At 60.8% G+C, this 57,671-nt stretch carries 45 protein-coding genes (2 of these 45 cut by a window edge); 36 read left to right on the top strand and 9 right to left on the bottom strand.

Annotated elements, in window-relative coordinates; translation table 11 throughout:
- The 4 genes from HU806_RS07650 to accC all read left to right on the top strand — a co-directional run.
- Positions 1-6, top strand: the 3' end of a protein-coding gene (locus tag HU806_RS07650; protein ID WP_186610812.1) for a methyl-accepting chemotaxis protein. It extends 1,941 nt beyond the left edge of the window; 6 of the gene's 1,947 nt are visible here — the last part of the coding sequence; the start codon falls outside the window, past its left edge; its stop codon occupies positions 4-6.
- Positions 7-463: 457 nt separating this feature from the next.
- On the top strand, positions 464-916 hold the full coding sequence (gene aroQ / locus HU806_RS07645; protein ID WP_018605716.1) for a type II 3-dehydroquinate dehydratase: 453 nt from the start codon (positions 464-466) through the stop codon (positions 914-916).
- A gap of 48 nt (positions 917-964) precedes the next feature.
- On the top strand, positions 965-1,429 hold the full coding sequence (gene accB / locus HU806_RS07640) for an acetyl-CoA carboxylase biotin carboxyl carrier protein (protein ID WP_053118072.1): 465 nt from the start codon (positions 965-967) through the stop codon (positions 1,427-1,429).
- 17 nt (positions 1,430-1,446) lie between these two features.
- Positions 1,447-2,802, top strand: coding sequence for an acetyl-CoA carboxylase biotin carboxylase subunit (gene accC / locus HU806_RS07635; protein ID WP_018605713.1), 1,356 nt, complete (start codon positions 1,447-1,449; stop codon positions 2,800-2,802).
- An 86-nt stretch (positions 2,803-2,888) separates the two neighbouring features.
- On the opposite strand, the gene HU806_RS07630 is transcribed toward accC, so the two are convergent.
- Positions 2,889-6,698, bottom strand: coding sequence for a dermonecrotic toxin domain-containing protein (locus HU806_RS07630; RefSeq protein WP_238350134.1), 3,810 nt, complete (start codon positions 6,696-6,698; stop codon positions 2,889-2,891).
- Positions 6,699-7,058: 360 nt separating this feature from the next.
- Between HU806_RS07630 and prmA the strand changes: the two genes are divergently transcribed.
- The 8 genes from prmA to tspR all read left to right on the top strand — a co-directional run bounded on the left by prmA (position 7,059) and on the right by tspR (position 17,389).
- The gene (gene prmA, locus HU806_RS07625; protein ID WP_186610810.1) at positions 7,059-7,937 is read left to right on the top strand and encodes a 50S ribosomal protein L11 methyltransferase; all 879 of its coding nucleotides are present in this window, start codon (positions 7,059-7,061) and stop codon (positions 7,935-7,937) included.
- A gap of 30 nt (positions 7,938-7,967) precedes the next feature.
- A complete protein-coding gene (locus HU806_RS07620) occupies positions 7,968-9,191 on the top strand; it encodes a DUF3426 domain-containing protein (RefSeq protein ID WP_186610809.1) in 1,224 nt (407 codons plus the stop codon).
- Positions 9,192-9,376: 185 nt separating this feature from the next.
- Positions 9,377-10,384 carry a tRNA dihydrouridine synthase DusB gene (gene dusB / locus HU806_RS07615; RefSeq protein WP_186610808.1) on the top strand — a complete coding sequence of 336 codons (1,008 nt, stop codon included), beginning with the start codon at positions 9,377-9,379 and terminating at the stop codon, positions 10,382-10,384.
- Positions 10,381-10,701, top strand: coding sequence for a DNA-binding transcriptional regulator Fis (gene fis / locus HU806_RS07610; protein ID WP_186610807.1), 321 nt, complete (start codon positions 10,381-10,383; stop codon positions 10,699-10,701). The genes dusB and fis overlap by 4 nt, the downstream gene beginning before the upstream one ends.
- An 83-nt stretch (positions 10,702-10,784) precedes the next feature.
- Positions 10,785-12,392, top strand: coding sequence for a bifunctional phosphoribosylaminoimidazolecarboxamide formyltransferase/IMP cyclohydrolase (gene purH / locus HU806_RS07605; RefSeq protein ID WP_186610806.1), 1,608 nt, complete (start codon positions 10,785-10,787; stop codon positions 12,390-12,392).
- Between the two features lie 169 nt (positions 12,393-12,561).
- A complete protein-coding gene (gene purD / locus HU806_RS07600; RefSeq protein WP_186610805.1) occupies positions 12,562-13,857 on the top strand; it encodes a phosphoribosylamine--glycine ligase in 1,296 nt (431 codons plus the stop codon).
- Between the two features lie 98 nt (positions 13,858-13,955).
- Positions 13,956-16,730 carry a response regulator gene (locus HU806_RS07595; RefSeq protein WP_186610804.1) on the top strand — a complete coding sequence of 925 codons (2,775 nt, stop codon included), beginning with the start codon at positions 13,956-13,958 and terminating at the stop codon, positions 16,728-16,730.
- A gap of 62 nt (positions 16,731-16,792) precedes the next feature.
- On the top strand, positions 16,793-17,389 hold the full coding sequence (gene tspR, locus HU806_RS07590; RefSeq protein WP_014336378.1) for a type III secretion system genes modulator TspR: 597 nt from the start codon (positions 16,793-16,795) through the stop codon (positions 17,387-17,389).
- A 16-nt stretch (positions 17,390-17,405) separates the two neighbouring features.
- Here tspR and HU806_RS07585 read toward each other — a convergent pair whose 3' ends face one another.
- Complete coding sequence (locus HU806_RS07585) at positions 17,406-18,230, bottom strand: hypothetical protein (protein WP_186610803.1); 825 nt, start codon at positions 18,228-18,230, stop codon at positions 17,406-17,408.
- A gap of 130 nt (positions 18,231-18,360) precedes the next feature.
- Here HU806_RS07585 and HU806_RS07580 point away from each other — a divergent pair, with 130 nt between their 5' ends.
- Positions 18,361-19,101 carry a hypothetical protein gene (locus HU806_RS07580; RefSeq protein ID WP_238350133.1) on the top strand — a complete coding sequence of 247 codons (741 nt, stop codon included), beginning with the start codon at positions 18,361-18,363 and terminating at the stop codon, positions 19,099-19,101.
- A gap of 64 nt (positions 19,102-19,165) precedes the next feature.
- Here the strand turns inward: HU806_RS07580 and HU806_RS07575 are convergent, their stop codons facing one another.
- The 5 genes from HU806_RS07575 to cobG all read right to left on the bottom strand — a co-directional run bounded on the left by HU806_RS07575 (position 19,166) and on the right by cobG (position 30,997).
- Positions 19,166-26,212 carry a TcdA/TcdB pore-forming domain-containing protein gene (locus HU806_RS07575; protein WP_186610802.1) on the bottom strand — a complete coding sequence of 2,349 codons (7,047 nt, stop codon included), beginning with the start codon at positions 26,210-26,212 and terminating at the stop codon, positions 19,166-19,168.
- Positions 26,213-26,627: 415 nt separating this feature from the next.
- Entirely contained in the window at positions 26,628-28,328 is a 1,701-nt protein-coding gene (gene cobJ, locus HU806_RS07570) for a precorrin-3B C(17)-methyltransferase (RefSeq protein WP_186610801.1), read from the bottom strand.
- Positions 28,328-29,059, bottom strand: coding sequence for a precorrin-2 C(20)-methyltransferase (locus HU806_RS07565; protein ID WP_186610900.1), 732 nt, complete (start codon positions 29,057-29,059; stop codon positions 28,328-28,330). Before HU806_RS07565 ends, cobJ begins: the two co-directional genes overlap by 1 nt.
- A complete protein-coding gene (locus tag HU806_RS07560) occupies positions 29,059-29,685 on the bottom strand; it encodes a precorrin-8X methylmutase (protein ID WP_186610800.1) in 627 nt (208 codons plus the stop codon). The genes HU806_RS07565 and HU806_RS07560 overlap by 1 nt, the downstream gene beginning before the upstream one ends.
- Complete coding sequence (gene cobG / locus HU806_RS07555) at positions 29,678-30,997, bottom strand: precorrin-3B synthase (protein WP_186610799.1); 1,320 nt, start codon at positions 30,995-30,997, stop codon at positions 29,678-29,680. Before cobG ends, HU806_RS07560 begins: the two co-directional genes overlap by 8 nt.
- A 210-nt stretch (positions 30,998-31,207) precedes the next feature.
- Between cobG and cbiE the strand changes: the two genes are divergently transcribed.
- The 12 genes from cbiE (at position 31,208) to HU806_RS07495 (ending at position 43,289) form a co-directional block, all read left to right on the top strand.
- A complete protein-coding gene (gene cbiE / locus HU806_RS07550; RefSeq protein WP_186610798.1) occupies positions 31,208-32,419 on the top strand; it encodes a precorrin-6y C5,15-methyltransferase (decarboxylating) subunit CbiE in 1,212 nt (403 codons plus the stop codon).
- The gene (locus HU806_RS07545; protein ID WP_186610797.1) at positions 32,412-33,509 is read left to right on the top strand and encodes a cobalt-precorrin-5B (C(1))-methyltransferase; all 1,098 of its coding nucleotides are present in this window, start codon (positions 32,412-32,414) and stop codon (positions 33,507-33,509) included. The genes cbiE and HU806_RS07545 overlap by 8 nt, the downstream gene beginning before the upstream one ends.
- 11 nt (positions 33,510-33,520) lie before the next feature.
- On the top strand, positions 33,521-34,243 hold the full coding sequence (locus HU806_RS07540) for a cobalt-precorrin-6A reductase (RefSeq protein ID WP_186610899.1): 723 nt from the start codon (positions 33,521-33,523) through the stop codon (positions 34,241-34,243).
- Between the two features lie 478 nt (positions 34,244-34,721).
- Positions 34,722-34,997, top strand: a complete 276-nt coding sequence (locus HU806_RS26460) for a helix-turn-helix domain-containing transcriptional regulator (protein WP_238350132.1) — start codon at positions 34,722-34,724, stop codon at positions 34,995-34,997.
- Positions 34,998-35,293: 296 nt separating this feature from the next.
- Positions 35,294-35,692, top strand: coding sequence for a DUF2946 domain-containing protein (locus HU806_RS07530; protein WP_186610796.1), 399 nt, complete (start codon positions 35,294-35,296; stop codon positions 35,690-35,692).
- Positions 35,693-35,738: 46 nt separating this feature from the next.
- Positions 35,739-36,218: a copper chaperone PCu(A)C gene (locus tag HU806_RS07525; protein ID WP_186610795.1), complete on the top strand. Its 480-nt coding sequence runs from the start codon at positions 35,739-35,741 to the stop codon at positions 36,216-36,218.
- A 57-nt stretch (positions 36,219-36,275) separates the two neighbouring features.
- Entirely contained in the window at positions 36,276-36,665 is a 390-nt protein-coding gene (locus HU806_RS07520) for a DUF2946 domain-containing protein (RefSeq protein ID WP_186610898.1), read from the top strand.
- 82 nt (positions 36,666-36,747) lie between these two features.
- Positions 36,748-38,874 carry a TonB-dependent copper receptor gene (locus tag HU806_RS07515; RefSeq protein WP_186610794.1) on the top strand — a complete coding sequence of 709 codons (2,127 nt, stop codon included), beginning with the start codon at positions 36,748-36,750 and terminating at the stop codon, positions 38,872-38,874.
- 209 nt (positions 38,875-39,083) lie between these two features.
- Positions 39,084-40,463, top strand: a complete 1,380-nt coding sequence (locus HU806_RS07510; RefSeq protein WP_186610793.1) for a PepSY-associated TM helix domain-containing protein — start codon at positions 39,084-39,086, stop codon at positions 40,461-40,463.
- 86 nt (positions 40,464-40,549) lie between these two features.
- The gene (locus HU806_RS07505; protein WP_186610792.1) at positions 40,550-41,338 is read left to right on the top strand and encodes an ABC transporter ATP-binding protein; all 789 of its coding nucleotides are present in this window, start codon (positions 40,550-40,552) and stop codon (positions 41,336-41,338) included.
- Positions 41,335-42,282, top strand: a complete 948-nt coding sequence (locus tag HU806_RS07500) for an ABC transporter substrate-binding protein (protein WP_186610791.1) — start codon at positions 41,335-41,337, stop codon at positions 42,280-42,282. The genes HU806_RS07505 and HU806_RS07500 overlap by 4 nt, the downstream gene beginning before the upstream one ends.
- Positions 42,279-43,289: a FecCD family ABC transporter permease gene (locus tag HU806_RS07495; protein ID WP_186610790.1), complete on the top strand. Its 1,011-nt coding sequence runs from the start codon at positions 42,279-42,281 to the stop codon at positions 43,287-43,289. Before HU806_RS07500 ends, HU806_RS07495 begins: the two co-directional genes overlap by 4 nt.
- On the opposite strand, the gene HU806_RS07490 is transcribed toward HU806_RS07495, so the two are convergent.
- A complete protein-coding gene (locus HU806_RS07490; RefSeq protein WP_186610789.1) occupies positions 43,264-44,799 on the bottom strand; it encodes a class I SAM-dependent methyltransferase in 1,536 nt (511 codons plus the stop codon). The two genes, HU806_RS07495 and HU806_RS07490, sit on opposite strands and share 26 nt — an antisense overlap.
- Positions 44,800-45,073: 274 nt before the next feature.
- On the opposite strand from HU806_RS07490, the gene urtA reads away from it, so the two are divergent.
- The 11 genes from urtA (at position 45,074) to ureC (ending at position 55,189) form a co-directional block, all read left to right on the top strand.
- Entirely contained in the window at positions 45,074-46,339 is a 1,266-nt protein-coding gene (gene urtA / locus HU806_RS07485; RefSeq protein WP_003186287.1) for an urea ABC transporter substrate-binding protein, read from the top strand.
- A 153-nt stretch (positions 46,340-46,492) separates the two neighbouring features.
- Positions 46,493-47,998 (top strand): urea ABC transporter permease subunit UrtB, encoded by a 1,506-nt coding sequence (gene urtB / locus HU806_RS07480; RefSeq protein WP_186610788.1) that lies wholly within the window; start codon positions 46,493-46,495, stop codon positions 47,996-47,998.
- A complete protein-coding gene (urtC, locus tag HU806_RS07475) occupies positions 47,998-49,074 on the top strand; it encodes an urea ABC transporter permease subunit UrtC (RefSeq protein WP_186610787.1) in 1,077 nt (358 codons plus the stop codon). Before urtB ends, urtC begins: the two co-directional genes overlap by 1 nt.
- The gene (gene urtD / locus HU806_RS07470) at positions 49,074-49,934 is read left to right on the top strand and encodes an urea ABC transporter ATP-binding protein UrtD (RefSeq protein ID WP_186610786.1); all 861 of its coding nucleotides are present in this window, start codon (positions 49,074-49,076) and stop codon (positions 49,932-49,934) included. Before urtC ends, urtD begins: the two co-directional genes overlap by 1 nt.
- A gap of 103 nt (positions 49,935-50,037) precedes the next feature.
- Positions 50,038-50,736, top strand: coding sequence for an urea ABC transporter ATP-binding subunit UrtE (gene urtE / locus HU806_RS07465; protein WP_186610785.1), 699 nt, complete (start codon positions 50,038-50,040; stop codon positions 50,734-50,736).
- A 30-nt stretch (positions 50,737-50,766) separates the two neighbouring features.
- Entirely contained in the window at positions 50,767-51,609 is an 843-nt protein-coding gene (locus HU806_RS07460) for an urease accessory protein UreD (RefSeq protein ID WP_186610784.1), read from the top strand.
- 64 nt (positions 51,610-51,673) lie between these two features.
- Entirely contained in the window at positions 51,674-51,976 is a 303-nt protein-coding gene (gene ureA / locus HU806_RS07455) for an urease subunit gamma (RefSeq protein WP_003197350.1), read from the top strand.
- Positions 51,977-51,985: 9 nt separating this feature from the next.
- On the top strand, positions 51,986-52,519 hold the full coding sequence (locus tag HU806_RS07450; RefSeq protein WP_186610783.1) for a GNAT family N-acetyltransferase: 534 nt from the start codon (positions 51,986-51,988) through the stop codon (positions 52,517-52,519).
- A gap of 6 nt (positions 52,520-52,525) precedes the next feature.
- Positions 52,526-53,059 (top strand): GNAT family N-acetyltransferase, encoded by a 534-nt coding sequence (locus tag HU806_RS07445; RefSeq protein ID WP_186610782.1) that lies wholly within the window; start codon positions 52,526-52,528, stop codon positions 53,057-53,059.
- Positions 53,056-53,361 carry an urease subunit beta gene (locus HU806_RS07440; RefSeq protein ID WP_186610781.1) on the top strand — a complete coding sequence of 102 codons (306 nt, stop codon included), beginning with the start codon at positions 53,056-53,058 and terminating at the stop codon, positions 53,359-53,361. Before HU806_RS07445 ends, HU806_RS07440 begins: the two co-directional genes overlap by 4 nt.
- A 127-nt stretch (positions 53,362-53,488) precedes the next feature.
- Positions 53,489-55,189, top strand: a complete 1,701-nt coding sequence (ureC, locus tag HU806_RS07435; protein WP_186610780.1) for an urease subunit alpha — start codon at positions 53,489-53,491, stop codon at positions 55,187-55,189.
- 156 nt (positions 55,190-55,345) lie between these two features.
- Here ureC and HU806_RS07430 read toward each other — a convergent pair whose 3' ends face one another.
- On the bottom strand, positions 55,346-57,671 hold the 3' portion of the coding sequence (locus HU806_RS07430) for an NEL-type E3 ubiquitin ligase domain-containing protein (protein ID WP_186610779.1). 2,732 nt of this gene lie beyond the right edge of the window; the window shows 2,326 of its 5,058 coding nt (coding positions 2,733-5,058); its start codon lies beyond the right edge, outside the window; it ends in the stop codon at positions 55,346-55,348.

Below are 57,671 nucleotides of genomic sequence, written 5' to 3'. Positions count from 1 at the left end.
GTTTAGCACCTGGAAACTGTATGAATCACGTGGCGAGGGAGCTTGCTCCCGCTCGGCTGCGAAGCAGTCGTAGAACCTGCCTACTGTTTTTTTCCGATACACCGTGTTGAATGGTCTTGGGGCTGCTGCGCAGCCCAGCGGGAGCAAGCTCCCTCGCCACAGGGTCGACTCCGAGAGAAGGTGAACACTCACCGTCAACCGCCATCGCCTGTGGGAGGGAGCTTGCTCGCGATAGCGGTGGGTCAGCTTGCATCGATGTCGGATGTGCCGCCGTCATCGCGAGCAGGCTCGCGCCTACAAGGCTCGGCTTCCAACCGCATGACCGAATCAGAAACCTCGGTCACATATTTCGCGCAAACATCGCTCATCGTGCTGGCTATTGCTGAGAACTGGACAGTCATAAAGGCTTTGCGGCATAGTCGCCGGGTTCTGACACCTGCTCACAGATAACAAGGAACAGCAGATGGCGACCCTTTTGGTCCTGCATGGACCCAACCTGAACCTGCTTGGCACCCGTGAACCGGGCGTCTATGGCGCCGTGACACTGGCCCAGATCAACCAGGACCTGGAACAGCGGGCCCGCAATGCCGGCCATCATTTGCTGTATCTGCAAAGCAACGCCGAATACGAATTGATCGACCGCATCCATGCCGCGCGTGGCGAAGGCGTGGACTTCATTTTGATCAATCCAGCAGCTTTTACACACACAAGTGTCGCATTACGTGACGCGCTGCTGGCGGTGAGCATCCCATTCATCGAAGTGCATTTGTCCAACGTGCACAAACGCGAACCTTTCCGCCATCACTCCTACTTCTCCGATGTAGCGGTGGGAGTGATCTGCGGCCTTGGCGCCAGCGGTTACCGACTGGCCCTGGAGGCCGCCCTAGAGCAGCTTGAAAAACAGGCAACAGCTTGAAAAACAAGCGTTAAACGCCCCTGACCGACCCTTGGGAGTTGATGATTCATGGATATCCGTAAAGTTAAGAAACTGATCGAATTGCTGGAAGAGTCCGGCATCGACGAGCTCGAGATCAAGGAAGGCGAAGAGTCCGTACGCATCAGCCGCCACAGCAAGACCCCGGCCCAGCAGTTCTATGCACCGGCCCCGATGCAGGCTCCGGCCGCCGCCCCTGCTCCGGCAGCAGCGCCAGTTGCCGCCGCAGCACCAGCCGCACCGGCCGCGCCAACGCTCAACGGCACTGTCGCTCGTTCGCCGATGGTGGGCACGTTCTATCGCAAGTCTTCGCCCTCCTCGCCGTCCTTCGTTGAAGTCGGCCAGACCGTGAAGAAAGGCGACACCCTGTGCATCGTCGAAGCCATGAAGATGATGAACCACATCGAAGCTGAAACCAGCGGTGTGATCGAATCCATCCTCGTTGAAGACGGCCAGCCGGTTGAGTACGACCAACCGCTGTTCACCATCGTTTGAACCGCGGAGAGCCTTTGATGACTGCGAAGTTGGAAAAAGTCCTGATCGCTAACCGCGGCGAGATCGCCCTGCGGATTCTGCGTGCCTGCAAAGAGATGGGCATCAAGACCGTCGCCGTTTACTCCAAGGCCGACAAAGAACTGATGCACCTGGGCCTGGCGGACGAATCCGTCTGCATCGGTCCGGCGTCGGCTGCGCACTCCTACCTGCACATCCCGGCGATCATCGCCGCTGCCGAAGTGACCGGCGCCACCGCCATTCACCCAGGCTACGGTTTCCTCGCGGAAAACGCCGACTTCGCCGAACAGGTGGAAAACTCCGGTTTTGCCTTCATTGGTCCGAAAGCCGACACCATCCGCCTGATGGGCGACAAGGTGTCGGCCAAGCACGCCATGATCGCTGCCGGCGTACCCACCGTTCCGGGCTCCGACGGCCCGCTGCCGGAAGACGAAGAAACCGCTTTGCGCATCGGTCGCGAAGTCGGTTATCCGGTGATCATCAAGGCCGCTGGCGGCGGCGGTGGTCGCGGCATGCGCGTGGTCCACAAGGAAGAAGACCTGATTTCCTCGGCGAAACTGACCCGCTCCGAAGCAGGCGCGGCGTTCGGCAACCCGATGGTCTACCTGGAAAAATTCCTGACCAACCCACGCCACGTCGAAGTCCAGGTACTGTCCGACGGCCAAGGCCATGCGATCCATCTGGGCGACCGCGATTGCTCGCTGCAACGTCGTCATCAGAAGGTGCTTGAAGAAGCACCGGCACCGGGCATCGACGAACAGGCCCGCGAGGAAGTCCTGGCCCGTTGCGTCAAGGCGTGCATCGACATCGGTTACCGTGGTGCTGGTACTTTCGAGTTCCTCTACGAAAATGGTCGTTTCTACTTCATCGAAATGAACACCCGTGTTCAGGTGGAGCATCCGGTTTCGGAAATGGTCACCGGTATCGACATCGTCAAGGAGATGCTCAGCATCGCCGCCGGCAACAAGCTGTCGTTTACCCAGGATGACGTGGTCATCCGCGGTCATTCGCTGGAATGCCGGATCAACGCCGAAGACCCGAAAACGTTCATGCCGAGCCCAGGCACGGTCAAGCATTTCCACGCCCCAGGCGGCAATGGCGTTCGCGTCGATTCGCACCTGTACAGCGGTTATGCGGTTCCGCCGAACTACGACTCGTTGATCGGCAAGCTGATCACCTACGGGGCGACCCGTGACGAAGCCATGGCGCGCATGCGCAACGCGCTGGACGAAATCGTGGTAGACGGGATCAAGACCAACATCCCGCTGCACCGCGACCTCGTACGTGACGAAGGTTTCTGCAAAGGCGGCGTCAACATCCACTACCTGGAGCACAAGCTGGGCAACCAGCACTGATCCTCCAAGGGATGTAGAAAAAAGACCCCGGTCCATTTGGTCCGGGGTCTTTTTTTGCGCGTCTTTCTCCGGATGCCAGAATCGAATCAGCCCAGCACAACCATGGTGAACTCGTTCAACGCAAGTTGCGCCGCCGTCGCCGGCCTGCCTTCGCGGGTACGAACAGCACCATTGGCATTGGCTACCAGCGGCTCGCTGCGATAGCGCGTCATGAATTTGCGTGCACGCATCGACACAGGGTCGGAGCCGTTTTTCGCCCTCGCCAGTACCGGAATGTAGTAGCGCTCGACCTGACTCTGAGACGTCTTGAATACCGTCGTAACGCCATTGCGCAAATCCAGCGAAACGCCGTAGGTATTACCGAAGCAGGAAGAATACGACCAGTAATCCCAGGTTGGCTGAAGACCCTGGCGCCTCATCACCTGCCTGACGGGTTCACCAATGTCCGCGCCCGTGAGCCAGTCCCCACCTACCAGGGTCACCCGAATATCCTTCGCTGATCCTCCCAGGCGCGACATGACCGCCTTGGTACCGCGTTCGATAAGCTTGCGAATGTTGTGATCAAAATGAATGACCGCTCCTGTCTTGGTGATTGGGTTGTACATGGAAGCGACCACACACGTCTGCGCGTTCAGGGAAAACAGATAGTGATCCGTGATCGCCTCGCTGAACCTCGCCACCACTGCCTCGCCCTGCATCGCCCCCCTTGTTACGTCAGGGAAGACGTGTCCGGGAAACCCCTCCCTTAGATCCCCCACGCGACCCAGATTGCGAACCCCGTCATTGCCGCCCCTCAGGCCAACGGAGTTGTGTACCCATTTGCCATCCGCCAGCCTGCGGATGGGCACGTTATATAACGCACCGGGACGGCTGGCATCCACCAGGCACAAGCCGCCAAAATAAGCATCTTCCCTCACCTGGAAATAACGGCCCCGACTGCGGATGTAATAAGTACTTCGCGGCTGCGATGCGCTGGGTGGGCTTCGGTAGGTGCCGTAAAAAACGCCCTCGTCTGTCACTTGTTGCAACGACTCAGGCGCAACCCTGGCCGCCTGCTTCGACTTCAAGCGAATGGCCCGGAGCAACGGGCCGGTTTCCTTCGCTGCGGCCGATGCCGAGGCGCCACTCAAGCGTTGCGCCGATAGCGATAGCGGCCTCAGCGCAAGCTTCAAGTTCATCGTCGACCGCCCGAGCAGTGCAACCATGCTGGCCGCCCCGAGCACGGCGAACAGGGATCCCCAAGACGCAGCCAGCCAGTCTTCGATGGCCTCCTGGGTATTGCCCCGCACTTGCGCCTCGATCGCCTGCCGGGTACTGATGCCGACAAAGGCTATATCCAGCAACAGGGCAAAGGGTGGGTAGACCATGCAGATGGGCGCCGCCGCAAAGAGCAGTCCTTTGATAACCTGATTCTTGATCACCTCGACACGACTGGTGGTGACATCCTCCACGTCGGTGACAGCTCGCTCGATGTAGGCATCGAACTCTGCGCCGATATCGACCACCCGATTGAATTCACGCAACGTATCGACGCGCAAGGTCCCGCGCGCCAGTGCCTGCAACGAACGCCCGACCGAAGCGCGGGCACTCAGCGCCACCCGCTCCAGGACGTAGTCATGCAATTGCGCCGCGATGCGTCCGGAGAACCCCAGGTAGTTGCGAAACAGAACGCCATCCGGAGCATCGGGCGTATACAGCCAATAGAATCCCTTCGGGTCGAAATAGGCGAAGACATAGACGCCCGACACCACGTGCCCACCCACGGTAAATTTGAGCACGCCTTCGCGCATTACGGCCGTTGCGGAATAAAGGGAGCTGCCAGCAGCTTCTCTGTCGCCCAGCAGCGTGACCTGCCGGGTAAGCCAGCGAAATTCGTCGGAGCTCAACGCAGACTGACCGTAGGCGATACGCAGGTCGCGGTCGATCTTGGCCAACAGCATGTAGCGGCAGGCATCGCGGCGCTTCGAGTACTGCGGGACATTGGCATCCAGGAATCTGCCGCGAACGTACCTGGCGTATTGTTCGCCCAGGTAGGCCCTTCGAATATAAAGCGCCAGGTCAGCGCTGCGAACCTGTCCGAGATCCTGGCCAACGGAGGAGCGCACGCCTTTTATGGGGTTATCGATGCCCGAATTGTCGTCATACCCGTGGATGGCAAGCTCCAGCAGGCTGGCAACCCTCCATTCGCCTGCCAGTCCCGGCTGGTAGTCGATAAGAACAGTCGCAGGATCCACCGGCTCTTGCACACCTTTGCTGCGCATGTAGGGCGCAATCGCTTGCGTGACGCTACGTTTGGCGAAGTCCACGAAGACTTCATAACCCATGAGCTGCTCGTGGAATAGCTGTTGATGGAGCAGCAATTCCTGCCACAAGCCACTGATGCTGCGCCGTGACTCAAGCGACAAAGCCGCGTACCAACGAGGCGACTCGCTCATTTCGACCTGCATCAGGTTATGGGCCACCCCCGTCAGGACAGCGCGCTCAAGGCAGGCCCTGAAACCTCTCAGCGTTCCTCTGGGATCCTTGCTCAAATCCCAGGATGTCGGCATCTCCTTCACGCGGAGAAAATATTCCCGGGCCCTGTCACGATCATTCGGCGCGAGCTGCTGCAGCAGATATTGGCGACCGGCTTCGCTGGCAGTCCAGAGCCCTATCTCCGCGCTCACGGCCCGAAGCGAAGGCAACGAAATCCATTCCTGGCCATCGGGCTTTCCGGGGGCGTAGAGCAGTATTCCACTGATTACCCCCCGCGCGTCCTGGCGGAAAAACAACAGCAGCTCAGCACATTTGAATGCTTCGGGCAGTTCGACATTGGAAACATGCAATCTACCGGCGGTTTGCACGGGGAGCTCACCCTCCCACAAAAGATTCAGATCCTCGTGGTTCACCACCGTGATATGTCCGGTGCACCGAGCGACAAAGGCACTGTGACGCAATCTCGCCATGAACCAATCGAGCATGGCGTCCTGAAGGTCAGCGCCGTCATATCGGCTCGACAGCGCAGACAGATATTCAGCGGGGGCATCCACGTTCGCCAGTAATTGGGCCAGGAATTGGGGTGACAGGGGCTGGTTGCGGAGCATGGCGCCGTTTTCCACCAGAAACACCGACACGGCGTCCGGCCGGATCGGCCCCGTCGCCATCAAATCACTCAAGCGATAGGTTCGTGTTGGCTGCCCCATTACCGTTCGCCACCGCAACTGCACGCGAATGTTGTCCGGCTCGACTTCCATGTCGAGCTCGCGCCTGACGTAGTCCTTGGCTAAATGTCGGGCGAAACTCTTCAGCGAGCTCAAGCCGTCGAGCAGCTCATCGACCAGTGCCTGCGCTTGCAAGGCGTGTTCATGCAGAGCCTTTAGCCAATTAAGGTCGGCGTCACCCAGCCCCCGCAGCCAATCCGGCAACTGTAGACGTGCCAGCCCCGCCAGTTCCCGTCGCTCCTGTTTGGTTGCGAGCGCGGTCAATTGACCCATGCGACGCCAGGCGTCTTGAAGCTCTTCAATTTTCCCGCGCAATTCTTCCATATCCAGCCCGATCAGTTGGTCTGGCTGGAAAAGCGCATCGATCGCGGCCATGTGCTCGTCGAGCTTTTCCTGGACGATGGTGCCGAGCTGGGCATCATTCCCAAGCACCTTCCAGTGGCGCCCCAGATAATCCTTGTAGTGGTTGATGAAGGCCGAGACTGTTCCTTCCAGCGCTTGGGCGATGGCATCCCGGCGCTCCGCGGCAAATCCCAGATCCGGCCCGTCGGGCCAGCGATAAGGCGCATCCTGGTGCTCGTCGTAAGCCTCGGGGGCTTGATGAACCAGCCGTCGCAGCGCCGTGTCGAGCAGGGTGCCGACGAAGTGCGGGTCGATGTTGCCTTGGTAGAAATGGGTGCGCAGCTCGACCAGCAAGTACTCCTCCAGTATCTCCATCAAGGTCATCTGCGCTTGCATCCGGGCGTCGATAGCCGCTTGCCAACGCGCCAGTTTTTCCAGAACCGCTTGGGTGGTGACCTCCTGCGAAGAAGACAGCGGCCCCGCGTCATCCCTGTTTCGTTGCCACTCGGCAATGTTGTCCATACACATTCCTCCCTGTTTTGTGGACCAGCACCTTATCCGCACTGCGACACGCCGATGTCATACATATGTATATCGAAACACCCGTCCGGGCTGTCCAGGACGCGCTTATCCACTTTGATAGCGACCTGGCGTACACTGCGCGCCTTTGCAGCCCCGCGCTGCCCCCCGTGGATATTTTCAAAGGTGCCCGCCATGCCTTGGCTGCAAGTACGCCTGGCCATCAGCCCGGAACAAGCCGAAACCTACGAAGACGCCTTCCTTGAAGTGGGCGCGGTATCGGTGACCTTCATGGACGCCGAAGACCAGCCCATTTTCGAGCCGGAGCTCAATACCACGCCGCTGTGGTCCCATACCCACCTGCTGGCGTTGTTCGAGGGCGGTACCGAGGCTGAGAGCGTGCTCGCTCACCTGGAGCTGCTGACGGGCAGCCCATTGCCCGAACATCACAGCGAAGTGATCGAAGACCAGGACTGGGAACGCAGCTGGATGGACAACTTCCAGCCGATGCGTTTCGGCCAGCGCCTGTGGATCGTCCCGAGCTGGCATGCCGCGCCAGAACCGGATGCGGTGAACTTGCTGCTGGACCCGGGCCTGGCGTTCGGCACCGGCACCCACCCGACGACCGCGCTGTGCCTGGAATGGCTCGACGGCCAGGACCTCAAGGGCTGCAACGTGCTCGACTTCGGCTGCGGCTCGGGGATCCTGGCGATTGCCGCGCTACTGCTGGGCGCCAAGGAAGCGGTCGGCACCGACATCGATGTCCAGGCCCTGGAAGCCTCCCGCGACAACGCCGGGCGCAACAACATCCCCGAAGCGCTGTTCCCGCTGTACTTGCCACAGGACTTGCCACAGGTCCAGGCCGACGTACTGGTGGCCAATATCCTCGCCGGCCCGCTGGTGTCCCTGGCGCCGCAACTGTCGAGCCTGGTCAAGCCAGGCGGACGCCTCGCGCTGTCAGGTATCCTCGCCGAACAAGGTGAAGAAGTCGCCACCGCTTATGCTGCGGACTTCGAGCTGGACCCGATTGCCAATCGCGATGGCTGGGTGCGCATCAGCGGACGTCGGCGCTAGAATGGCTGCCTGTATCAACCGGATTGCCGCATGACCGACAGCTTCGTCACTCAATGCCCGCATTGCCACACCAGTTTCCGCGTCAGCCATGGTCAATTAAGCGTGGCACGCGGAGTGGTTCGTTGCGGCTCGTGCTTGCAAGTGTTCAATGCCGCCCGGCAACTGCTGGAGCAACGCGCTGTCAAGGACATCGCCGCGCCGCCGGCTTCGCCCGTCAAGCCTGCCGTCGAAGCCCCGCGCGCCATCAGCCAGAAACAATGGACGGCCGCCGAGCTGGACCTCGATGACCTGGATAAGGAACTGGCTCGCCTGGAACGGCGTGACAAGCGAGCACCAGACACCTTTGGCCGGCGTCGTGAAGACAACCTGAGCGCCCAGCGCGAACATCTTTCGAGCGAGCAGGAGCCCTGGTCCGACAGCCTCTACAGCGAGTCCCCCGCCGAACGCGCCGAAGCCGCCATCCAGCCGCCCCTCGAGCCGTTCGAGCCCCATGAACCCGCGCGACCGCCGCGGACCGAACCATCCTTGTCGCTGGCGCTCGAACCGCTGGAACCGGACGACGAGCCTGTCGCCCCGCTGAGCCTCACGCCGGACGACGAACCCCACGAACACCTCGAACGCCTGTCCGCCACTGATGGTCTCGACGACGAACCCGAACAAGCGGCGCCGCTGCGCAAGTCACGGGAACGCCAGGAACCGGGGATACGCGCCGAAGCCCTCCACGACCTGGACGACGACCCGCTGCAATTGGACTGGCGCAAGCGCCGTACGCCCTGGGGCCGTCGCCTGCTCTGGGGCCTGTTGATACTGCTCGCCGCTGCAGCTTTAGGCGGTCAGTACATCGCGTACCATTTCGAAGAACTGGCTCGCCAGGACCAATACCGCCCCTGGTTCTTGCAAGTCTGTCCGGCGATTGGCTGCGACGTGCCGTCCAAGGTCGATATTGCCAAGATCAAAAGCAGCAACCTGGTGGTGCGCAGCCATCCGGAATTCAGCGGTGCCCTGGTGGTGGACGCGATCATCTACAACCGCGCGCCCTTCTCCCAGCCCTTCCCACTGCTGGAGCTGCGTTTTGCCGACCTCAATGGTCACCTGATCGCCAGCCGTCGCTTCAAGCCAGGCGAGTACCTGGGCGGCGATCTCGAGGGCCGCGGCGAAATGCCGCCGCAGACGCCTATTCATATTGCGTTGGATATCCTGGACCCGGGCCCAAAAGCGGTGAACTACAGCCTGAGCTTCCATTCACCCGAATGAAGCCCACCAGGGCCGGCCGATTGACGACAGCTTTCTGACTCGCCTGACCCAGACCAAACCGCTGGCGATAACAAAATAGCTGTTCAGATTTTATCCAATTCGACCTTTATCCAGTCATCGAGAGCGGGTATCATGCCAACCCTTTTTCGAAGTCTCATGATCCGGCCCCACTTCAGGGAAGTCCTATGTCGGCGGTACGCATCGGCCCATATACATTGCAGAACGGTCTGGTTCTCGCCCCCATGGCGGGCGTCACCGACCAGCCCTTTCGTCAGTTGTGCAAACGATTGGGTGCGGGCCTTGTGGTCTCGGAAATGGTGACCAGCGACATGAGCTTGTGGAACACCCGCAAATCGCGGCTGCGCATGATCCATGAAGGCGATCCCGAGCCCCGCTCGGTACAGATCGCCGGTGGCGACGCGCAGATGCTGGCGGAGGCAGCCCGGGCCAACGTCGAACTGGGGGCGCAGATCATCGACGTCAACATGGGCTGTCCGGCGAAGAAGGTTTGCAACAAGGCTGCTGGCTCGGCGCTGTTGAAGGATGAAGCGCTGGTCACCGAGATCCTGCAGGCGGTTGTCGCCGCGGTCGATGTGCCGGTGACCCTGAAGATCCGCACCGGGTGGGACCGGGAGAACAAGAACGGCCTGACAGTGGCGAAGATCGCCGAACAGGCCGGTATCACAGCGTTGGCGGTCCATGGCCGCACCCGTGCTGACCTGTACACCGGCGAAGCCGAGTACGACACCATTGCCGCGATCAAGCAGGCGGTGTCCATCCCGGTCTTTGCCAATGGCGACATCGACTCGCCCGAGAAGGCCCGGTACGTGCTGGACGCGACCGGTGCCGATGGCCTGTTGATTGGCCGGGCTGCCCAGGGGCGGCCATGGATTTTTCGTGAAATCGAACACTACCTGCGAACCGGCGAAAAACTCGCTGCGCCGATGTTGTCCGAGGTGGAACGTATTCTGCTAGAGCATCTGGCCGCGCTGCATGCCTTCTATGGAGAAGTCATGGGCGTACGCATCGCTCGCAAGCATGTGGGCTGGTATCTCGCAACCCTGCCGGGCGCCAGGGAGTTTCGCGCCCGTTTCAATCGTTTGGATGGTACGCAAGCACAATGCGCCGACGTTCAGGCGTTTTTCGCCGAACGTTACAAGAGCCTGACAGGGGACGAAGGGGTGGCCGCATGACGATGATGACCGAGACTTTAGTGAGTGGAATAGCACCCGTGAGCGACAACGTGAATTTGAAACAGCACCTCAACACGCCCAGCGAAGAAGGCCAGACCCTTCGCGGGAGCGTCGAGAAGGCGCTGCACAATTATTTCGCCCACCTTGAGGGCGCTGCCGTCACGGATGTGTACAACCTGGTGCTTTCCGAAGTCGAGGCGCCGCTGCTCGAAAGCGTGATGAACTACGTCAAGGGCAACCAGACCAAGGCCAGTGAGCTGCTGGGCCTGAACCGCGGCACCCTGCGCAAGAAACTCAAGCAGTACGATCTGCTGTAAGCATTCAATCAAACCAGAAAGGCGCCCGCGTAAAAAACGGTCGCCTTTTTTGCTGACTTCCCTTGCTTTTGATGGAACTTGAAATGACCGACCAGACCACCCGCCTGCCGATCCGCCGCGCCTTGATCAGCGTCTCCGACAAGACCGGGATCCTCGAATTCGCCCGCGAGCTGCAACAGTTGGGCGTAGAGATCCTCTCTACCGGCGGGACCTTCAAGTTGCTGCAGGACAACGGCGTCGCAGCAGCGGAAGTCGCGGACTACACCGGTTTCGCGGAAATGATGGACGGTCGCGTCAAGACCCTGCACCCGAAAATCCATGGTGGGATCCTCGGTCGTCGCGGCATCGATGACGCCATCATGAACGAGCACGGCATCAAGCCGATCGACCTGGTAGCGGTCAACCTCTACCCGTTCGAAGCCACCATCAACAAGCCCGGCTGCGACCTGCCGACCGCCATCGAGAACATCGACATCGGCGGCCCGACCATGGTCCGCTCGGCGGCCAAGAATCACAAAGACGTGGCCATCGTGGTCAACGCCAGCGACTACGCCAGTGTGCTGGAGAACCTCAAGGCCGGTGGCCTGACCTACGCCCAGCGTTTCGACCTGATGCTCAAGGCCTTCGAACACACCGCCGCCTACGACGGCATGATCGCCAACTACATGGGCACCGTGAACCAGGCCGCTGAAACCCTGTCGACCGAAGGCCGCAGCGAATTCCCGCGCACCTTCAATACCCAGTTCGTCAAGGCCCAGGAAATGCGCTACGGCGAGAACCCGCACCAGAGCGCGGCGTTCTACGTGGAAGCCAAGCCTGCCGAAGTCGGCATCGCCACGGCCACCCAGTTGCAAGGCAAGGAGCTGTCGTTCAACAACGTGGCCGACACCGACGCCGCGCTGGAATGCGTCAAGAGCTTCGTCAAGCCAGCCTGCGTGATCGTCAAGCACGCCAACCCGTGCGGCGTCGCGGTCAGCCCGGACGCCGAGGGCGGCATCCGCCAGGCCTACGAACTGGCCTACGCCACCGACACCGAGTCGGCCTTCGGCGGCATCATCGCCTTCAACCGTGAACTGGACGCCGAGACCGCCAAGGCCATCGTCGAGCGTCAGTTCGTCGAAGTGATCATCGCCCCTTCGGTCAGCGAAGAGGCCCGCGCCATTGTTGCCGCCAAAGCCAACGTTCGCCTGCTGGCTTGCGGCCAATGGTCGGCTGACCGTGCGCCAGCCTGGGACTACAAGCGCGTCAATGGCGGCTTGCTGGTCCAGAGCCGCGACATCGGCATGATCGGCAGCGAAGACTTGAAAGTGGTGACCCAGCGCGCCCCGAGCGAACAGGAAATCAATGACCTGATCTTTGCCTGGAAAGTCGCCAAGTACGTTAAATCCAACGCCATCGTCTACGCCAAGAACCGCCAGACCATCGGCGTCGGCGCCGGCCAGATGAGCCGCGTGAACTCGGCCCGCATCGCCGCGATCAAGGCTGAACACGCCGGCTTGCAGGTACAGGGCGCGGTCATGGCCTCCGATGCGTTCTTCCCGTTCCGCGACGGTATCGACAATGCGGCCAAGGTCGGCATTACCGCAGTGATCCAGCCGGGCGGCTCGATGCGTGACGCAGAAGTGATTGCCGCGGCCGACGAGGCCGGCATCGCGATGGTATTCACCGGCATGCGCCATTTCAGGCATTGAGGGCAGCGGTAAGCTTCAAGCTGCAAGCGGCAAGTTAAGAGCAGGCCTGTGGCGCTCTGCTTGCCTTTGCAAACTCACTCATTCAAAGCCATAAGCTGCAAGTTAGAATCGCGCATACCCGCTCTGACTTGCAGCTTGTAGCTTGCAGCTTCTCCGAAGGAGTCTTTCTTTGAACATTTTGATCATTGGCAGCGGTGGCCGTGAACACGCCCTGGCCTGGAAAGTGGCTCAGGATCCCCGCGTGCAGAAGGTTTTCGTGGCGCCAGGCAATGCTGGCACCGCCATCGAAGCCAAGTGCGAAAACGTTGCCATCGACGTATTGGCCCTGGAACAACTGGCTGACTTCGCCGAGAAGAACGTTTCGCTGACCATCGTCGGCCCGGAAGTACCGCTGGTCGCCGGCGTAGTCGACCTGTTCCGCTCCCGCGGCCTGGACTGCTTCGGCCCAACTGCCGGCGCCGCGCAGCTGGAAGGCTCCAAGGCCTTCACCAAGGACTTCCTGGCACGCCACAAGATTCCGACTGCCGACTACCAGAACTTCACCGAAATCGAACCAGCGCTGGCGTACCTGCGTGAAAAAGGCGCACCGATCGTGATCAAGGCCGATGGCCTGGCCGCCGGCAAAGGCGTGATCGTTGCCATGACCCTGGTCGAGGCCGAAGACGCAGTGCGCGACATGCTCGCCGGCAATGCCTTCGGTGACGCCGGTTCACGCGTCGTGATCGAAGAGTTCCTCGACGGCGAGGAGGCCAGTTTCATCGTCATGGTCGACGGCAAGAATGTCTTGCCGATGGCCACCAGCCAGGACCATAAACGTGTCGGCGACGGCGACAGCGGTCCGAACACCGGCGGCATGGGCGCCTACTCTCCCGCGCCGGTGGTCACCGCCGACGTTCATCAGCGCGTAATGGACCTGGTGATCTGGCCAACCGTGCGCGGCATGGCCGAGGAAGGCAATGTCTATACCGGTTTCCTCTATGCTGGCCTGATGATCGACAAGGCTGGTAACCCAAAAGTCATCGAATTCAACTGCCGTTTCGGCGATCCTGAGACCCAGCCGGTCATGCTGCGCCTGCAATCGAGCCTGGTGTTGCTGGTGGAAGCCGCCCTGGCCCAGGCGCTGGACAAAGTCGAAGCCCAGTGGGACCCACGTCCGAGTGTTGGCGTTGTACTGGCAGCCGGTGGTTACCCCGGCGATTACGCCAAGGGTAGCGTTATCAAGGGCCTGGAAGGCGCGGCCCAGTTGGAAGGCAAGGTGTTCCACGCTGGCACGGCATTGAAGGACGACCAAGTGGTTACCGCCGGTGGTCGCGTATTGTGCGCCACGGCAATGGGCGCCAGTGTCGACGCCGCACAGCAGCAAGCCTACAAGCTTGCCGCGCAAATTGATTGGGAAGGCTGTTTCTACCGTAAGGACATTGGCTACCGTGCCATTGCCCGCGAGCGTGGCGAAAACCTGGAATAACCCGGCCATTCAGCCAGACAAGGGCTCATGGCCCTTGCCTGGCTGACCGGGCGCCGCGCATAGTTATCATCTGGCATCAACTACGAAGGGATTTCGCCGTGCGCTGGCTCAGGATTGCCATAGGCTTGACCGTTACCCTGCTGACGCTGCTCTGCGTGCTCCCGGCCCTGGCCGCGCCCGGCAGTGGCTGGGCGATATTGCTCGACGAACAGGGCGATCTGAAACTGAGCGACATCCGCTCAGCCCGCTATACCAATCAATTCAGCCCCATTGACCTGGACCACCTCAAGGCAGCCGAGCCGGGTGGAGCCCTGTGGCTGCGTTTCCGACTGGCTCCCGACAAGCATGAGCAGATACTGCGCATTTTTGCGCCTGACCTGTCGCGCCTGAATCTCTACGTGCTGGACGGCGATGCCCTGGTTGACCAACAGATCAACGGCAATGCGCTGCCAAGCTCCGAACAACCCGTGCCCAGCAGCGATTTCATACTTGCACTGCCTCGCAGCGATAAACCCCTCGACGTCTACCTGAGGCTGGCATCCCGTTACGAACTGCGCCCCTACGTCACCCTGCAACCGGCCGTCATGGCGGCAGCCGACCAGAACCAGACGTTGATATATGGGCTGCTATTCGGCTGCATCGCCATGCTGATCCTGCACAACCTCACCCGCTACGCCTACACCCGGTCACGTAGTTGCCTGTGGTTGGCGGCCTGTGAAGGACTGCTGATGCTCAGCCTGGTCCTGCTGCTGAACCTGGCCGGCGCCTGGCTGCCAAACTGGCCGGCGATCCAGACGCCAGGCGCTTACCTGGCCCTGTTGCTGACAGCACCCTGCGGCTTGATGTTCGCCTATCGCTATTTCGCGCCGCTGGGATCGCATCCGCTGAACCGGCTGTTGCTGGGCGAAATTGTCTTCATCATGCTGTGCAGCCTGTTGCTGCTGTTCGTCAACACGCTGCCGCTCAATATCATGACCTATGCACTGGTGGCCTTGGCCGGTTTGAGCATGCTGTTTGTCAGCGCCTGGCATTGGCAGAAGGGCTATCGCCCGGCACGGCTGTTTGTCGCCGCCATGGTGGTGTTCAACCTGGGCACGCTGATCATTCTCCCGGCTCTGCAAGGATTGACGGAAGTCGCCCCCCAGGGACTGATCGTCACGCTGCTGGTGATCATCTGCATCAGCGGCCTGCTGATGAGCGTCGCGTTGGGCGAGCGACAGCGATCGATAAACGAGAGTCGCTTCAGCATCAGCCGCGACCTGGCGGCAAGTAACGCCGAGATCAACGCCAAGGCTGAATTCCTGGCCAAGATCAGCCACGAGATCCGCACGCCGATGAACGGCGTGCTGGGCATGACGGAACTGCTGCTAGGCACGCCGCTATCGGTCAAGCAACGCGATTACGTACAGACGATCCATAGCGCCGGCAATGAACTGCTCACCCTGATCAACGAAATCCTCGACATTTCCCGTCTCGAGTCGGGGCAGATCGAATTGGACGATGTGCAGTTTGACCTCAACGCACTGATCGAGGACTGCCTGACTATCTTCCGCGCCAAAGCCGAACAGCAAAATGTCGAGCTGATCAGTTTCATCCAGCCCCAGGTACCGCGGGTGATCAGCGGCGATCCGACACGGCTGCGCCAGGCGCTGCTGAGCCTGCTGGAAAATGCCTTGAAGAAAACCGATGAGGGCGAGGTATTGATCGTCGTCGCCCTCGACGAGCGCAGCGATAAGCCACGCCTGCGCATCGCGGTGCAGGACAGCGGATCGCCCATGGACGCCGAGGAGCGCGACATGCTGATGCACGCCGAACTGCACAGCAAGAATGTCCTCTCGGCCACGCGGCTAGGTGGCAACCTGGGCCTGATCATCGCGCGCCAGTTGATCATGCTGATGCATGGCGAATTCGGCATCAAGAGCGGCAGCAGCCAGGGCAGTACCTTATGGCTGACCTTGCCGCTGGACCCGGATCGCCTTGAGCACCCGACCTCCGATCTCGACGGCCCGCTGCAAGGGGCACGTGTGTTGGTCGTCGATGACAACGATACCTGCCGCAAGGTGCTGGTCCAGCAATGCAGTGCCTGGGGCCTGAGTGTCAGCGCGGTTCCCTCGGGAAAGGAAGCCCTGGCGCTGCTGCGTACCAAGGCTCACCTGCGAGATTATTTCGACGTGGTGTTGCTGGACCAGAACATGCCTGGCATGACTGGCATGCAATTGGCTGCCAAGATCAAGGAAGACCCGAGCCTGAACCACGACATCCTGCTGATCATGCTGACCGGCATCAGCAACGCCCCGAGCAAGGTTTTGGCGCGCAACAGTGGGGTCAAGCGCATCCTCGCCAAACCGGTGGCCGGCTATACACTCAAGACCACCCTGGCGGACGAGCTGAACCAGCGCAACAAAGGCCAGGCGCCGAACATCCCGGTCAATGCCGGCCCTCCCGTTACGGTAAAGGTACCCAGCGACTTCCGCATCCTGGTGGCCGAAGACAACAGTATTTCCACCAAAGTCATCCGCGGCATGCTCGGCAAGCTCAACCTGCAGCCCGACACTGCCAGCAATGGCGAAGAAGCGCTCAAGGCCATGAAGGAGCACCGCTACGACCTGGTCCTGATGGATTGCGAGATGCCAATCCTCGACGGTTTTTCCGCCACCCAGCAACTGCGGGCGTGGGAAATGGGAAACCAGCGGACACGTACCCCGGTGGTCGCGCTGACCGCTCACATCCTGGCCGAACACAAGGAGCGCGCCCGCCAAGCCGGAATGGACGGACACATGGCCAAGCCGGTGGAGCTGTCGCAGCTGCGCGAGCTGATCGAACACTGGGTGGCCCAGCGCGACCAGCAGAACCATACGGCGCAAACGTCTTGAGCCGACAGACGCCGAAGCGCCTGATAGACTCCCGTCGTCTTCCTTCGTACTGAGCCTTGACCATGCTCCATGTGCTGTTCAGCGTTTACCTGAAAATGTTGGTGCTCTACAGCCCCTTCTTCGTACTGTCGTGTTTTATCGGCTTGACTCGAGGCTACTCGCGCAAGGAACAACGTCGCCTGGCCTGGAAGGTCGCGACCGCGACGCTGGTCTCGAGCGTATTGCTGTACTTGTTTGGCAGGGTGATTTTCAGCGTGTTCGGCATCACCGTGGATGCGTTCCGCATAGGCGCCGGCAGCGTGTTGTTCATTTCGGCGCTGGGCATGGCCCAGGGCAAGTCGGCGGTTCAGACCGACAATGTCCAGCAGGACGTAACCATCGTCCCGCTGACCATCCCCTTGACCGTCGGCCCTGGCACCATCGGTGCCCTGCTGGTGATGGGCGTGAGCCAGCCGCACTGGGACGACAAACTCATGGCCATCATCAGCATCGCTTTGGCGAGTTTCACCGTGGGCGTGGTGCTTTACCTGTCCAGCCGCATCGAGCGGATTCTGGGCGACCAGGGCTTGCAGATTGTCAGCCGGTTGATGGGGCTGTTTGTCTGCGCCCTGGCAGCGCAGATTATCTTTACGGGAGTGAGAGGCTATCTGGTGCCATAAGCTCGGCCGTGGTGATTCAGGCCCGTTTGCGACGGCTGAACCGTTTGCTCAGAACCTCCTGGCGATGTTCGCCCAGATATTCTTCAATTAGCTGCCTGAAGCGCTCATAATTCGCCGGATTAAAGGTCACGTACGACTTGCCACGGAAAATCTCCCGCGCCGAAGCACGCCAGTTCACGAAAAGAACACCTCCGTTACTTGAAGTGCCGGTCTGTCTGATCGAACTGGAGGAGGCGATCAGGATACCGTTGGACAATTGCTCGCAAGGGATGACAGACAACCGTGCGCCATCGGCCGACAGGGCTTGGGTGCTGAACAGATTGAGGGCTCCCTCGTCCTGTTTCAAACCGTCGATCGTGGTGCTGACCACCGTGCCCAGCACCGACGCCGCTGGAGCGCTCGCTTTCACGCCGTCGATGATCCCTTTGACGATATCCTTGATCACCAAGTCCATGTCCACCTGCAGAGAGCTCTCGGTATAACGCGAGTAACCATCATCCGAGATGAAACATCCGAGCTCATACAAGCATTTGATGAATTCCACGTACCACGCATGGGTGTTTTTGCCGCCTGGTACAAGCTCGTTGGCCTCCATGATCGACATGGTCATGATGTTCTCCATGATCGCCATGTTATTGAGCGACATGTTATTGCCGTAGCCTACCAGTGCATCGCCTAGCATCAGCGCGTCCATTTCCTTCGTTGGATTGTCCTGCACCGACTGCATGACCGACCTGCGCATACGCCGGCTGACAGAAACCTCGGCCTTGCGCCTATCGATACGCGCAGCGATCAATTCAACACTGTGTTCGATACTTAGTTCACTTTCAAAAAGTTCCATAATACTTCCTTAGTTAAATAAACGACCGCTCCTGCGGCCAAGCACAATCTAAATTACCGAACCCGATTCAACAAACAAAACTAGATACAGCATATGTAGCAGCCCCACCCCCACGGCGCGACCCAAACACTTGGAAACCAATAAACCGCCAAACTTTCTTGAAGATCGCCAGCGTTACTGTATTGATGCAGACTCAACCAATAACGGAATTATTTTTATGGACAACCCACCCTTAAGCGGACTGGTAACAGGCCTGAATATGTTTTCATACATAGGGGAACTTTTACCCCAGGAGCACGATGACATAGCTATCTCCAACCACCTCGCGACTCTATCCGCCGACATCGAACACGATCGTTACAGCGATCAAAAAAACTGGTTTGAATACTACATCTACACCATGAGATACATGGGGTGGTCGCTGTATCGAGACTCAACCTTTACAAGTACACGACATATCGTTGCAAATTCGGTAGCGGACTTCCTGGTGGAAAGCGCCGACGCCATGAAGGATTTCCGACAGGCCAATGCGATGATCGATACGTTGGATGCAATGAAATCCAACAACCCGGCCATGCTCTCGTTCGATTCAGAAAGCCGACAAGGTGAGTCATTCCAGATTGTCCCGGCGCGCTACGACTCGGATGGCAACCTCCATATTGCCTTTTATAAGCTTGAGCTGAGGGTAAGCAAAAGAAAAAGCAGTTTTTTATTCTGGAATCTGGAAGAACACTCCGCAACGATCATCCAGCACAAGGCATACATGAGGCTTGACCGGAACGAAATGGATCGAGTCAGAGCTTATCTTAAACAGAAGTCGGCTGGGCAACTCATGAAACGCTTTGACTTGCGAAAAAACCGCCTCATCTGACGCACAAATAAAAGGGTCGCAGCTGCAACCCTTTTATTTTCTTCCGACGTGCAGAACAATCAACTCACATTATTTCCAGCGACAACTCCAAAAGTTCCTCCAGCGTAGTAATGCTCTGAATGTCCGGCAAAGCGCCTAACCGCGCTACGAGCGTCGAAACGGCATAGTGTCGGTTCCCGCCGAAGTCGAGCACGACCTCACCACGTAAGTTGACATCAGTGGCAAACACTTCACGACAGACCACACTGCATCCGCTGTTCGGGTCAATGATCACCAAATGCTCATCGACTTGGCTCAACAACAATAGGTCGGGCTCTTCGAGCTCCCAGATTACCTTGCCGGGCGTTGTTGCCACGTCGCCCAGCGAATGTCGACAGTCGAGAATGACTGACTCAAGCCGCCGCCAGACCGATTTCGATAATCGGTAAGTCACCGCACCCTGACCCACGCGCAAGACCAGGGTGGTGACATCGTCAGGCATCACTGCCAGGAGATCATCGAGGATGGTTCCCTGGCTCTCGACGACCATTACCTCGCCTTTGCGCTGGGCATAGTTGAGCGGCCCAGCTTGCCCCTGCCGCGGAAAAGTCAGCAATGTCCCTTTCTTGCTTTCGCGAAGTAATACATTGTCCTGCCGCTGGGTTCCCAGCACTTCATATGCGGGCGGGAAGGCCGCCTTCGGCACTCGGATGACCTGCCGGGTCCGGGCGACGAACCACGTCAGGTTGTCGAGCTCCTCCACCGTCAGCAGCGCGCTGTGAGACGGGGAGCTGGCCAGCCGCTCAAGTGCCTCCTGTTCATGACCGCCCTGGGCGACTACCCATTCATGGGTGACGCCAGTGATCATTGCCGGCTCGTGATCGCGCAGTCTGACCACCAGCCCTTCATAGGTGACGCCGCGCAGTCCCGGCCCATCGGCCACCAGCCCGATAAACTGCCAGGGGGCCCACTCACGCTCCGCCACGAGCAATACATCAGCCTGTAGCAATCGCGAACCTTGCCCGAACGCGTCCCCTGCCTGTTTCTGGTCGATGAGGGACTGGCGCAATACCTCACCCCTCTCAACGTCGAATAACCAGGCAGCTTCGCCATCCGGCGTTACGCCCAGCAGGCGGACTTCCGTTGCCTGCCTCGACTCCACCAGCAACAGCCGGTTGTTGATATACCAGGCGTACAAGCTGGTTTTACCGCTGGAATCGGTCAAGCCCATAAGAGCAAAGCGTTCAATGGAATGCCGCCGGGCCAATGGTTCCAACGCCGGCCACCAAGACTTCTGCTCTTGATTCTTGAACCACTGGTTGTTCACGCCGCCCAGCACCAAGGCTCCTTCGCTGGTCAGGTTAAAGAACAAGTCATCGAAAGTCGCGGTCACGTATCCATGGTGGGCGACAAAAACCTCCTTTACGTTCCCGGTCTGCATCCACCGGTTGGTCCACTGTCCTTTGCCGTCCACGACAGTTCGCTGCCTGCGGCACACTGTCTTGTAAGTTTCGTCATAAATGACAAACGCATCGCCTTTGCCTGCTTGCGCCAACAACCTCAGCCCGGTCATATGTTTTATGGAGTCAGGCCAACCACGGTGATGCTTGGGTCTTGGGGCGGGACGAATGATCAGATTGTCGTCGCGACGTACCCAGGCCATGTCCCGGTACGCTTCATCTGGCTTCCAACAGACGGTTACAAAGGGAGCCGGTTGCCAAGTGACGGTCTCGTAGGTGTGCTCGTTGCCGAAGGATGGCGCATAGACGTAGCCATCGGGGAGCACTTTTGACCATTCGCTCAAGTGCTGGCTGGCGTTCAGGAGCGTTTCCAACCCAGTGTCGAGGTCTCGGATGACTGAAGTCAGCAGCAGTTGCTCATCGTAAATCACATAGGCCAGCTCATCGTGGACCCCGCCCTTGCGAGTGATGTGCTGTACGACATGGATGATTCCCTGCGCGTCTGCCTCGACACTTTTGATTACCGCGTCCACAGTCAGTGAACCCCACAGCCAATAGTGCCGGCTCAGCACTCCGGTGGTGGCATCGACCTGCCAGATCCTTAAGTCTTTCGGATCGTAGAACCAGGCATAACCATCCACTACCGCCCCCAGAGACGTCGGCTCATCGCCTACGATTTCGTCACGGATGTAGAGAAAACGGTCCTCTTTTGCATCGTACCAGGCGGTGACGCGTCGGTTTTCTTTCGGGTCTTCGAATGGAACCAGATAACCATGTACCGGCGTATAGGACGCCATCAGGCGATGCTGTTGGTTCAGGGCCTTGAGATGTTCCCGCAATACCTGTTGATCCAGTCCCGATGGCACCACGTCCTCGACAACATTGAGCTGACGAGTGCTCCAATCCACTTGAAATAGCTGCTCAGTGCCGATCCGGATCAGAACCCCGTGTTGTCCTGTTCCAGTGAAGGAAACCTCAATTTCACCCATGGAGATTTTGTCCCCGGAAGACTCGAACCGAATATCGCTTTCCTTCGCTCCAGGGGCATCCAGTACCCAACTCGAGTTCAACGGTCGCACCGTATCGAAAGTAACGCTCGCGCCGGGATTGAGCAGCACCGCGCATTGCTTGCCTGCCCCCTGGATCTGATAAGAGACCAGGCCATGCCAGTTTGCAGGCAGTACTGGCACAACCAATGAACGAGCCTTGTCATCGAGTACCACATCGATCCGCGTTGGCCGAAAGTCAGGATTGAATAGGCGATGGACTATGTATTCCCACGGACCCCAGAAATCAAACAGCCATTTACCGGCAGTGTTTTCTTCCAGACGTCGCCCCGTGTCGAAACCTTTGTCATTGCGTGTCGTAGCGCCGGGCAGAGCCTTGTATTCATATAAATAACAAGTCTGTGGCGTGCAGGGCAAAACGATGCCCTGGCCGACGGGAGGTGCGAATCCGACCTGACGTGGCAGTCTCAGCCCCTCACGAATATTGATCGCACGCTCGTAATCCCATTCCAACGTCGGTACCCCAAGGTGGTCACGCTGTGGATACAACTTAGGACTGTCCAGCACCAGCACTCCTCTAGCCAAGTCCACCGTCTGGACGATCAGTGAGGGGCGCGGCAGCCAAGCGTTCGAGTCAGCACTGAACTTGAAGGGGTGAAGATGGGCGTGCTCCACCTCATCGAAAAACAGCCCGACTTGCTTGGCTTCTTCGGCAATGGTGGCGAACCCTTGGGCCAGTGCCGCCACCCCAACCGCCAGCCCTCCCAGTATCACCGAAGCGCCGCCCAGCATCGCCCCGGCTGTCGCGGCGCCGACCACAGAGGCTCCCAACGCCGCCCCCGACAACGCCAGCCCGGCCGAGTCGAAAGCCAATTGGGTACCGAACTGGGCACGTTCAACTTCACTGTCTGCATTCGCTAGTTGATAGATATCGAACCCAACATTCGCTAACTGCAAGAGCCCTCCAGTCGCTTCGCTCGCGGTGGTGCCCACGGAGGCCTTGACCACTGGCGCGACGGTGCTGGCAATAAGCTTCTCTTGCGCCAACGCTTTGCGGATCAGACCGACCAGCTCGACGATGTCGGCCACGTTGCCATGTGCTAACTGCGCGTAGTTGACATAGGCATGCAATCGCACCGCCCAGGAAAGCGTGCGACCGTCCCCTTCCCGCCCCCTCAACGCGTTCATCAAGGCTTGTATGGCGAAACCGGCGTTCAAGGTGTGAACGCTGCCCACCGCCGTGGGATCGTTCAAAACGGTAGGGTGGTTGGCCAACGTTGAAAAACGTTCAGTGAGGTAGGTCTTTATTCGCAAAGCACGAGGGTCGTTCGTTTGGATCTGGATGGGGTGCTCAGAATCGGCGGGATCGATCATGCTCATCCGGTATGTCCCGTCCGACATGACCTCCACGGTATCGAACAACGGGGCGAGTTCGGGCTTGAGCTTATTGATCTGCTGCAGGTGAGCAGTCGTTTCGGCGATCTGTTGCGCCCACCAGTGACCATCCAGCGTCAGCAGGCAACTACCCAGCCGCGGGTTGTCTTGCAGTGATTGCCCTCTGGCACTGGCAACGCGTTGCCTGACCGAACGTTGCGGCTGTCCAGGCAATGCGTCGGGTTGCAACAGTTCCGAAACCCTCACGGCATTGGGTAACACCTCCCGTGTCACGCGCGCGCCGTCCAGCTCGATCAAGTCGAAGGAGGGACGAGCCGCATCACCATAGGCGGCATATTGGCCGGCCATTCCTTGCTTGACGAAAAACGCCTCCAGCGCCTCGGCGAAATCTGCGGAGCTTTGGAACTCGAACACTCCAAAATTCGGATCGTAGAAATGATAGGCACTGCTTTTGCCCTCAGACGTCTTGGCGACCAGCATGGCATGGTTATCGGAATTGAGCATCAGCGTAGCGACTGGCTTATTCAGCAGGATTGCTACGATGCTCTTCAGGTCAGCGCGTGCCAGCGCGCTCCCTACGTCGCCAACCCGCATGTCACGCATCGATTCCACACTTTGCAGGAAAACCGCTGAATCAGGGGTGTCATGCTCGACAATCGCCAAGTCGAACCGATCGCACAGGGTTTTAACCGCCCCCGGCCCCTTCGAAAAGGCTGCCGCCATCGCCAGGGACAACGGATAACACCGTCCGGCCACCCGATCGCCCGGCCCCTGGAGCAACAGATCCTGCGGTACCGACCTGAACTTGTCGGGGTCGGTCGCTGACAGAATATCGTTCAGCCGCATGACGACACGGACCCGATACTCGTGCAGCGCTGCCTGCTGGATACGGGCGGCATGCTGGCCCCATTGACGTAACGTCAACGGTTGTTCAAGGCTTATTTTTTTCAGGCTCAGTGCGGTTTCGTCCTGCCTGGGAAGAACGTCCGCCATGCTGGCCAACCCCGCCACGAATGCCGGCGCTTGATGAGCGAACAATGCGCGCTCGATGGTCGCGTAGTCGTTGACCGTTCCAGGTTTCCTGAAACCATTGATCAAGTTGTCCAATTGCGGGCGAACCGCCTCGAAGCTGCGATTATCCAACGCCTTTGCCCCGATCAAGGCCCCCAGGTGCAGACGTTGCAAGGGGCTCAACCGAGAGACATCAAGGTGACCTTCGGCGAGTTGGTGCAGAACTTGCGAGACAGTCAATGGTTGCGTCTGTGAATCGCTCAACGATGCTGGCGGTATTGCACTGGCGCTTTGGGCAACGATCGACTGGCGGTCATCAAACCCCAGGGGAATGACCCTGTCGAAGGTCACTGTACCGGTATGGCCAAGGTTCATGGCCGTCATGAAGGGCTCACCGAGTTTATCGGCCAGTTGCTGCAACAAATCGGTGGACAGCACATGGCGTCCTTCAATCACCGGCCAGCCCTTCTGGAAATCGATGCTTCGCCACTTGAGCAATTCTGTTATGTCCGCTGCATAGCGTGCTCGCATCCGCCCCTCGGTCCAGCGAGCCTTTTCAGCCGCGAACCAGGTGTCGTTGCTTTCAGCGTTCTCCATCCATGAATGATCTTTTTCCTCCTCCGTAGCGTTGTTGAAACCGGTGCTCAATCGAATGGCTTTGCGCACCTGCTCAGCCACTTTTGGCGTGGAATACCTGCGGGCATATTCCAGCAGACCCGCTCGCACAGCGCCCGGCCCCGTCAGGAATATCGAACCCTTAGTCTTCGGACGAATGCCATCGCTGAAGTAATCACTGATCCCGAGGCTTAAGTTCATGGCTGGGTCGTCACCCGTGTTGGCTTCATTCCTGACGATATTGAATTCATCCTTGAGCACTTCGACCGTGAGCTCGAAAATGGGATCGGCCTGAAAAAATTCGATATTGCGCTTTCCGGCTTCTCGCTCGACCGCCAGCAACGCCTGATAGTGAGTCTGCAAGCGCTGGATGATGGCTTCGCATGTCGCCGATCCGGGATGGGTGACAATCAGCGCATTGGATTCTTCCCCCTCAATTTCCGCCAATCGCAAACTGTCGGCCGGAGCGCTGTCCTGCGTAAACGGCACAAATACCTTCTCCAACGACGGGGCACTTTTTGCGAATCGTTCCAACGCTTCGAGATGCTCCGCGGGTATAAGCGTGGTGTAGTCCTTGTATCGATTGAGCAATGCCCCGCGACCCGGCATCCAGTGGGGATTATTGTTCAACAGCAACTGCAACACACCCTGCCGCGCTGCAGGCATCCATTGATTGACATCGATACCTGCCAGGTCACTGGCCAGTGGCGGCAAGAAATCCATGTCGCTGTAGGTCCCACCCTCGCCATGCACCAGCACCAGCCGCGCAATGTCCGACGCGGCCGCGAGATTACCGCGCAAGGACATTTCACGGTTATAAAAATTCTCCAATCGAGAAAATGTCAGAAGCTTTCGAACATCGCGAAGTTGGATACTTTCTTCTTTGAGATTGCCCATGATCTGAGCATTGTTCTTTTTCAGCGCATGCAGGACTGTTTCGTCGCGACCATAGCCACGAACCAATAGATCGATACGCGCCTCATCGGCACTTTTACCTTGTTCAAGCGCCTGTTCGACATGCATGAACATCTGGCGTTTTAATGCCGTTACTCGCGCTTCATAGAGATCAGCCAGATCATTGGCTGATGTAACAGCGTGTTCTTCGCTGAGCCACGCATCCGCTTTGGCCGCCTCGACAATGATCCGATTGGTTTCATGCACCAATAACCCGTCCGGGTCATGCCAGACATTCACAGAGAAGTCGGGCATTGTTTTTTTCCAGAGGCGAAGGTAATCCAATTGGATGTCTCCCAAACCTCCGCCCAGCCAGACGAAGTGCAATTTCTTTGGCACTTCGGTGGCAGGTTGCTTCAGAAGTTCGAGACTATGCTGCAGGCGCGCTTCGTAGTCTTCTATCTTGCTTTGAGCCCCCGCCAGCCCTCCGGCGCTGCCGGGGCCCACCCGTAAATTGGGAGCGCGGCGGCGTCTGCTATTCGCTTGAAACAAGTCAAGCGTGCGCTTCAGCAATGCCAGGGGCGTCAGCATACGAGGGCTGTCCTGAGCCTCGATACAACTGGCGTGATATCGGAGCGCAGCCAGATAGTGTTCAGAATTTTTATAAGGCAACAGCAATCCTTGCAGATCTTCCTGACTTAATAATTTACTAAACTCGACATACTGACTTAAAGCGACAAACTCATTCATAACACAATAATTCCATTTATTGTTACGACCAGATTCGACAACAGCAGGCACTTCCTGTGCACAGGGGTATCTCGACACGCCGACGAGTCTATCGATAAGAAAGATAAAAAAACAAACCAAGCCGAATGATGCAATTCAGGCCGAAAAACGCCAGAACACGCCAATCAGCTAAAACACCTGAGAACCGCAACCAAACATAACGCGCCGCCGAGACTCGCTCAACCAACAAGACACGCGATACCTATTCAAAATAAAACTACGACGCCAGTACCCAGCCAAAAACATCATGCGGGTCGGAGCCACTAACTAAAATCAAGACTCACTATTTTCCGCCACTCAGCGCACAAGTAGAAAAACACATGAGATAAAACAATGAACACTTCATTAAGGGCGGCCCGAACGGACCGCCCGGCTTTCATCCCGCCGGTTGGTTGCCGTACCAGCGAGGGGTGTATACCCAGTCGCCACCTTCGGCGCGAGGAAACACGCAGGTCGTGGATGAGCCAACGAGCACCATGGTGCGCATATCCACCTGATCCGGGGTTAGTTGCCCCAGGGTCGTGACACGCAAGGTCTGGCCCGGCCGCCCGATATCACGTCCCAGGACGACGGGGGTTTGCGGCGTGCGATGTTGCGCGACGATCTCCAAAGCGCGCCCCAGCTGCCATGGTCGGGAACGCGAGATCGGGTTGTAGAACGCCAGGGCCAGGTCGGCCTGGGCCGCCAGGTCCAGGCGCTTCTCGATGATCGACCAAGGCTTGAGGTTGTCCGACAGCGACATTACGCAGAAATCATGCCCCAGCGGCGCGCCGGCCTGGGCGGCGGTGGCCAGAGAGGCCGAGACGCCTGGCAGGATTTGCAGGTCCACGCTATGCCAGCGCGTATCGCTGGACTCGTGCAAGGCCTCGAGCACCGCGGCCGCCATGGCGAAAACGCCTGGGTCGCCCGACGACACCACCACCACGGATCGCCCCTCGGCGGCCAGTTCGAAGGCATGTCGGGCGCGCTGCATCTCTTCGCGATTGTCGGTGCAATGCTGCACCTGATCGGCCCGGAAAGGCCCGGCCATACGCACATAGGTTTCATAGCCCAGCACGTCCGTAGCGCGATCCAGCTCGGCGCGCACGGCCGGCACCATCAGCTCGGCCGCGCCAGGACCAAGACCGATCACTGCCAGACGACCGCGCGGGCGGCCGATTCGTTGCGGGTCGACGGGTTGCTCGGCCACGGCGATGGCTACGCCGTCCAAGACCTGAAGGGATACCGGCTGGCCCATGGCATCGCCCAGCCACTGCGCCACGTTTGCGTTGGCCGCGACAAAGCGCAGCGACACGCCCAAGGTCGAAGCGGCCTGCTGCAATTCAGAGCGCGGCATATCGCTGTCCGCGGCCAACAGGCATGCCAGCGACTGGGGCGCGAGACCGGCCTGGGCCAGCGCTTGCACGCTGAGGTTCAATATATCCGTCGCGCCAGCACTCACCGCGATCACGACATTGCGCGGATAGATGCGCAGCTCGTCCGCTGCCGGTGCTCCAGCGGCACTGTCGATACGGATCGCCAGCCGCGCCTGCGCGTCCTGAGGCAACTGCGCCTGATCCAGCCAAGGCGCCACGCCTTCGACCCGCACCGTTTCACCGGCGAGGAGATCGGACACGAAGCGCTTGCCCTGTTCCAGGTCGCCGAGGCTATAGCCGCTTGGCGGATTGAGCAGGCACGTGCCGAAACGCAATTCGCCGCTGGTGGTGATCGCTGGCGCGACGTGCAGCGTTGCCGCGATGTCCCGGGCCATCCCATTCACACCACCCAGGCCGCCCAACAGTGGCACCACGGCGCTGCCATCCTCGGCCACCGCGAGCACCGGCGGTTCGGCGCCTTTTTCCAGCAACAGCGGCGCCAGGGTACGGATGACAATGCCCGCCGCGCACAGGGCGATGATCGGCGTGTCCTGTTGGTAGAGTTCGCGCAACGTCGCACCAAACTCGAGGTATTGCCGATCACCCTCGACTCGGCCGGCGAGGCCGTGGATCAAGGCGTCGGGATAGCGCTGCTGAATCCGTCGGGCCGTCGCCAGGCTGCCCGGGCCGAGGATGACGATGGCCGGCACCTTGGCGGCCATCAACCCTGCCACCTTTCGCCAGGAACGATGATCAGCGAGAAATACGGCGAAGACATCGGTTCGACTTGATCCAGCGGGACGATTTTCTGATTGGCCATGGTCGCTCGCTCGACGTACAGCGCGCGCTCTGCCAGACCGAGTTCTTCGAGCACCTGGCGGACCTTGGGAAAATTGCGACCCAGTTTCATGATCACCGCCGCATCCGCATCGGCCAGTCGCCGCTTGAGATCCTCGTGCGGCAGCACACCCGACAACACCGACAGGCTCTGGTTGCGGTACACCAGCGGCGCACCCAGCACCGAGGCGCCACCCAGCATCGAACACACGCCTGGAATGACTTCGGTGTCATAACGCTCGGCTAACCGATCGTGCAAGTACATGTAGGAGCCGTAGAAAAACGGATCGCCCTCGCAGATCACGGCCACGTCGCGACCGGCATCCAGGTGCACCGCCAACTGCTCGGCGGCGGTGTCGTAGAAATCGGCGATCACCTGTTCGTAGGACAGCGGCGCCGGCAACGCTTCGGTGGTGACCGGGTAGACCAGCGGCAGCAACGTTTGCGCATCCTGTAAATGAGCCTCGATGATGCCGAAGGCGTTGCCCTTCTTGCCCTTGGCGACAAAGTACGCCACCACGGGCGATTCACGCAGCAGGCGCAAGGCCTTGACGGTAATCAGTTCCGGATCACCTGGTCCCACGCCAAGGCCGATCAGACGTCCAGGCTGCTGCATCATTCAACCTCCGTGGCGAGGGCGTTGACGGCGGCGGCGGCCATGGCACTGCCGCCGAGCCGTCCTTGCATGATCACGAACGGAACGCCACGGCTGTCGGCCGCCAGCATCGCCTTGGACTCGGCGGCACCGACGAAGCCCACCGGAAAACCGAGGATCAGCGCCGGTTTCGGCGCGCCGGCATCGAGCATTTCCAAAAGGTAGAACAGCGCGGTTGGCGCGTTGCCGATGACCACGACGCTGCCCTCCAGATGTGGGCGCCAGAGCTCCAGGGCGGCGGCTGAGCGGGTGTTGCCCAACTCGCGGGCAAGCTCCGGGACGCTGTCATCGCGCAGGGTGCAGATCACTGGGTTATTGGCCGGCAAACGCGCGCGGGTTACGCCTTCACTGACCATCCGCGCGTCGCACAGAATAGGCGCGCCAGCAGCCAGCGCTTCGCGGCCGGCCTTGCCAGCGCCGTCGGAGAATTGCAGCCCGTCGATGGCTTCGACCATGCCGCAGGCGTGGATCACTCGCACGGCAAGTTTCTCCAGATCGGCCGGAATGCGCGCAAGGTTGGCCTCGGCACGAATGATCGCGAAGGAGTTGCGATAGATCTCCTGACCGTCGCGGATGTAATCAAGCATCAAGGGGGCTCCGGGGGTGAGCGTCGAGCCAGTGGCCGAGCGCTTCGATTGTCAGATTGTGTGCTTGCAGCGCGCCGAAACCCGGCAGCGTGGCATCACGAAAATATAGGTCGTAACGACCGGGGGCGACCGCCAGCAAGGTGGCAGGCGCGATGTGTGCCGCCGCGCAGGAACGCGGGCAGCCGGACAGATGAACCTTCACGGCATGACCCTGGCCTTGCAGCAGCTCGGCCAGTTGGCGGGCGTCGGCCTTGGTGTCGGCCAGGGCCTTGGCGCAGCCACTGGAACCGGTGCACGCGATGATCTGCGCCAGGGGCTGATCGAGCGAACACACTAGGCCCAACGCCTCTAGCCGTTCCAGCACTTCCCCGGCGTCCTCACCGCGCACGTTGGGCAGCAACAGGCTTTGCCACGGGGTGAAGCGAAGGCTGCCGTCGCCCTTCTCCCGCGCCACCTGTCCCGCCTCCCGCAGCATGGCCGCATCGAGCCGGCCAAGAGGCACCCCCGCGCCGACGTAGACGCGGTCGTTGCGCTGGGTATGGATGCCGATGTGCAATTCATCGATCGACGCTTCCCGCTGCCAATCCAGGCAAGGTTGCAGGGGCACGCGAGAGGCCAATAGGGTCACGAGTTCATCGTCAGGGATTTCAGACAACAAGTGGCGCATGCGCGTCTGGTCCGGGCGGGCCAGGTCGAGAAACAGCTCCAGCACCGCTATCACCAACGCATGTCCCTGGGCCAGGGGCACCCTGCCCGCTGGCTTGTCCAGCGGGGTACCGGCCAGGCCAAAGGCCAGCCAGGGCTCGCCGTCGCGGACAAGTGCCGACAGCCATAGATCGTGGTGATGTTCGAGCATCGCCAGTGCTTCTCCGCCGTCCAGTTGCACGGCGAACTTGGCCGACAGTTCATGGAAGCGTTCATGAGTTTGCAGGGTGACGAGGATCTGCGCGGCCAACGGGCGGGTGTCGAACAGCATCTGCCGGTCAATCCCGGCCGACGGGCTGAGCATCAGGTTGCGCACGTCATCGCCAGCCGGAGTGCGCGGGCCAAACCCCGCGGCCAGCAGTGGCTCGATCAGCGCGTTGTGCTCGGGACCGATCCCACGGATTTGCAGATTGGCCCGGTTGGTCGCCTCGATCACGCCCCCGGCGAACCGCTCGGCCACCGCCGCCACGGCTTCGGCCTGATCCGCCTGGATGCAGCCACCATCGAGCTTGATCCGACAGATCCCGCCGTCCAGCGCCTGGACGACACGCAGCAACCCCGGACAACCGGAGGGGCGTACGACGAGGGAGGATGGACGTTCGTTCAAAGGAAGACCGGCAAATAAGAAACGCCACAGTGGCGAGGAACGCCATTATGCCTGCTTTACCGCAGGTCATGAAAAGCACGCTGGTCGCAATGCTGGTGGTGGGCACACACGGATGGTCCACGCCGGATCCGCCGGGGCGCGGTATTATGGCGGCCCGGTTCGCGGCTGCATTAAGTCTGCCGATCAACCCAATCTATTCGAGGAACAGAGATGACCCCCTGGCTGACCGTAGTGGGCATCGGTGAAGACGGCTTCAAGGGCCTGGGCCGAACAGCCCGTCATGCATTGCTACGTGCATCGCGCATTGTGGGCAGCGCTCGCCAGTTGGCGTTGCTGCCACTGTGTATCCGTGGCGAACGGGAGTTGTGGCCCAGCCCGTTCTCCCTGGAACCGCTGCTGACGCGGCAGGGTGAACCGGTGTGTGTGCTGGCCAGCGGCGATCCGATGTTCTACGGCGTGGGCGCCAGCCTGGCTAAACAGGTGCCAAGTGATCAGATGCTGGTCATCCCCGCGCCATCCTCCTGTTCGCTGGCGGCGGCACGCATGGGCTGGCCGCTGCAGGACGTGGTCACGCTGTCGCTGGTGGCGCGTCCCTTGGCGGCGCTCAATGGGCATTTATCCACAGGTGTCCGGCTGTTGCTGCTGAGCAACGACCGCCACAGTCCTGCCGCCGTGGCAACGTTGCTGCGCGAACGCGGCTTTGGCCCAAGCGCCATGACGGTGCTGGAGCATTTGGGCGGTGCAACAGAACGATGGATTGACGGTTGCGCCGCGCAATGGTCCGATGAAACCGTTGCCGACCTGAACCTGATCGCCCTCGAATGCAGGGCCGAACCGTCGGCACAGCGCTTGTCACGCCTGGCCGGTCTGCCAGACAGCGCGTTCGAGCATGACGGCCAATTGACCAAGCGCGACGTGCGCGCCATCACCCTCGCCCGCCTCGCCCCGACTCCCGGTGAATTGCTTTGGGATGTCGGTGCCGGCAGCGGCTCCATCGGCATCGAATGGATGCGCGCCCACCCCAGTTGTCGCGCCCTGGCCATCGAAGCCGACGAAAGTCGCCAAGGCTTGATCGAACGCAACCGCGACAGTCTCGGCGTACCGGGCCTGCAACTGATTCGCGGCAGCGCCCCGCAGGCGCTGGAGAACCTCGAACGTCCGGACGCGGTGTTCATCGGTGGCGGCGTCACCCGAGAAGGCGTGCTTGACACTTGCTGGGCCCAGCTCAAGCCCGGCGGGCGGTTGGTAGCCAATGCCGTGACCCTGCAAAGCGAAATGTCCCTGATGCACTGGCGCGAACGTCACGGCGGTGAGCTGATCCGCATCCACATCGCCCAAGCCCAGCCATTGGGCGAGTTCGACACCTGGCGCCAAGCCTTGCCGATTACCTTGCTGGACCTGACGAAACCTCTCGATGCGTGACGAAACCGCCGAACAACCCGCGCCCTTGCGCAGTGGCCTGACCACCGGCAGCTGCGCCACGGCGACCAGCCTGGCAGCCGCGCGACTGCTGCTTTGCGGCACCGAAGCCGACGCCGTGGAAATCGTCTTGCCCAAGGGCAAGCAGGTGCAGATGCGCCTGGAGTTCTGCCGATTGACCGAGCAAGGCGCCGAGGCGGGGACGATAAAGGACGCGGGCGATGACCCGGACGTGACCCACGGCGCCCTGCTGTTTTCCCAGGTGCGCTTGATCGCCGAGCCCGGCGTGTGTTTCGTCGCCGGGCGCGGCGTTGGCACGGTGACGCGACCGGGGTTGGTGCTGGGCGTCGGTGAGCCGGCGATCAACCCGGTGCCACGCCAGATGATCCGCGATCATTTGGGCCGCTTGGCCGAAGAGCGAGGTTATGCCGGTGGTTTCGAAGTCACGGTCAATGTCGAGGGCGGCGAAGCCCTGGCGCTGAAAACCATGAACCCGCGTCTGGGCATCCTCGGCGGCCTGTCGATCCTCGGCACCAGCGGCATCGTCCGGCCGTTTTCCTGCGCAGCCTACATTGCCTCGATCCACCAAGGCATCGACGTGGCGAAAACCAACGGCTACCTGCACATCGCCGCCTGCACCGGCAATGCCAGCGAAGACACCATGCGCCGGGTCTACAACCTGCCGGAAATCGCCCTGATCGAAATGGGCGATTTCGTCGGCGCCGTGCTCAAGCATGTGCGCAAGGTGCCGGTGGAAAAACTCAGCCTCTGCGGCGGCTTTGGCAAGATCAGCAAACTCGCCGCCGGCCACATGGACCTGCACAGCCGCCATTCGAGCATCGACCTGCCACGACTGGCCGAATGGGCGGCGGCCATCGGTGCCGATGAGGCTTTGCAGCAAGGCATCCGAGAAGCCAACACCAGCCAGCAGGCCCTGGCGATGGCCAGCGCTGCCGGCATCGCCCTCGGCGACGCGGTGTGCGAGCACGCCCTGGCCTTCGCGCGCAGTGTGGTGCCGCCCCAGGTCCAGGTCGAAGTCTTCGCCATCGACCGCCAGGGCGGGATTGTCGGCCATGCCGGTGCCTTGTCATGAAGAGCCTTGAAATCAAACGCATCCTGCTGCTCGGCGGTGTCACCGAAGCCCTGGCCATCGCTCGCACGCTCGGGCCCCAGCATATCTACAGCCTGGCAGGCATCGGTCGCATCCCCACCGACCTGACCTGCCAGGTGCGCGTCGGCGGCTACGGCGGCGCTGAAGGGCTGGCGCAATTCATCCGCGCCGAGGGCATCGACTTGCTGCTGGACGCCACCCACCCCTACGCCGCCCAGATCAGCCACAACGCCGCCCACGCGGCCCGCATCTGTGCCATCCCCTGCTGGGCCCTGCGCCGCCCGGCCTGGCAACCCCGGGCAGGCGATGACTGGCGCGAAGTGGCCGACTGGGCCGAACTGATCCAAGCACTGCAACCCTTCCACCGTCCCCTGTTCACCCTCGGGCGTGAGCCGCTGCAACACCTGCATGAAATTCCGCCGGAGCAATTCTGGACCTTGCGGGCCCTGGAGGTTTATCCCGGTAACGAACGCTGCGAAGTGATTGGGGCCCGTGGGCCGTTTCACATCGAGGGCGAGCGAGAACTGTTCGAACGACGGCGGATCGATGTGCTGGTGAGCAAGAACAGTGGCAGCACCGCTACTGAACCGAAGCTGGACGTGGCGCGGGAGCGGGGGGTGCCGGTTCTGGTGTTGAAGCGGCCGGTGTTGGTGGGGGTGGATCGGGAGTTTGGGACGGTGGATGAGGTGTTGCAGGGGCTGCGGCAGTTGATCTGACAGAAAACTGCACCGTCCTACAAGCCTGTCCTGTCAGAACTACGTCAGCAGGCTACATCACCTTGCGTCGCTGCCTACAACTACGCCAGAATCCGCCGGCTTGTGCGCCTTGGAGGCCCTCGGTAACTTGATTCCCGTCACTGCCCTTCAGTGATCGGGTTTAGTCGCCCGAGGTTTTCAGCGGGTTCACAAGCTCCGTCAGTCAGGTATTTCATCCCTGCACTTGATGGTGGTTGTGCGCAGGGCGCCTTCGGGCGCGCCGGTAATGCTGGACTCCCCGGTCGACTAACCTGCGCACAGCCGCCGCCCTGTGGCGAGGGAGCTTGCTCCCGCTGGGCTGCGCAGCAGCCCCAAAAAAGCGGACGCGATATTCCTGACACACCGCAATGTCCGATTTTAGGGCCGCTCCGCGCCCCAGCGGGAGCAAGCTCCCTCGCCACAAAAACCCCGCATGTTCTCTGGTCCCACAGGTGAATAAATGGCCCTTACACGAAACTACAAACATACGATTGCGGAACGCGCCAAAAGCGATCCAGCGTTCGCCCGAATTCTGCGGGATGAAGCCTTCACAAGTTTCGATGCTGCCAGCTATCTCCAAATGGCAGAGGAAAAGTTGGCTTATCTTGATGCTTGCCTGGAAGAAGATAAGGGTGACGGCGTCTTGATTCGAGCGGCCCTCAACGATATCGCCCGGGCAAACGATATAGCACAGGTTTATACCGGCGCAGGTCGGGAACGACTGGAGATCAAATGATCAATAATGCCCGTGGCGAGGGAGCTTGCTCCCGCTGGGCTGCGCAGCAGCCCCAAAGAAGGTGAACGCTATTTTCCTGACACACCGCAATTTCTGGTTTTAGGGCCGCTCCGCGCTGGAGCGCCAGCCCGGCCCAGCGGGAGCAAGCTCCCTCGCCACGAAAGCACTCACCTGAAAATATCTTGCTACTGTTACTCACAAGCCTGCGACCCTACACCGCACGTGGCCTTTTTACTTCTGCCCCCCGATCAGGCTAAATACCGGCCACCTGATCGCCCAACCGAGCGGATTGCCCCATGTCCCGACAACGGCTTGCATTTGCCTGGATCGCCTGCTTCGCAGTGCTGTTCAACATGCTTGCCATGCCGCTTTCCAACAGCGGGGGTGCGGCCGCCAATTCGCCTGCCGAGCAACTGCTGTGGGGCAGTTTCTGCTCGTCCAGCGGCACGAAGATGGTCGCGGTGTCCCTGGGCAAATTCGAACAGGGCACGCCACAGCAAGACAATCACTCGACGATGCAACATTGCTGGTGCTGCTCAGGTCCGGCGCCGTTGGTGGCGCTGGCCGGGCATGCCCCGCAGTTGTATCTGGATGCACAGCTGGCCCATCGCAGTGCCATCCATTCGAAGCTCGACAGCCCTACCCCGCGCCAGCAATGGCCGAGCCTCAATCCCCGCGCTTCACCTCTGGCCTGATTCTTCCCGCATCAAACTGCGCCCTGAATCGTTCCGGAGAATTGCCATGTTGAACAGACTTATCCTGCTGGTTGCCCTGCTGCTTCCCATCGGCTTCGCCCAAGCTCACCAGTACAAAGCGGGCGAACTTGAGATCGCTCATCCATGGTCCCAGGAGTTGCCGCCCAACGCGCCGACCGTGGCCGCCTATTTCGTCATTCACAACAGCGGCACCACCGCAGACAAACTGCTCAGCGTCGACTCGCCCATCGCCGGCAAGGCCGAGCTTCATGAGCATGTGATGCAAAACGACTTGATGAAGATGCAGCCGGTGCCCGTCGTGAGTATCGCTCCCGGTGCGACCATCACCTTCGCACCGATGGCCTACCACGTAATGCTGCTGGACCTGAAGGACCGCAGCCTGCTCAGCGACGGCAAACGCTTCCCCATGACCCTGCATTTCGAACAGGCCGGGGATGTCACGGTCGACGTCAAGGTGCAGAAAAAAGCCCCTGACGGCGCCAAGACACACATGCACGCGCAGTAGACGTAGCCGCCCGTGCACGCCTTTCGCGCCAGGCCGTCCATGCCCCGCCGTCAGCCCATGAGCCTGACCCGCGGCAGCTGGATCAGCCTGTTCGCCATGCTGATGATCTTTATCGGTCCGCTGGTTTCCCAGTCGATGCCGATGGATCAACGCATGTCTTCGTCCATGCCTGTGTCCATGAGCATGGAGATGGGCATGGACATGACGGCGCACGAAGCGCCGGCAGCCGAACATTGCCCGCCCCAGGGCGAGCACCATGCGCTGTGGGAAAAATGCGGGTATTGCAGCCTGCTGTTCAACTGCCCCGCCCTCACTGGCGGCCATACTTTCACCGTCTTCGACACGCCGCCCACACATACCTATACCGGTCCCTCCCCGCGCCTGGGCCACGCCCGGCCAGCATTCTTCCCCGGTGCCCGCACGCGCGCACCGCCCATCGTCGCGTAGCCCCGACACTTACTCACCCGGTCGCAAAAAGACAGCCCAGGCTGCCCGACCGTGTCGTCTACGTCTGTTCGATGGAATCATCATGCCCAGGTTTTCTGCTGGCATCGCTTTGGGCTCTGCCCAGGTTAGCTGCCCCCTGAACGAGCCACCGGTTCGTTTGCGCCAAACCCTCGCCGCACTGTGCGGCCTGCTGCTTGCCCCGCTCGTGTTGGCCGACGAGCACGAGCATCACGATCATCAGGCCGAAGAACTGAGCCCGACGGTCATCACCGCCATCGCCCCCAGCTCGCCGCTGACTGTCGTCACCAACCCCAAGGACCCGCGCCAACCGGTGCCGGCCAGCGATGGCGGCGACTACCTCAAGACCATTCCCGGCTTCGCCCTGGTGCGCAACGGCGGCACCAATGGCGACCCGGTGTTGCGCGGCATGTTCGGCTCACGACTGAACATACTCACCAACGGCAGCATGTTGTTGGGTGCTTGCCCAGGTCGGATGGACGCGCCGACCTCCTACATATCGCCGGAAACCTACGACAAGCTCACCGTCATCAAGGGCCCGCAAACCGTGCTCTGGGGCCCCGGCGCATCGGCCGGGACCGTGCTGTTCGAGCGCGAGCCGGAACAGTTCGGCGAACTGGGCACGCGAGTCAATGCCAGCGTGCTGGCCGGCTCCAACGGTCGTTTCGACAAAGTGCTGGATGCCGCCGCCGGGGGCCCGCTGGGTTATGTCCGGGTAATCGGCAACACCGCGCATTCGGACGATTACCGCGACGGCAATAACGACAGCGTGCCGTCGCGCTATGACAAGTGGAATGGCGACGTCACCCTCGGCTGGACGCCAGACGCCGATACCCTGCTGGAGCTGACGGCCGGCAAGGGCGACGGTGAAGCGCGCTACGCCGGGCGCGGCATGGACGGTTCGCAGTTCAAGCGTGAAAGCCTCGGACTGCGCTTCGAGCGTTCGAACATCGGCGAGGTGCTGGACAAGGTCGAGGCCCAGGTCTACTACAACTACGCCGATCACGTGATGGACAACTACACGCTGCGCACGCCGTCCGGTACGGGGATGATGGCCGGGCCCATGGCCTCCAACGTCGACCGCCGTACCCTCGGCGCCCGTATCAAGGCCACCTGGCGTTGGGCCGATGTGCAACTGATCAGCGGCCTGGACGCCCAGACCAACGAGCATCGCCAACGCAGCAGCATGGGCGTGGACACCTACAAGGACCTGCCGTACACCAAGGACGCCGACTTCCACAACTACGGGGCGTTCGGCGAACTGACCTGGTACGCCGCCGACCGCGACCGAGTGATCACCGGCGCCCGGCTCGATCGCGCCTCGGCCAAGGATTACCGCCAGAGCATCGGTTCCGGCATGTCGGCCCGTCCCAATCCTACTGCCGATGACACCCGCGCCGACACGCTGCCCAGCGGTTTCGTCCGCTACGAGCACGACCTGGACGACAGCCCCACCACCCTCTACGCAGGCATCGGTCACGCGCAACGGTTCCCGGATTACTGGGAGCTGTTCTCGCCGAACACCGGCCCGAGCGGTTCGCTGAATGCTTTCGACGCGATCAAGCCGGAGAAAACCACTCAGCTCGACTTCGGCCTGCAGTACAAGACCGAAACCCTCGAAGCCTGGGCATCGGGATACGTCGGGCAGGTACGCGACTACATCCTGTTCGACTACACGCCGGGGATGATGGGCACCACTTCCCGGGCCGAGAACATCGACGCACGGATCATGGGCGCTGAACTGGGCGCGGCCTACAAGCTCACCGAGCACTGGAAAGCCGACGCCACCCTGGCCTACGCCTGGGGCAAGAACAGCAGCGACGGCAGCGCCCTGGCGCAAATGCCACCGCTGGACGCTCGCCTGGGCCTGACCTACAGCGAAGACCGCTGGAGCGTCGGGGCCTTGTGGCGCGTGGTGGCGGCGCAGCACCGGGTCGATGAAAACAAAGGCAACGTGGTGGGCAAGGACTACGGCAAAAGTTCGGGCTTCGGCGTGTTCTCGCTCAACGGTGCCTACCGCATCAATCAGCACTGGAAGGTCAGCAGCGGGGTCGACAACCTGTTCGGCAAAGCCTACGCCGAGCACCTGAACCTGGCCGGCAACGCCGGGTTCGGCTACCCGGCGAGCGATCCCCAGGCCATCAACGAACCGGGGCGCACGCTCTGGACGAAGGTGGATATGAGTTTCTAACAACACAGGCCAAGCCTGACACCTGCCCCCGTGGCGAGGGAGCTTGCTCCCGCTCGGTTGCGTAGCAATCGCAAAAAGCCAGGGACTGCTGCGCAGTCCAGCGGGAGCAAGCTCCCTCGCCACGGGGTCTGTGTTTAGGGCTCCTGCTTATCGGTTGCCTGGCAACCGCACAACATAACAACCCATTTTGCCCTGCGGAGCGCTTTGCAATGAGCCAACCGAAACCGAACTTCTACAACCTGGCCTGGCGCTGGCATTTTTATGCCGGTCTGTTCGTCGCGCCGTTCATGGTGATGCTGGCCCTGACCGGCATCATTTACTTGTTCAAGCCACAACTCGACCCCCTGATGTACGGCGATCTGCTGAACGTGCCGGCCGGCCATCACACCTTGGCGGCGGACGATCTGCTCAAGCAGGTTCGCCAGGCCTATCCAGAGGGCCAGGTCACACAGTACCTGCCGCCGATCGATAGCGAACGCAGCGCGCAATTCGTGGTGATCGACAAGGGCAGGGAGTTGAACGTGTTCATCGACCCGTACCACGGCGATGTCCTCGGCGAACAGGACGCTAAAAACAACCTGCAAGCCATGGCGCGGGCGATCCACGGCGAGTTGCTGATCGGCACCGTCGGCGATCGGCTGGTGGAAATGGCCGCCGGCTGGGGCGTGGTATTGCTGGTTTCCGGGCTGTACCTGTGGTGGCCGCGCGGGCAATCGTCGGCCGGCGTGCTGTGGCCGCGCTGGAATGCTCGCGGCCGGGTGTTCTGGCGTGACCTGCACGTCGTTATCGGGTTCTGGGGCTCGGCGTTCTTGCTGGTGATGCTGCTCAGCGGCATGACCTGGACCGGCTTCTGGGGCAAGCAATACGCCGACCTCTGGAACCGCTTCCCGGCAGCGATGTGGAACGACGTGCCAAAGTCTGACGTGGAGGCCGGCAGCCTCAACCACGCCCACCGCCAGACCGTGCCCTGGGCCGTGGAAAACACGCCGATGCCGATGTCCGGCGATCATGCCGAACATATGGCCCATGGCGGCATGCACGAAGGCCCCGCCGCCCCGAGCGTCAGCTTGCAGGCGGTGCAGGACATCGCTACCGAGCGCAACGTCGAACCCGGCTACAGCATCACGTTCCCGACGACTGCCTCCGGCGTTTTCACCATCGCCGTGTTCGCCGACGACCCGCGCAATGACGCGACCCTGCATGTTGACCAATACACCGGCAAGGTCCTGGCCGATGTGCGCTGGGAGCACTACAACCTCGTGGCCCGCGCCACCGAAACCGGAGTGATGCTGCATGAAGGCAAGATGTTCGGCCCGGTGAACCAGATCATCGTGTTGTTGATCTGCCTGATGATCCTGCTCAGCGCCGTGAGCGGCCTGGTGATCTGGTGGAAGCGCCGGCCGCAAGGCAAGTTCGGCGTGCCGCCGTTGCGTCACGACTTGCCGACCTGGAAGAGCGGCGTGTTCATCATGCTGGCCCTGGCGGTTGTGTTCCCGTTGGTGGGAGCTTCACTGGTAGTGGTGTGGTTGCTGGATCGCCTGGTCATCCGGTTCAAGCGCCAGCCTGAGGTCGCCTCATCTTCAAATTGAAGACTGTGCGTTAACGGAAAGCGGCGCGATGCCTCTACAATCGCGTCCGCCTTTCGAACTGCTTGTCCTATGACTCGAGTAGATGCATGACCTCGCTGACCCTCTCCCATCTCGCCTGGACGCCCTTGGGCCATGGCCACTGTCATCACCAGTTCCAGCTGCGCGACGCCACGTTGCAGGTGGCGGCCGGGGAGTTTGTCGGGTTGATCGGTCCCAACGGCAGCGGCAAGACCAGCCTGTTGCGCTGCGCCTATCGCTTCAGTCGACCGGAACATGGCGAGGTGAAACTTGAGCATCACAACCTCTGGAAACAGTCTTCGCGCTGGTGCGCCCAACGTATCGCCGTGGTGCTGCAAGAGTTTCCCGATGCCTTTGGCCTGACGGTCGAGGAAGTGGTCGCCATGGGCCGCACGCCTCACAAAGGTCTGTTCGACGGCGACACACACGAAGACCGCTGCCTGGTGCTCCAGGCTTTGCAATCGGCGGGACTCGACGGCTTTGGCGATCATGCATTCTCGACGCTGTCAGGCGGAGAAAAACAGCGGGTAATCCTCGCCCGGGCACTGGCCCAACAACCGCAGTTGTTGATTCTTGATGAACCGACCAATCACCTCGACCCTCGTTACCAACTGCAATTGCTGCAATTGATCAAACGCCTGGGTATCGGCACCCTCGCCAGCATTCACGACCTGAACCTGGCCGCCGCGTTCTGCGATCGCCTGTATGTGATCGAACACGGACGGATCGTCGCCAGCGGCACGCCCAAGGATGTCTTGACCAGCGCACTGCTGCGTGAGGTGTTCGGCGTTGAAGCGCTGGTGGACGAACACCCGCTGGCCGGCTACCCACGTATCACTTGGATAACCCAACCATGACCTTGCGTTCCCTGCTGTTGCTGCCCTTGCTGCTGGGCAGCGCCCATGCGTTGGCCGAAGCCACTCGCTACCCGTTGACGATCCAGAGTTGCAACCGCCAAGTGGTATTCAACGAGGCGCCCCGGCACGCCGTCAGCCATGACATCAACATGACCCAGATGATGCTCGCCCTGGGCCTCAAGCCGCGCATGGTCGGCTACAGCGGCATCAGTGGCTGGAAATCGGTAACGTCGGACATGGCGAAGATCCTCGATGGCCTGCCGGAACTGGCCGCCAAGTATCCCTCGGTGGAAACCTTGCTCAATGCCAACGTCGATTTCTTCTTCGCCGGTTGGGACTACGGCATGCGGGTGGGTGGCGACCTGACGCCGCAAACCCTGCAACCGCTGGGCATCAACGTCTACGAACTGACCGAATCCTGTGCGTTCGTGATGAAACGCCCGGCGGCCACGCTGGAGGACACCTACAACGACCTGCGCAATCTCGGGAAGATCTTCGACGTGCAGGATCGCGCCGATGCGCTGATCGCGACGATGCAGGCCCAGGTGGCCGAAGTCCGCCAACACCTGCCGTCCGAACGCCCTAAGGTATTCCTCTACGACAGCGGCGAGGATCGAGCGATGACATCCGGGCGCCTGGGCATGCCCCAGGCGCTGATCGACGCGGCGGGCGGGCGCAACATCCTCGACGACGTGGAAACCAGTTGGACCCGGGTCAACTGGGAGAACGTGGTGGAGCGCAACCCCGAAGTGATCGTGATCGTCGACTATGGCGAAACCACCGCCGAGCAGAAGCAGCAATTCCTTTTGGATAATCCGGCACTGCACTCGGTGGATGCGATCAAGCATCGGCGCTTCATCGTGATCCCCTACGTACAGGCCACGCCGGGCATCGATAACGTGCTTGCGGTGCAAACCCTGGCGAAGGGTTTCCACCGCCAATGAACACTCGTCGCTATGGCGCGCTGTTGATCTTGCTCGGCGTAATGCTGCTCGTGTCGTGCGTGGTGTCCCTGGGCTTCGGGCCCGCGCGGGTGCCGGTGGGCGTGGCCTGGGACATTCTGTTGAACAAGGCTTTCGGCGTGGGCGATGTCCATTGGACGCCGGGGCAGGAGCACATCGTCTGGCTGATCCGCGTACCGCGCCTGCTGCTTGGCGCCCTGGTGGGCGCGGGGCTGGCGTTGATCGGTGCGGTGCTGCAAGCGGTCACGCGCAATCCACTCGCCGATCCGCATCTTCTCGGCGTGACGTCCGGCGCGACCCTGGGTGCGGTCATCGTGGTGCTGCATGTCGGCGAAATCATCGGCCTGCTCACCTTGCCCCTCGCCGCGTTTATCGGCGCATTGCTGAGCATGTTGCTGGTGTTGGCCATCGCCGCCCGCCAGGGTCGCCTGGAAAGTGATCGCCTGCTGCTGTGCGGCGTCGCGGTGTCGTTCGTGATGATGGCGGCGGCCAACTTGCTGTTGTTCCTCGGTGATCATCGCGCCAGTTCAGCGGTAATGTTCTGGATGCTCGGCGGCCTGGGCCTGGCGCGCTGGGAACTGCTGGCCGTGCCGGCGGCCAGTGTGGTGCTGGGACTGGTGTTGCTGCTGGGCATGGCCCGCCCGTTGAACGCGCTGATGGCGGGCGAGCAGACCGCCGTGACGCTGGGGCTGAACGCGGCGAAGGTGCGGTTGTGGATCTTCCTGATCGCGTCCTTGATGACCGGCGTGCTGGTCTCCATCAGCGGCTCGATTGGTTTCGTCGGGCTGATGGTCCCGCACATCGCGCGACGCCTGGTGGGTGCCGAGCATCGGCGGTTGCTGCCAGCCTGCGTACTGCTCGGCAGCCTGTTCCTGGTGTGGGTGGACGTGGCGGCCCGCACGCTGATCGCGCCGGAGGACTTGCCGATTGGAGTCGCTACCGCAGCTATTGGTGGACTGTTTTTTATCGGTCTGATGCGCCGTCGCTGAACAGATGCTTCTTTTGGTACACGCCGAACAGTTCAGTCCCAAGGCCACCCTGTCGAAAATGCTCAAGCTCGGCTCGAACCAGATCAATGACTAACGCACGGTCTTGCGCTTTTTCAAGATTGAAATTTCCACTGTAGGCAAGATTGACCATTCGCCAGAGGAAGCAGTTGGTGCGGTACACATCGACAGGCCTCAGCCAACGCTCAAGAAGCGCGGTAATGTCTTCACTTCGAATGCCTTCAAAACACCCTATCGAGTGGTCCCTGTCCGGAATGACCGGGTCGACAACCTGTGTATCGACATTCCATCGGTAGCGCGCCGGCAATGCCGAGAACGCTGCATCAGCAGCAGTTATCGCCTCCGGCCACAAGCGATTGCCATTGCGCCCTACGGCCTCACCCAGACTCCAGAATTCTCCATGGTTCTTCAAACTGCGGGAGATAAAGAGCATGACCTTTTCCAGCTCTACCAAATGATGCAATGCCGAAACACACATAATGACATCCCACTGTTCACCGGTAGGCACCAGGTTATTCGCATCAGCCACGATCAAATCCAGGCTGATGGCAGATGAAAACTGCTTCGCCGCGATTTGCAGCAGGTCTTCGTTGATATCCAGCAGGGACCATTCCACTCCTTCGGGAACGGCCGCCGACAAACCCGCCTCTATCCGCGCGGCACCACTGCATATCGACAAGACTTTTATTGAACCGTGATCGCTGACTTTCTGGCGTAGCCTCGCTTGAAAATCAGGCGGTGTTTGCGGGACGTTCGCTCTCAGGAGACGCGTCGCGTAAGAATAGGCGGCCTCGGCTTCGAACGGTTCCAACATGACGATGTCAGCCTGCGCATCACGCCCTTGCGGCTGAATCATTCCATTTAATTGGCGAACGCTGCGCGCAATGCCCATTGCGGTTTCACTTTGTCGCTCCTGAACTTTCGAATAGAACTCGTTCCGGTAGACACTGCTGAAGTGAGCCATCTCGTTTTTTATGCGCATCTGAAGATGGGTTTTCGCCAGAAGAGCCCTCATCTCGCCCTCCCTGGCGACGCACAAGTCAGAGATCGCCAGCCAATCTGCCGTAGGGTCATTCTCCGCTCCTGGCCCACACGCTACCAAGAGATGGCCACTTTTTCCCGCCAACCAAGCCAGGTCAAACTCTGCCGTTCTCCATTCCGACGGCGTGTTCCCTCCGCAAAAATGAAACAAGCCGAGTTGAAATTCCGAATGATCTCCGTCGTCAAGAAAAACCAGTGAACAGGCGAGTCCATCCAAACTGATGTTGGGTAGCGCTGCGGAAAAACGAATGTAGAGTCTTGAATCAGAGAACACATTCAGCCTGCTACTTCGAAGATGTTCTCCAGCGGTGAGAATCAGCGAATACCTTGCTTCTCTCAAATGCGTCACGTGCATCCATTGTGGATGCTCGGCCTGTTTAACTTCGGGCAGCACGTCAAAAATGGCCGTCTCGTCGAGAAGAAAACAGCTTGCAGCGCCAGCGTCATTCAAACGGATTTCCCCCTTCTTCAGAATGGCAGAAGAGTCAGCATAGTCGGGCGGCCTGAAATCTCACGTTGAATTCTCCACTTCCACGCCCCAATGCGGAGCGCCACATTGCACCAGCCCCAGCGATACGGTCACTGATGGTGCATTGTCATTTTCCCCTCCACCCGCCAACCCCGCATTTCCAAGCCTTTCCCCGACCGGGCACACCCCTTGCAAAAGCGCCTTCAGCGTCTGCATCTGCCATCCAGAAAAACACCAAGACCACGGAGATCGCACCATGAAGCGTCGTAGCTTGATCAAGGCTTTTACACTCTCGGCAAGCATTGCCGCGATGGGCATGGCCTGGACCGTCCAGGCCGCCGAGACCATCAAGGTCGGCATCCTGCATTCGCTGTCGGGCACCATGGCGATCTCCGAGACGTCCCTCAAGGACATGGCGCTGATGACCATTGACGAGATCAACGCCAAGGGTGGTGTGAACGGCAAGAAGCTTGAGGCGGTGGTCGTGGACCCGGCGTCGAACTGGCCGCTGTTCGCCGAAAAGGGCCGGCAGTTGCTGACCCAGGACAAGGTCGCCGTGGTGTTCGGGTGCTGGACGTCGGTGTCGCGCAAATCGGTGTTGCCGGTGTTCGAAGAACTCAATGGCCTGCTGTTCTACCCGGTGCAATACGAAGGCGAAGAGATGTCGCCGAACGTGTTCTACACCGGCGCGGCGCCGAACCAGCAGGCGATTCCGGCGGTGGAATACCTGATGAGCGAAGAAGGCGGCAGCGCCAAGCGCTACTTCCTGTTGGGCACTGACTACGTCTACCCGCGCACCACCAACAAAATCCTGCGTTCGTTCCTGCATTCCAAGGGCGTGGCGGACAAGGACATCGAAGAGGTCTACACCCCGTTCGGCCATAGCGATTACCAGACCATCGTCGCCAACATCAAAAAGTTCTCGGCCGGCGGCAAGACTGCGGTCATCTCCACGGTCAATGGTGACTCCAACGTTCCGTTCTACAAAGAACTGGCGAACCAGGGCCTGAAGGCCACCGATGTGCCAGTCGTGGCGTTCTCGGTGGGCGAAGAGGAACTGCGCGGCATCGACACCAAGCCGCTGGTGGGCAACCTGGCGGCGTGGAACTACTTCGAGTCGGTGGATAACCCGGCGAACAAGAAATTCGTCGACGCCTGGAAAGCCTATGCCAAGGCGAAGAACCTGCCAGGCGCGGACAAAGCCGTTACCAACGACCCGATGGAAGCCACGTACGTCGGCATCCATATGTGGGCGCAAGCGGTGGAAAAAGCCAAGTCCACCGATGTCGACAAAGTCCGCGAAGCCTTGGCCGGCCAGACCTTTGCCGCACCGTCGGGCTACACCCTGACCATGGACAAGACCAACCACCACCTGCACAAGCCAGTGATGATCGGCGAGATCCAGGCCGACGGTCAGTTCAACGTGGTCTGGCAGACCGAAGGGCCGATCCGCGCGCAACCGTGGAGCCCGTTCATCACCGGCAACGACAAGAAGCCTGACTATGCGGTGAAGAGCAACTGACCCCGGGAAGAAGCCCCTAACCCTGCTGATCGTTCCCACGCTCTGCGTGGGAATGCCTCACCGGACGCTCTGCGTCCACCATGGGACGCGGAGCGTCCCGGGCTGCGTTCCCACGCGGAGCGTGGGAACGATCAAACACGCAAGGCCAAGCATATGCCCACCGCCCTCTACCGCCTCATCCTCGCCCTGGCGCTGCTGTTGCCACTGGCGACGACCCATGCCGGCGATGCCGAAGATTTCGTCGCCGCCAATCCGACCCAGCAAGCCAAGCTGCTGGAAACCTGGGCCGCGCAGCCCGACCCGACGCGCGTCGAATTGATCAACGCCTTGCAGCAAGGCCAGTTGACCGTCGACGGCCAACCGAAAAACCTGCGCCTGAACAACCGCTTGCGGGGGCTGATTGAAACCGCCCTCGCCAGCCACCAGTTGCTCGCCGTTGATGCCCGCGTACGCCTGGGCGCCGCGCAGCAACTGCAAAAAAGCGCGCGCCCGGCGCAACTGGCGTTCCTCGACCGGCAACTGGCCGGCGAGCAGGACGAAGACGTACACGCCGCCCTGAGCCTGGCCCTGGCCAACCTGCAACTGGTAGATGCCAACCCTTCCGTGCGCCTCGCCGCCGTCCGCCTGCTGGGGGAAACTGGTGACCCGCTGGCCCGCACCCGCCTGGAAACGCTGCTCGAACCCGGCGTCGAAACCGATGCCGCCGTGCGCACCGCCGCCGAAACCAGCCTCGGCCAGGTCAAGCGCAAGCTCCTGGTCGGCGAGCTGCTGGGCCAGGCCTTCAGCGGCATGTCCCTGGGTTCGATCCTGCTGCTGGCCGCCCTCGGCCTGGCGATCACCTTCGGCCTGCTGGGGGTGATCAACATGGCCCACGGCGAGATGCTCATGTTGGGTGCCTATTCCACTTATGTGGTGCAGATGCTGTTCCAGCGCTTCGCCCCGAACGCCATCGAGTTCTATCCGCTGATCGCCCTGCCGGTGGCGTTCTTCATCACTGCTGCCATCGGCATGGCCCTGGAACGCACGGTGATCCGTCATCTTTATGGACGTCCGCTGGAAACCCTGCTCGCCACGTGGGGCATCAGCCTGATGCTGATCCAACTGGTGCGCCTGGTGTTCGGTGCGCAGAACGTCGAAGTCGCCAACCCAGCCTGGCTCTCAGGCGGGATCCAGGTGTTGCCGAACCTGGTGCTGCCGTACAACCGCATCGTGATCATCGCCTTCGCGCTGTTCGTGGTGGTACTGACCTGGCTACTGCTGAACAAGACGCGCCTGGGCCTGAACGTGCGCGCCGTGACCCAGAATCGCAATATGGCCGCCTGCTGCGGCGTGCCCACCGGCCGCGTGGACATGCTCGCCTTCGGCCTCGGCTCGGGCATCGCCGGGCTTGGCGGCGTGGCCCTGAGCCAGATCGGCAACGTCGGCCCGGACCTGGGCCAGAGCTACATCATCGACTCATTCCTGGTGGTGGTGCTCGGTGGCGTCGGCCAACTCGCCGGCAGTGTGTTCGCCGCGTTCGGCCTGGGCATCGCCAATAAGATCCTCGAACCGCAGACCGGCGCCGTGCTCGGCAAGATCCTGATCCTCGCGCTGATCATTCTGTTCATCCAGAAGCGTCCGCAAGGCCTCTTCGCGCTCAAAGGACGGGTAATCGACTGATGAACCAGCCCCTGATGCTCACGGCCACGCAAAAGGCCGGCCCCAAAGTCACCCTCGTCGTCGGCGCGCTGATCCTCGCCGCGCTGCTGAGCCTGCCGTTGCTGTCGCTGCTGGCGGCGGACAATCCGCTGCACGTCTCAGCCTACACCTTGACCCTGGTAGGCAAGATTCTTTGCTACGCCATCGTCGCCCTGGCGCTGGACCTGGTCTGGGGCTACGCCGGCTTGCTCTCCCTGGGCCATGGCCTGTTCTTCGCCCTGGGCGGCTATGCCATGGGCATGTACCTGATGCGCCAGGCCGCCGGCGATGGCTTGCCGGCGTTCATGACCTTCTTGTCGTGGACTGAACTGCCCTGGTACTGGGCCGGCACCGACAGTTTCCTCTGGGCGATGTGCCTGGTGATGCTGGCGCCGGGTTTGCTGGCGCTGGTGTTCGGCTTCTTCGCCTTCCGCTCGCGGATCAAGGGCGTGTATTTCTCGATCATGACCCAGGCCCTGACGTTTGCCGGAATGCTGCTGTTTTTCCGCAACGAAACCGGGTTTGGCGGCAACAACGGCTTTACTAATTTCCGTTCGATCCTGGGCTTTGGCATCACTGAGCCGGGCACTCGCGCGGTGCTGTTTTTCGCCACGGTACTGTTGCTGGTGGCGAGCCTGTTCATCGGCTGGCGCCTGGCCCGTAGCAAATTCGGCCGGGTGCTGACTGCCCTGCGCGACGCGGAAAACCGCCTGATGTTCTGCGGCTACGATCCCCGTGGTTTCAAGCTCTTCGTCTGGGTGTTGAGCGCAGTGTTGTGCGGCCTGGCCGGGGCGTTGTACGTGCCGCAAGTGGGCATCATCAACCCCAGCGAAATGTCGCCGACCAACTCCATCGAGGCCGCCGTCTGGGTCGCCCTTGGCGGGCGCGGCACGTTGATTGGGCCGTTGCTGGGCGCCGGGGTGGTGAACGGCATGAAGAGCTGGTTTACCGTAGCGTTTCCTGAGTATTGGCTGTTCTTCCTCGGGGCACTGTTCATCGTCGTGACCCTGTATCTGCCCAAGGGCGTGATCGGGCTGCTGAAGAAAAGGAGCGAATGATGCGCATCACACCCACGACGGACTTCATGCTCGAACCCATCCTGGAGCCCAACAAAGACCAAGGCAGCAGCCGCGACGCCATTGGCCTCGGCCAGGCAGCCGGCCAAGGCCTGAACACCCGCCACGGCACCATCCTGACCCTGGAAGACATCAGCGTCAGTTTCGATGGGTTCAAGGCCTTGAACGATTTGAACCTGTACATCGGCGTCGGCGAATTGCGCTGCATCATCGGCCCGAACGGTGCCGGCAAGACCACCCTGATGGACGTGATCACCGGCAAGACCCGCCCCAGCCACGGCAAGGCCTGGTTCGGCGAAACCCTGGACCTGACGACCATGAGCGAAGTGCAGATCGCCCAGGCCGGCATCGGTCGCAAGTTCCAGAAGCCGACGGTATTCGAAGCCCTGAGTGTGTTCGAGAACCTGGAGCTGGCGCTCAAGACCGACAAATCGGTGTGGGCCAGCCTGCGGGCAAAACTGAGCGGCGAGCAGCATGCCCGCATCGACGAAGTGCTCGAGACCATCCGCCTCACCACCTCGGTCAATCGCGCCGCCGGACTGTTGTCCCACGGCCAGAAGCAGTTCCTTGAGATCGGCATGCTGCTGGTCCAGGACCCGCAACTGCTACTGCTCGACGAACCGGTGGCGGGCATGACCGACGCCGAGACCGAGTTCACCGCCGAGCTGTTCAAGTCGTTGGCGGGCAAGCATTCGCTGATGGTGGTGGAGCACGACATGGGTTTTGTCGGCGCAATTGCCGACCACGTCACCGTGCTGCACCAGGGCAGTGTGCTGGCCGAGGGGTCGCTGGAACAGGTGCAGGCCGATGAGCGAGTGATCGAGGTGTATTTGGGCCGATGAATCGGCCAGCTTCAAGCGGCAAGTTGAAAGCAAAGCCGTACACCATCCTGCTCTTACTTGCAGCTTGAAGCTCACCACTTGAAGCTTAAAAAAAGGAATTCCAATGCTACAAGTCCAACACCTTCACCAATACTACGGCGGTAGCCACATCCTGCGCGGCCTGTCGTTCGACGCCAAGGTCGGCGAGGTAACCTGCCTGTTGGGGCGCAACGGCGTGGGCAAGACCACCCTGCTCAAATGCCTGATGGGCCTGTTGCCGGCCAAGGAAGGCGCGGTGAATTGGGAAGGCAAGGCCATCACTGGGTTCAAGCCGCACCAACGGGTGCACGCCGGCATCGCTTATGTGCCTCAGGGCCGGGAAATTTTCGGGCGGCTGACGGTGGAAGAAAACCTGCTGATGGGCCTGTCGCGCTTTCCCGGTTCCGAAGCCAAGGAAGTGCCGGCGTTCATCTACGAATTGTTCCCGGTACTGCTGCAAATGAAGCAACGCCGTGGCGGCGACTTGTCCGGCGGCCAGCAACAGCAGCTCGCCATTGGCCGGGCCTTGGCCAGTCGTCCGCGCCTGCTGATTCTCGACGAACCCACCGAAGGCATCCAGCCCTCAGTGATCAAGGAGATTGGCGTGGTCATCAAGAAACTCGCGGCCCGGGGCGACATGGCAATCCTGCTGGTGGAGCAGTTCTACGACTTCGCCGCCGAGCTGGCCGATCAATACCTGGTGATGTCCCGGGGCGAGATCGTGCAGCAAGGGCGCGGAGAAAATATGGAAGCCGAGGGTGTGCGCGGGCTGGTAACGATCTAGTCTTAGCGTCCCGACGATAATCAGAAAATCATGAATCTACCTGTTTCGCCATCCGCCCTCTTCACCCCCAGCTGGCACGCCGAGCTGGACTTGGGTTATGCCCGATTCGGCGAGTGCACACGCCCGGTCCAGCGTCGCCACATCGGCCCGCTGCGGGTGCAAAAGCATTTGTATGCCGAGGGGCCCGAGGTGTGCCAGCACATCATCGTTCACCCGCCCGGCGGGATCGCTGGCGGGGATCGACTGGACATCTCGGCCCACGTCGGCGCTGGTGCCTGGGCGCAACTGACCAGCCCCGGCGCGGCCAAGTGGTACCGCGCCGCCGGCCCGGCGTACCAGCAACTGAAGCTGAGCGTGGCGCCCGGCGCAACCCTGGAATGGCTGCCCCAGGAAACCATCGTCTTCAGCGCGGCCCAGGCGGAACTCAGCACCGACATCGACCTGCAGGGTGACGCCCGGTTGTTCTACTGGGACATGGTTGCCCTCGGCCGGCCGGCCAGTCACGAGCGCTTCGATCTCGGGCATTTTCAATCGCGCCTGGACATCCGCCGCGACGGCCAGTTGTTGTGGCACGAGCGCCAGCGCATCGTCGGCGACGACGGCTTGCTCGACTCGCCCATCGGGCTAGGTGGCGATCCGGTATTCGCCACGTTATTGGTCACTGGCGAGATCGACGGCGAACTGTTGGAGCAATGCCGATCCCTGGGCCATGCCGTGCGCGGCGACCTGACGCAATTACCGGGCCTGCTCGTGGCACGTTGCCTGGCGAGCGAGGCGTTACTCGCGCGGGGATGGTTGATTCAATTGTGGCGTTTGCTCAGGCCAGCGCTGTTGGGAAGAGAGGCCATGGCGCCAAGAATCTGGAGCACGTGAATCTGCTTTCCCACAGTGGATTGTGTTTACCGCAAAAATTTTATCTGCCCTTATTGGATTGCACATGGACCTGACCCCACGCGAAAAAGACAAGCTGCTGATCTTCACCGCCGGCCTGGTCGCCGAACGGCGGTTGGCCCGAGGCTTGAAGCTCAACTACCCGGAGGCGATGGCCTATATTTCCGCCGCGCTGCTCGAAGGCGCCCGTGATGGCCAGACCGTGGCCGAGCTGATGCACTACGGCACCACGCTGTTGAGCCGCGAACAGGTGATGGAAGGCATCCCGGAAATGATCCCGGAGATCCAGGTCGAAGCGACGTTTCCCGACGGCACCAAACTGGTCACCGTCCACCAGCCCATCGCTTGAGGTCGCGGCATGACTTATCACGTTCGTGACGCGCAACCTGCCGATCTGCCGGCAATCCGCGATATCTACAACGATGCCGTGCTCAACACCACGGCGATCTGGAACGAACAGGCCGTGGACCTGGGTAATCGCCAGGCTTGGTTCAGCGCCCGGCGAGCCCAGGGCTACCCTGTATTGGTGGCCGTCGATACCGAGGAAAACGTGCTCGGCTATGCCTCGTTCGGTGACTGGCGGCCGTTCGACGGCTTTCGCCATACCGTCGAGCATTCGGTCTACGTCCGCCACGACCAACGCGGTCATGGCCTCGGCCCGTTATTGATGTTGGCCCTGATCGAGCGCGCCAAGGCCTGCGGTAAACACGTGATGGTCGCCGCCATCGAGAGCGGCAACGCGGCCTCGACTCGCCTGCACGAACGCGCGGGTTTCACCATTACCGGACAGATGCCCCAGGTGGGTACCAAGTTTGGCCGCTGGCTGGACCTGACCTTCATGCAGTTGGTCCTCAATCCCGGGGCCCAACCGCCCGCCATCGACAAGGAGTGATAACCGATGAACGCCGCCCAGTTGCGTCGAGTCCATGCTGAAAGCTTTGCGCATTATCGCCAAGGCCTGATCGATCTGTTGCTTGATGCCGTTGAGTATGGCGCCAGTGTGGGATTCATGGCCGATCTCGATGCCGACCAGGCCCGCGCCTATTTCGACGAGGTCCAGGCCAGCCTCAACCAGGGCGATCTGCTGCTTTGGGTGGTGGTCAAGGACGAACAGGTGCAGGCCAGCGTCCAGCTCGCCCTGTGCCAGAAACCCAACGGCCTGAACCGCGCCGAAGTGCAAAAGCTGCTGGTACGTGGCGACGCCCGTCGCCGCGGCCTCGGCCAGCAATTGATGAACGCCCTGGAGCTCGGTGCCCGCCAGCACAAGCGTGGCCTGCTGTACCTCGACACCGAGGCCGGCTCCGAGGCCGAGTCGTTCTACCGCGCCATGGGCTACACCCGTGTCGGTGAACTGCCCGACTACTGCCAGAGCCCAGACGGGACCTACACCCCGACCGCCATCTACTACAAAATTTTGGGGCAACCGCAATGATCCCAGGTCAGTACCAGATAGCACCCGGCGACATCGAGCTCAACGTCGGGCGCCGGACCCTTACGCTGAAAGTCGCCAACAGCGGTGATCGGCCGATCCAGGTCGGCTCGCACTATCACTTTTTCGAAACCAACGACGCCCTGGCCTTCGACCGCGCCGCCAGCCGTGGCATGCGCCTGAACATCCCGGCCGGCACCGCCGTGCGTTTCGAGCCGGGCCAGAGTCGGGAAGTCGAGCTTGTCGAGCTGGCCGGGTTGCGGCGGGTTTATGGGTTCGCCGGACGAGTCATGGGCGATTTGTGAATGACTTCAGCTGCAAGCTTCTAGCTGCAAGCTGCAAGAAAAAGCACTTCGCGGCGCTCCCCCCTGCTTTGTTTTTACTTGAGGCTTGCAGCTTGAAGCTTGCAGCTCATATGCGAGGACCTTTGCAATGAAAATCAGTCGTCAGGCCTACGCCGACATGTTCGGCCCCACCGTCGGCGACAAGGTTCGCCTGGCCGACACCGAGTTGTGGATCGAAGTGGAAAAAGACTTCACCACCTACGGCGAAGAAGTGAAATTCGGCGGCGGCAAGGTGATTCGCGATGGCATGGGCCAGAGCCAGCTGCTGGCCGCCGAGGTCGTCGACACGCTGATCACCAACGCACTGATTATCGACCACTGGGGCATCGTCAAGGCCGATGTCGGCCTCAAGGACGGGCGCATCGCCGCCATCGGCAAGGCCGGCAACCCGGACATCCAGCCAGATGTCACTGTCGCCATCGGCGCCAGCACCGAAGTGATCGCCGGCGAAGGCATGATCCTCACGGCGGGTGGTATCGACACCCACATCCACTTCATCTGCCCACAGCAGATCGAAGAAGCGTTGATGAGCGGCGTCACTACCATGATCGGCGGCGGCACGGGCCCAGCCACCGGAACCAACGCCACCACCTGCACCTCCGGACCGTGGCACTTGGCGCGCATGCTCCAGGCCGCCGATGCGTTCCCGATGAACCTCGGCTTCACTGGCAAGGGCAACGCCAGCCTGCCGGAACCGTTGATCGAGCAGGTCAAGGCCGGCGCCATCGGCCTGAAGTTGCATGAAGACTGGGGCACCACGCCCGCAGCCATCGACAACTGCCTGAGCGTGGCCGACCAATACGACGTGCAGGTGGCGATCCACACCGACACCCTCAACGAGTCCGGCTTCGTCGAAACCACCCTGGCCGCGTTCAAGGGCCGCACCATCCACACCTACCACACCGAAGGCGCCGGTGGCGGGCATGCGCCGGATATCATCAAGGCTTGCGGCTTCCCTAACGTGCTGCCCAGTTCCACCAACCCGACCCGGCCGTTCACCCGCAACACCATCGACGAGCACCTGGACATGTTGATGGTCTGCCATCACTTGGACCCAAGCATTGCCGAAGACGTGGCCTTCGCCGAAAGCCGCATCCGCCGCGAGACCATTGCCGCCGAAGACATCCTCCACGACCTCGGCGCCTTCTCGATGATCAGCTCCGACAGCCAGGCCATGGGCCGTGTCGGCGAAGTCATCACGCGCACCTGGCAAACCGCCGACAAGATGAAAAAGCAACGCGGCGCCCTGCCCGGCGACGGCGAAGGCAATGACAACTTCCGCATCAAGCGCTACATCGCCAAGTACACCATCAACCCGGCGATCACCCACGGCATCAGCCATGAAGTGGGTTCCATCGAAGTGGGCAAGTGGGCCGACCTGGTGCTGTGGCGCCCGGCGTTTTTCGGCGTCAAACCGACCTTGATTCTCAAGGGTGGGGCGATTGCCGCCAGCCTGATGGGCGACGCCAACGCCTCGATCCCGACGCCGCAACCCGTGCACTACCGACCGATGTTCGCAAGCTTTGGCGGTTCGCGGCATGCCACCAGCCTGACCTTCATCAGCCAGGCGGCTGCCGAGGCGGGGCTGCCGGAGCAATTGGGTTTGAAGAAGCGGATCGCCGTGGTCAAAGGCTGCCGCGACGTGCAGAAAACCGACCTGATCCACAACGACTACCTGCCGAGCATCGACGTCGATCCACAGACCTACCAGGTCAAGGCCGACGGCGTGCTGTTGTGGTGTGAACCGGCTGACGTGCTGCCGATGGCGCAGCGTTATTTCCTGTTCTGAATTGGATAACTGGCCGAACGCATACATCGTGGCCAGAGCTTGCTCCCGCTCGGTTGCGCAGCAATCGCAAAAAAAGCGAGGGCTGCTTCGCACCCCAGCGGGAGCAATCTCTGGCCACAGGTTAATTGCTATCTGAAATGACCGGGACAACTCACCTTACAGGTCAGTGCCTGCCGTCAGCGTATCCAGCTCATCTTGGGTCAACGACTGGATCAGTTCCGCCTCCTTGATCCTGCGTTGCAAATCCAGGGCCTCGGACTGGCTGACATAAGCCGAATCCTCCAGCGTTCCGGTGGCCTTCGCCTCATCCACTTCAATCTGGCGGGTGATGAAAGGCTCGTTCAACGCCTGGAAGGATGCCGCGTATGTTTGCTTCACGTAATCGACCCAGAAATCCCGGCCTACCAACGACTGGAACTCGCTGGGTGAGTCGTCCAGGGCAAGAATGTTGGCCGTCGCCGTGTCGAGCATGGCCCCGGTAACACCGGCCATGTGGATAAATCGTCCGCTGTTTGGCTGCCCCGGCAACGCCAGGCGATCCTTGAGACCCACGCGGTAAGCCAGGCGGACCTCAACCTCTTCTATTCGCTTCAACTGCTCGGCCCGCTGAACGGCCGTGAGATTGCGGTTGGTACTGATCGCCTCGCGACGAGCCTGAATATCCCGTAAGGCGATGCGCTCCACTTGGTCGAGGCGAAACAGTCCCCTGGCCAATCGGATCAAGGTTGCCGCCTCATCCGCCTCGTTTGCCAAAGCCCTGGCGTTGTGGATCATCAGCTTGATTTCAAGGTAGCTGAACGACAATGACGCACGGTCCTCGCAAGCCGGCGCACCGGCCTGTTCGAACAGCTCACGTCGCAAATCGGTGGATTCGCTGGCCGCTTCCAGCATTTGCCAGACGCGGCCCTGGAGGTCCGGAAAATTTTCCTCTCCTTGATAAGAACCGGCCAATTGATTCAATAGCTCAAAGAACTCCCGGGATCGAGGTTCGCCCACCAGACTTTGCCATATCGCTTTTTTGCTTCGCAGTTGGTCAGCAGGCAAGCCTTGCAGCCACGGTTCAACGTTCGACGGCGATAGCGCCTGCAGGGTCATTTGAAGTTCAAACGCGCCGGGCTGGCGCAAGGCGGCCCATTCGGGATGTGTCTGCCGGAGATTTTGCCAATAGTCGCGCAAACGGTCCGCCGTAGCCTCGCTCATCGGATTCCCTTGGATAAAAGTCACGCCATTGATACGTGCCGTGGCGTGAACCGCTTCGGTCGGCGGGTCAATCAAGGAGTCCGGCACGTCGAGCAACTGGTTGTCGCGCAAATCAAGCTGCTCCAGCGGCTGGTCACGCAAGCCCGTGGGCCAGGTGTCGATGCCGGTTCCCTTCAGTCCCAACGCCTCCAAGTTCGGCAGTGTGCTGAAGTCTGGCAGCCGTGCCAGAGGGTTTTGGTCCAAGTCCAGGACTTTGAGCTCAGTGAGTTTGCCGAGGATCTCTGTGTCGCGGGGTATCAGGCTGATCCGGTTCGCCCGCAGGTACAACCGGGTGAGGCCATTCATCGTTTCCAGGGACGGGGGGAGTTCCCTTAGCCTGTTGTTGGATATGTCCAGCCAGCGAAGAGAAGGGAATTGCGAGAGAAAATTCTCGCTCGACGCCGACACCCCCACACCACGCAACCGCAACGAAGCCACATGGCTGAAATCAGCCGAGAGTTCCGGCAAGTCTCCTACCGGTAACCCGGTGAGATTGAGCTCGTACCCCACGCTGCGGCCATCGCGTGTGAAGACTGTCCGCCCCTGACGCCTCCAGCACTGCCTGATCCGGTCGGCCACCACGCGCTTGATTTCGATAGGCACCTGCAGCGATCGATCATTACCTATGTCGCGCAATGTTGTAGAAGTTACCCATCGGTCCAGATCCCGACGCAGCATGTTCAATTCGACTTTACGGCGCTTGAGCTCCGCAACGGCGCCATCGCCCAATGACTCCAGCAGGGCCCGTACTTGCGATTGCCTATAGTTCGGGTACAACTCGAGCACTCGCGACTCGGGCGATCGCGCCAGTCCCAATCGCTCCCGCAAGCCGCTCATGGGGTAACCCAGCCTGCCGGACGCCAGGCGCATCGGCGATTGGAAAAGCGGTTTGACCGCGGGCATCTTCAGCGCTTTCGCCAACGCCTCCCGACCCAATGGCGCAGCGCCGACAGCCTCTTTCAAAAGCCCGCCCTGATGGATGGAGGGCCTGCCCATGGACCGGCGCTCGGCATCCGGAAGGGCGCGTTGCAGGGCCACGTAAAGATTATCCCAGGTGCTCAGATCATTGCCGGCATCGTCGTACGCCTTATATAAGTTGTCGCGCTTGACCAGGGTCTTGACCTGCGTCGACTCCTGCGGCCCGATACTGTCGATCAACTCGCCTGAAGTACTGCCGTCGCGCAACTCGATACGTACCGTGTCGCTCCAGCCGGACAAGGTTTTCAAGGTAGCCAGGACCAGT

It is taken from the genome of Pseudomonas sp. SWRI154, assembly GCF_014268645.1.
Classification (GTDB): Bacteria; Pseudomonadota; Gammaproteobacteria; order Pseudomonadales; family Pseudomonadaceae; genus Aquipseudomonas; species Aquipseudomonas marvdashtae.
Note: the sequence above shows the minus strand (reverse complement) of the source record. Positions and strands in the feature narration are given on the sequence as shown.

Coding starts and splice junctions, on each gene's coding strand:
- cbiE (WP_186610798.1), top strand. CDS start 31,208: ATGACCCCCTGGCTGACCGTAGTGGGCATCGGTGAAGACGGCTTCAAG.
- urtB (WP_186610788.1), top strand. CDS start 46,493: ATGCCCACCGCCCTCTACCGCCTCATCCTCGCCCTGGCGCTGCTGTTG.
- cobJ (WP_186610801.1), bottom strand. CDS start 28,328: ATGGCCGCCAAGGTGCCGGCCATCGTCATCCTCGGCCCGGGCAGCCTG.
- ureA (WP_003197350.1), top strand. CDS start 51,674: ATGGACCTGACCCCACGCGAAAAAGACAAGCTGCTGATCTTCACCGCC.
- HU806_RS07585 (WP_186610803.1), bottom strand. CDS start 18,230: ATGGAACTTTTTGAAAGTGAACTAAGTATCGAACACAGTGTTGAATTG.
- urtE (WP_186610785.1), top strand. CDS start 50,038: ATGCTACAAGTCCAACACCTTCACCAATACTACGGCGGTAGCCACATC.
- HU806_RS07445 (WP_186610782.1), top strand. CDS start 52,526: ATGAACGCCGCCCAGTTGCGTCGAGTCCATGCTGAAAGCTTTGCGCAT.
- HU806_RS07505 (WP_186610792.1), top strand. CDS start 40,550: ATGACCTCGCTGACCCTCTCCCATCTCGCCTGGACGCCCTTGGGCCAT.
- accB (WP_053118072.1), top strand. CDS start 965: ATGGATATCCGTAAAGTTAAGAAACTGATCGAATTGCTGGAAGAGTCC.
- HU806_RS07440 (WP_186610781.1), top strand. CDS start 53,056: ATGATCCCAGGTCAGTACCAGATAGCACCCGGCGACATCGAGCTCAAC.
- HU806_RS07530 (WP_186610796.1), top strand. CDS start 35,294: ATGTCCCGACAACGGCTTGCATTTGCCTGGATCGCCTGCTTCGCAGTG.
- fis (WP_186610807.1), top strand. CDS start 10,381: ATGACGATGATGACCGAGACTTTAGTGAGTGGAATAGCACCCGTGAGC.
- HU806_RS07575 (WP_186610802.1), bottom strand. CDS start 26,212: ATGAATGAGTTTGTCGCTTTAAGTCAGTATGTCGAGTTTAGTAAATTA.
- HU806_RS07520 (WP_186610898.1), top strand. CDS start 36,276: ATGAGCCTGACCCGCGGCAGCTGGATCAGCCTGTTCGCCATGCTGATG.
- HU806_RS07460 (WP_186610784.1), top strand. CDS start 50,767: ATGAATCTACCTGTTTCGCCATCCGCCCTCTTCACCCCCAGCTGGCAC.
- HU806_RS07620 (WP_186610809.1), top strand. CDS start 7,968: ATGACCGACAGCTTCGTCACTCAATGCCCGCATTGCCACACCAGTTTC.
- accC (WP_018605713.1), top strand. CDS start 1,447: ATGACTGCGAAGTTGGAAAAAGTCCTGATCGCTAACCGCGGCGAGATC.
- HU806_RS07565 (WP_186610900.1), bottom strand. CDS start 29,059: ATGCAGCAGCCTGGACGTCTGATCGGCCTTGGCGTGGGACCAGGTGAT.
- HU806_RS07510 (WP_186610793.1), top strand. CDS start 39,084: ATGAGCCAACCGAAACCGAACTTCTACAACCTGGCCTGGCGCTGGCAT.
- purH (WP_186610806.1), top strand. CDS start 10,785: ATGACCGACCAGACCACCCGCCTGCCGATCCGCCGCGCCTTGATCAGC.
- HU806_RS07545 (WP_186610797.1), top strand. CDS start 32,412: ATGCGTGACGAAACCGCCGAACAACCCGCGCCCTTGCGCAGTGGCCTG.
- ureC (WP_186610780.1), top strand. CDS start 53,489: ATGAAAATCAGTCGTCAGGCCTACGCCGACATGTTCGGCCCCACCGTC.
- HU806_RS07515 (WP_186610794.1), top strand. CDS start 36,748: ATGCCCAGGTTTTCTGCTGGCATCGCTTTGGGCTCTGCCCAGGTTAGC.
- HU806_RS07500 (WP_186610791.1), top strand. CDS start 41,335: ATGACCTTGCGTTCCCTGCTGTTGCTGCCCTTGCTGCTGGGCAGCGCC.
- HU806_RS26460 (WP_238350132.1), top strand. CDS start 34,722: ATGGCCCTTACACGAAACTACAAACATACGATTGCGGAACGCGCCAAA.
- urtA (WP_003186287.1), top strand. CDS start 45,074: ATGAAGCGTCGTAGCTTGATCAAGGCTTTTACACTCTCGGCAAGCATT.
- HU806_RS07560 (WP_186610800.1), bottom strand. CDS start 29,685: ATGCTTGATTACATCCGCGACGGTCAGGAGATCTATCGCAACTCCTTC.
- tspR (WP_014336378.1), top strand. CDS start 16,793: ATGCTCCATGTGCTGTTCAGCGTTTACCTGAAAATGTTGGTGCTCTAC.
- HU806_RS07450 (WP_186610783.1), top strand. CDS start 51,986: ATGACTTATCACGTTCGTGACGCGCAACCTGCCGATCTGCCGGCAATC.
- HU806_RS07495 (WP_186610790.1), top strand. CDS start 42,279: ATGAACACTCGTCGCTATGGCGCGCTGTTGATCTTGCTCGGCGTAATG.
- urtC (WP_186610787.1), top strand. CDS start 47,998: ATGAACCAGCCCCTGATGCTCACGGCCACGCAAAAGGCCGGCCCCAAA.
- prmA (WP_186610810.1), top strand. CDS start 7,059: ATGCCTTGGCTGCAAGTACGCCTGGCCATCAGCCCGGAACAAGCCGAA.
- aroQ (WP_018605716.1), top strand. CDS start 464: ATGGCGACCCTTTTGGTCCTGCATGGACCCAACCTGAACCTGCTTGGC.
- dusB (WP_186610808.1), top strand. CDS start 9,377: ATGTCGGCGGTACGCATCGGCCCATATACATTGCAGAACGGTCTGGTT.
- urtD (WP_186610786.1), top strand. CDS start 49,074: ATGCGCATCACACCCACGACGGACTTCATGCTCGAACCCATCCTGGAG.
- HU806_RS07525 (WP_186610795.1), top strand. CDS start 35,739: ATGTTGAACAGACTTATCCTGCTGGTTGCCCTGCTGCTTCCCATCGGC.